Raw genomic sequence first — 56,198 nt, forward strand, 5'->3', positions numbered from 1 at the left:
CTCTTCTTTCAGCGCGTATTCGAGAATCTGCCGCTTCTCTTCCACGACGAGAATCTCTTCGAGACCGGTCGCGAACGCGCGTGCGTCCTGCGCATCGAGTGGCCACACGCAGCCCACTTTCAGCACGCGCAGGCCGATCTGCGCGCAGGTGTCATCATCGAGACCGAGATCGACGAGCGCCTGACGCACATCGAGATACGCCTTGCCCGCCGTGATGATGCCGAAGCGCGGCTTGTCCGAATCGATGACGACGCGATTGAGCTTGTTCGCACGCACGTAGGCCAGCGCCGCGTACCACTTCTCGTCGAGCAGACGCGCTTCCTGCGCGAGCGGCGAATCTGGCCAGCGAATGTTGAGGCCGCCTTCGGGCATCGCGTAGTCGTCCGGCGTGACGATCTCCACGCGATCCGGATCGAGATCGATCGATGCCGTCGATTCGACCACATCGGTCACGCATTTCATCGCGACCCACAGGCCCGAATAGCGGCTCATCGCCCATCCGTGCAGACCGTAGTCGAGATACTCCTGCACGTTCGACGGATACAGCACCGGAATGCCCGCCGCGATGAACGCATGATCCGACTGATGCGCGACCGAGGACGACCTCGCCGCGTGATCGTCGCCAGCGAGGACAAGCACGCCGCCATGCTTGTCGGTGCCTGCGGAATTCGCGTGCTTGAAAACATCGCCGGTGCGATCGACGCCCGGTCCCTTGCCGTACCACATGCCGAACACGCCATCGCGTGTCGCGCCCGGCCACAGATTGATCTGCTGCGTGCCCCAGATCGACGTCGCCGCGAGATCCTCGTTCACGCCCGGCTGAAACACGATGTCGTTATTCTTCAGATGCGCCTTCGCCTTCCATAGCGACTGATCGAGCGCACCGAGCGGCGATCCGCGATAGCCCGAAACGAAGCCCGCCGTGTTCAGCCCCGCCTTGCGGTCGCGCGCTTTCTGCAACATCGGCAGACGCACGAGCGCCTGCGTGCCGCTGATATAGACGCGGCCTTTCTCCAGCGTGTATTTATCGTCGAGCGTTACGGTTGCAGCGGCTAGTGCGGCGCGATCGGGTGCGTTCATGAGGGCATGTCTCCGGAATTCGGGAATTAGTTTTTTTGCCGAGTATAGGAAGCCGATTTGCGATCGTAAAATCACGAATACACAACTCCGGTATCTGAAAATCAGATGGCGTTCGATCTCACGCTCAGGCAGTTGCGCTACTTCGTCGCCGCCGCGCAAACGGGCCAGTTCTCGATGGCGGCGGCCAACGAACACGTATCGCAGTCGGCGATCACGAATGCGGTGCTCGCGCTCGAAAGCGCGCTCGGCACGAAGCTGTTCGAGCGCCTGCCGCAAGGCGTCGCGCTGACGCCCGACGGTCAGGATTTTCATAACCATGCGCGCCGCGTGCTCGACGCCGCGCGCGATGCGATGCACATGCCGCCGTTTCGCGCGCACGACATGCGCGGCGTCGCGCGAATCGCGGCGTCCTATACGGTGCTCGGGTATTTTTTGCCGGAACTGCTCGCGCGCTTTCGTGCGACGTATCCGTTCATCGATTTCGATCTGCGTGACATGGAGCGGCCGCAAATCGAAGAAGCAGTCGCGAATGGCGATGTCGATATCGGCGTGGTGCTGCTATCGAATCTGCAGCGTCCGAATCGTTTCGACAGCCAGGTCTTGATGCGTTCGCGCCGGCAACTGTGGGTCGCGCCGATGCATCCGCTCGCGCAGCAGCACGCGGTATCGTTGAAGGATATCGCCGTGCATCCCTACATTCTGATTACCGTCGATGAAGGCGAGCAATCGACGATGCGCTACTGGCACAAGAAGCGCATCGAACCGAACATCGCGTTTCGCACGAGTTCGATGGAAGCGCTGCGCGGACTCGTGGCGCATGGCTTCGGCGTCACGGTGCTATCGGATATGGTGTTTCGGCCGTGGTCGCTCGAAGGCAAGCGCATCGAGGCGCGGCCCGTCAACGACGCGATTCCTCATATGGAAGCAGGCATGATCTGGCGCAAGGGCGCGACGTTGAGCGCCCCGTCGACCGCCGTGCAGCAGTTCCTGATTCATGCCTGTGGTGCTTAGTTCGAACTCAATGCGAAATGCTTTCGAGCGATCGCCCGAGCGTGCGCGGTCCCATCGATCCGATGCAGATCATCACGATCAGCATCGCGCCCGCGATGAAGCCGAACACGCCGGTCACGCCCGCTTCCTTCAGCACGAACGCGATCACGAACGAACTGAACACCGCCGATAGCCGGCTCCACGAATACACGAAGCCGACAGCGCGTGCGCGGATCGTCGTCGGATAAAGCTCTTGCTGATACGTGTGATACGTGAACGAAATGATGTTGCCCGCGAGCGTCAGCAACACGCCGAGCGTGACGATCATCACCGCCGCCGACGCCTGGCTGAACAGCAGGCCCGCGACGATATTCACGGCCGCCATGAACACGATCACATGCTTGCGTTCGAAACGATCGGCGATCCAGTAGCCGAGCAAGGGACCGATGGGCGCGGCAAGCCCGATCACCGTCGTATAGAGCAGGCTCGACGTGACTGTCACGCCCTGCTTGACGAGCAGAGTCGGCACCCAGTTCGCGAAGCCGTAGAAACCGACCGTCTGACAGATATGAAAGACGATCAGCATGAGCGTGCGCTTGCGATACGGCGGCTTCCACATATCGGCGAACCCGGCGTTTCTTGCAATGGGATCGGAAGGACCCGGCGCGGGCAACGGCTTGCCGTACTGAAGCGCGACCGTGTCTTCGAGACGGCGCAGCACTTCGTCGGCTTCGTCGATGCGGCCTTTGCTCGCGAGCCAGCGCGGGCTTTCCGGCAGATTGCGCCGGAAGTACCAAACGAACAGCGCACTCACGCCCCCCGCCAATGCGACCCAGCGCCAGCCATCGAAGCCGAACGGCGCGCGCGGCACGAGCAGATACGAAAGGAACGCGACCACCGGCACGGCGGAAAAGCCGATCGCCTGACACACGGCGAACGCCCTTCCACGCAGATGTTTCGGCGCAAGCTCGGACATATAAGTACCGATGGTCACGAGTTCCACACCGATGCCGAGCCCCGACACGAAGCGCCAGAAGTTGAGCCACAGTGCCGTGTCCTGAAACGCCATCACGGTATTCGCCGCGACGTACCAGAGCAGCGAATACGTGAAGATCGCGCGACGTCCGTAGCGATCGGCGAGAAAGCCGCACGCGATCGTGCCGATGAACAAGCCGCAGAACAGCGCGGCGATGAAGCTCGCGACGCCCGTCGTGCCGAAGAGACCCGCGGTCGTCGATGTGAGAATGCCGCTCTTCACGAGACCCGGCGCGATATAGCCGGTGAAGAGCAGATCATATAGCTCGAAGAAGAAGCCGAGGCTCAGCAGAAAGACGAGTTTCCACACCGCGCGCGTGGCGGGAAGCCGGTCGAGGCGTGCCGAGATGCCCGCCGTGTCCGCGATGGCGGGCGCGTCCGTGAACGCGCTGTCGGCGGCGTCGTGCAGACGCGAAGTGCCCTGCATGATGGCCATTGCTTGTCTCCTGAATGTATTTTGAAGCCGCATCGATGGCGGCTCTGTCATGCTGCGTGCCTACTGCGTGAAGCGTTCTTGCAACTCCGCGAACGATGCGATGCGGCCGATAATTGCGCTTGCAACTACCGTCGGCGGGCTTGCGAGCCATACTTTCCCCGGACCCGAGCGGCCCGGAAAATTGCGATTGATCGCGCTGATGGTGACTTGTTCGGCCTGTGTCGACGAACCTGGTCCGCAGTTCGCGCACGCACCGCACGACGGTTGCAGCAGAATCGCGCCGACGCGCTCGAACGCATCGACATAGCCTTGCGCGATGCAATAGTCGCGCACGTCCTGCGTGCCGAATTGCAAATAGAGCGTCACATTGCCGGGCACGCGCAAGCCGCGCTTCGCCGCCCACGAAAGCACTTCGTGATAGTGATCGAAGTCCTCGCGCTTGCCTGCCGTGCACGAACCGCCATACGCGATATCGATGACCGGCCTTTCATCGAGCGCTTCAAGCGCGATGCCGTTGCCCGGATCGCCGGGCGCGGCGAGCATCGGCGTGAGACGCGAGCAATCGATCGCGATGACATCGGCGTAGCGCGCGCCTTCATCGCTCCGCATCCATGGCTCGATCTTGAAGTCGATGCCGCGCCGCGCCTTCAGAAAGCGCACGGTTTCATCGTCGGGAGCGACGATGCCCGTGAAGCCGCCTAACTCGGCCGTCATGTTGGTGAGCGTCGTGCGCGCATCGGTCGAGAGGCTCGCGATGGCCGTGCCCGCGAACTCGAACACCTTGCCGACGCCCGCGCCCGCGCGTATGCGCGAATCGGCAAGCAAGTGAAGCACGATGTCCTTCGCGGTGACGCCCGCGGGAATCGGTCCCGATAGTTCGATGAGCAACGATTGCGGCACCGTCATGCGAACCGCGCCGGTGACGAATGCGTTCGCCATGTCCGTCGTGCCGACGCCGAACGCGACACATCCGAGCGCGCCGCTATGCGGCGTATGCGAATCGGTTCCGACGATCACGTGGCCGGGCAACGCGTAGCGCTCGGCCATCATTGCGTGCGAGATGCCTTCGGAGCCTTCGTCGAGCTTGCTGTTCGCTTCGCTCAGATAGCCGTGATTGCGCACATCGTAGTCATGCGCGAACGTGCGATGCGCGTCCGATAACTCGCGCACGTTCGGCAGCAGCCCGTTCCCGATATGCAGTTCGCTGCGATGCGAATACGACAGATGATCCTCGAACGCGAGCATGCTGCGCGGTTCGTGCAGCGTCAGCGGGCGGCCGAATGCCGCGTGCAGCATATGCGCGGCCATGCCCGTGTAGTACTCGTGGATGAAGCGCCAGTCCGCGCGCACGAAGATGCCGTTGCCCGCTTCGAGCGATGCGTTGGTCACATCGGTCGTCAATGTGTGACGCGCGAGAATTTTCTCTACGAGCGTGCGCGGCGCTTCATCGTGCGATGCTTCGCCGATGCTGACTCGTTGCATACGCAACTTTCCATAGCGCAACAGTCCGCCGCTCGAAAGGATCGCCGCCGCCAACGGATCGCGATCCGCAACGAGTTCATCGATATCGATAGCCTCGCCGCGCCGGATGCGTTCGATCAGGCCGAAATCCGTCGACGTGAAAAGCCCGAGATTGTCCGCGTTCTGCCGATAGATGCGTTCGAAGCTCCGCGCGATCACGAGCCGTATGCCCGCGTGATATTCGGCGAGCGGGCTATGTTCGCGCGACGAGCCTTTGCCATAGCGATTGCCCGCGACCGTCACCTGAAAGCGGCCCGCGCGCACGGCATCGTGGCCGATCGGATTGCGCCCGCCCGCATGAAACCCGACATACGGGCATTGACCGAGCCGCTCGTCGAAACGCGTGAGCACGCTGATCGGCGTGATTTCGTCGGTGGACACATCGTCGCGCAGTGCGCCCGCTTCATCGAGCGTGAGATCCTCGCCGGCGAGTTGCTGCTCGACCTTCGCGGCGTCCGCGCTCAGAAACAGGATTCGTCCGCTTACATTCAGATTGGCCATCGCATTCTCCTCGACGCCAATCTAGACGCACCCGCGCGCGCGCATGAAGTGTTCGTTCGGCACTGGGGCCATCGCGAGACGCGATGTCCGTGTTAACCCTCGCCGATGAGCGTATCGATCAGCGCCTGCACCGCCTTCAGCCGCGAAGACTTGCGCGGCGCATGAACGCGCAGGCATCGGCCGCTGCCCCACGTTTCGCGCAACGGCACGCGCACGAAATTGCGCGAACCCGCGAACGCCGACGCCGCGCTCGTCGGCACGATGCCGATGCCGAGTCCCGCTTCGACCATGCGGCATTGCGCATCGAAGCTGTTGACTGTGACGGTCACGTTGAGCGGCACGCGCGCGGCGTCGGCGTGTTCCTTCAAGGTCTGATCGAGCGAGCCGCCTGCCTGCAACGCGACGAGCGGAAAGCGCGTCACTTCGGCGAAGCTCAGCGCGTCTGCTTGCGCGAGTTCGTGACCGGGCGGCAGGACGACCATCAGCGGATCGTCGACGAAGCGCCATGTATCGAGACCCGCATGCGCCTTCGTGCTCGCCGATATCCCGACATCCGCGCGATCGTCGAGACATGCGCGAATCACTTCATCGCTGATCTGTTCCGTCAACGCGATCGCGACGAGCGGATAGCGCGCCTTGAACGACGTGAGACGTTCAGGCAGAAAGCCGACGATCGCCGACGCATTGGCATAGAGACGCACGACGCCCGCGATCTGGCCGCTCATCGACTGAACTTCGCGCGCCATGCTCTCGAGCTGTCCATGAATGGAACGCGCGCTCGCATAAGCATGCTGCCCCGCTTCGGTCAGTTGCACGCCCGAGGACGAGCGAATGAGCAGCGCGACGCCGATGGCCGCTTCGAGATCGGCGATGCGCCTGCTCAACGCCGACGGCGCGATGTGACTGCGGCTCGCGGCGCGCGCAATCGATCCCTCCTCGACGACCGCGATGAAGAGTTCGAGACTGTAGGGATCGATTCGCATGGCTCTCGTGTTTATCGTCCGCCGGATAACGACGTGATGATTGCATACGCCGCCTTCACACGCTCTTCGTTCGGGATGTTCCTGTTCGCGAGCATCACGATGCCCACGCGCGCTTTCGGCACGAACGCGATATAGGCGCCGAAGCCGTTGGTCGAGCCGGTCTTGTTGATCCACACGTCGTCGCGCGGCGCTTGCGGCGGATCGATGCGCGTGACGGGCGTCGCGTTCAGGATCATCGACGACGAGTTTCCTTCGAGCAAAGGCTGTAACGCGACCGGATACGGATACTGTTCCCAGATGAGATCCTGCGTCATCGGGCCGGCCTGGAAATAGCCCGTGTGCGTGGCATCGACGGCGCGCTGAAACGCCGGATCGATACGCACGAGGTTCATGTTGATCTGCAGGAAGCGCGTCATGTCCGCAGCCGTCGATCTCACGCCATAAGCCTCCGGCGAAAGCACGCCGCCTTTCATGCGTATCGGCGCGTCGTCTTTCGTATAGCCTTGCGCGTAATCGCGCTGCTTCGAAGCGGGCACGTTGATGTAACTCTGCTTCAGTCCCAGCGCGGGAAAGAGACGCGTCTCCATCAGCGCTGCGAAGTCCTGCTTCATGCTCTTCGCCGTGATGAGGCCGAGCGTGCCGATGCCGGGATTCGCATACGTGCGGATCGTGCCGGGCGGCCGGGCCGGACGCCATGTTTTGAAGTACTGCATCAGTTGCTCGTTGTCGTGAATCTCGTCGGGCACTTGCAGCGGCAAGCCGCCCGGCGTGTGCGTGCCGAGATTCAGCAACGTCACCTTGCCGAACTCCGTCCCATCGAGCGATGGAAGATACTTGCTCACCGGATCGTTCAAGGAAAGATCGCCTTCGATCTGCGCATACGATGCGAGCGTCGCGGTGAACGTCTTGCTGATCGAGCCGAGTTCGAAGAGCGTATCGCGCGTGACGGGCTGCTTCGTCGCCTTAGACGCCACGCCGTACTCGAACACATAAGGCTTGCCGTCGACGACGACGCCCACGGCCATGCCGTGAATGCCGTGCAGCGCCATCAACGGCTCGATGGTCTGATCGACGGTCGACTTGACGCTCGCTGCATCGTCGGCATAGGCGGCGCCGGACATCGCGCCAAAAGAAAAAATGGCTGCTGCCAAAAGACTCAGCGCGCGAAACTTCATGGTCTTGATCCTTCGTTCTGGTTTGCATGATTGGAACGAAGCGAAATATCCGCTCTTTTTCGCGCTTCGACAATCGAGGATAATTTGCCGCTGGCAATAGAAAAACTTATGCGAGCCATGCGACCTCATCTTCCCCTGAATGCGTTGCGCGCGTTCGAAGCGTCGGCGCGGCATCTGAGTTTCACGCGCGCCGCGCAGGAATTGAACGTCACGCAGGCGGCCGTCAGCCAGCAAGTGCGCGCGCTGGAGGAACGGCTCGGCACGCCGCTTTTCAGACGCGTCCCGCGCGGCCTCAGCGTCACCGACGAAGGGCGCGCGTTACTGCCCGTGTTGAGCGATGCGTTCGGCCGCATCGAAGCCGTGCTCAAGCAGTTCGAAGGGGGACACTTTCACGAAGTGCTGACGGTGGGCGTGGTCGGCACGTTCGCGGTCGGCTGGCTGATGCCGCGCATGAAGGCGTTTCGCGAGACGCATCCGTTCGTCGAGTTGCGGCTCTTCACGCATAACAATCTCGTCGATCCCGCGTCCGAAGGGCTCGACTTCGCCATCCGCTTCGGCGCGGGCGTCTGGCCGGCGACGCATAACGCGCTGCTGCTCGATGCGCCGCTCGCCGCGCTGTGCGCGCCCGACATCGCGCGGCGTCTTTACACGCCATCCGATCTCGTCAATGAAGTGTTGCTGCGCTCATATCGCGCGGACGACTGGAGCGACTGGTTCGACGCCGCGGGCCTCGACGCATGGACGATGAACGGTCCCGTCTTCGATTCGTCGCGCCTGATGGTGGAAGCCGCCGTGCAAGGCGCGGGCGTCGCGCTCGCGCCGCCGCGCATGTTCGTGCGCGAGTTGCAGGCCGGGCTGCTCGTGCGTCCGTTCGATGTCGAAGTGAGAACCGGCAGCTACTGGCTCACGTGGCTCAAGTCACGGCGTCTTTCGCACGGCATGAAGCTCTTTCGCGACTGGATCGTCCGGGAAGCGGCCGAGGCCGTTTAGCGGCGCAGGCGGCGTCTGCCTGCCGCGAGATCGTCCGCGAGCGGCACGGACGAGAACAGCAGCAGCAACGCGGCGAGCGGCACGGTCGTCGCGAAGCCGAGATGCGCGAAGCCGATCGCGCCCGCGAAACCGCCGAGCATGAACATCGCGAAGAGCGAACTCAGCAGCGCGAGACGCGCGTGATTCGCGCGCACATAAGAGGCATCGTCGCGCGCGACGCCGCGGTTCCAGTAAAGGCTCTTGCCGATCTCGATGCCGATGTCCGTCACGAGACCCGTCACATGCGTCGTGCGGATCTCCGCCTTCGATATCTTCGTGATCATCGCGTTTTGCAGGCCCATCACGAAGCAAAGCAGCGCGACGGTCAACGGCACATCCCACACGCGATGCGTCTCCAGATTGGCGCCGAGCATGCCGAACACGAGCAGAAGCGCCGCTTCGAGCAAAAGCGGCGTTGCGAACACGCTATGCGCGCGCCGCTGCCGTCCCCAGTTGATGAGCACCGCGGAAGTCGCCGCGCCGCCGAGGAACGCGCCGACCGCGCCGATCGCGGAAAAGACCAAGGCGATCTGGCCGAGCACGAGGTTATCGGCGATCGATGAAACGAGCCCCGACATATGCGACGTGTATTGCCCGACCGCGAGAAAGCCGCCCGCGTTCGCGGCGCCCGCGACGAAGGCGAGCGCGCAGCCCAGACGCCGGTTGGCGGAATCGGTGCGGCTGGGCGAAGTCAAGCCACGGATAAAGGCAATCGGCATGGCGGCTCGGGCAGGATGATCGAGCCGAAAAGATAGCACGCCAATTTGCCTCTCCGGGCATGCCTACCGTACGCAATCTGAAAGAAAAAACATAAGTCGATAGCATGCTAACGAATAGAGTTCTCGCTATAATCCCGCCGCATGACTCATCTCGACTTTCTGCGCCGCTCCGTGAGCAGCACGCTCGTGCTTGCCGCGCGACGCTGGCGCCGCACGAGCCACGGCGTGCTCGCCTCGTACGGCGTGTCGGAAGCATGCGCCGTGCCGCTGCTCACGGCCAACCGGCTCGGCGAGGCGGTGCGTCAGGTGACGCTCGCGGAGCATGTCGGCATCGAAGGGCCATCGCTCGTGCGGCTGCTCGATCAGCTTTGCGCGGCCGGACTCGTGCGCCGTGACGAAGATCCCGAAGACAAGCGCGCCAAGACCATCACGCTTACCGACGAAGGCCGCGCCGTCACCGCGCGCATGGAAGAGCGTCTCGTCACGCTGCGCGCGCGGTTATTGAAGGGCGTGAGCCGCGAAGACCTGGAAACGACATTGCGCGTGCTGAACGTATTCAGCGCGTCGCCGGATGCGAAGCTGCTCGCGGCACTCGAAGCCGGCGATCAAACCGCAAAGCCGGCGCGGTCCGCCGCAAAGCGCGGAGCATAGCGCCATGTCCTTTCCATCCGCGCGCGAGTGGCTCTTTTCCGCCAAGACCTTCGCCGCCGCGATGATCGCGCTCTACATCGGCCTCAGACTCGAATTGCCGCGTCCTTATTGGGCGATGGCGACCGTCTATATCGTGTCGAATCCGTTCGTCGGCGCGACGCGCTCGAAGGCGCTGTATCGCGCGCTCGGCACGATGATCGGCGCGGCGGGCGCGGTGTTGATCGTGCCGCCGTTCGTCGAATCGCCGTATCTCTTCAGCGTGATCGTCGCGTTGTGGACGGGCACGCTGCTCTTTCTCTCGATGTTCGACCGCAGCGCGCGCAGCTATGTGTTTCTGCTCGCGGGCTACACGCTGCCGCTGATCGCGCTGCCCGCCGTCACGAATCCGACGGCCGTCTTCGATCTCGCGATCACGCGCACCGAAGAGATCCTGCTCGGCATCGTGGTGGCGAGCGTCGTCGGCAGCGTGGTGTTTCCGAGCCGCCTCGCGCCGACGCTCATCGAACGAACGGACGCATGGTTCCGCGACGCCGCCTTCTACGCGAGCGAAACGCTCTCGGGGCATATCGCGGGCGCCTCCATATCGGCGGCGCGGCAGCGGCTCGCGGCGACCGTCAACGGACTCGAATTCCTGCTGAGCCAATTGACCTACGATCACACGCGGCCCGACATCATCCGGCGTGCGCGCGCGTTGCAGGGACGCATGCAGATCTTTCTGCCGCTCATTTCATCGATGGCCGATCCGCTCATCGAACTGATCGGGAAGCACGGCGAGCATCCTGAAGGGCTCGAAGCGCTGTTGAAGGACGTCGCCGCGTGGGTCGGCTCGCCCACGCCGCGCGCCAAAGAAGATGTCGCAAACGACCGCGCGCCCGATGCCTTCCGCGAGCGCATCAATGCGATGCGTCCGCCCGTCGAAGCGCTCGCGAGCGCCGACGGCGCGCTGCTCTCGAATGCGCTGTGGCGTCTCGGTCAGGTCATCGACGTATGGCAGGACATTCGCGCGTTGCGTGCGGCCATTCTCAACGAGACGAGCGAATGGCGTCCGCACTTCCGTCACTGGCGTTTGGGCGGCACCGCGCGCTTTTTCGATCGCGGCATGATGCTCTTTTCGACGGGCGTCGCGGTGAGCGCGATCATCGTTGCATGCGGGTTGTGGATCGAATCGGGATGGAACGACGGCGCGGCCGCCGTGACGCTCGCCGCCGTCGCGTGCTGCTTCTTCGCCGCGCTCGACGAGCCCGCGCCGCAAGTGTTCACGTTCTTTCTCGCGACGTGTCTGAGCGTCGTGCTCGCCGGACTCTACGTGTTCGCCGTCTTGCCGCACGTACACGATTTCCCGATGCTCGTCGTGATTTTCGCGGTGCCGTTCCTTATTATCGGCACGCTGATTCCGCGCCCGCGCTTCACGCTCGTCACGATGCTCACGGCCGTGAACACCGCAACCTTCATCAGCATCCAGAGCGCCTACGAAGCGGACTTCTTCGTGTTCGCCAACAGCAATCTCGCGGGCGTCGCGGGCCTGCTCTTCGCATTCATCTGGACGCGCATGACGCGTCCGTTCGGCGCCGAACTCGCGGCCGCGCGTCTCACGCGCTCGGCGTGGGCCGATATCGTGCTGAGCGCGTCGCCTTCGGTGCTGATCGCGGATCAGCGCAATCTCTACGCACGCATGCTCGACCGTCTGATGCAGCTCTTGCCGCGTCATGCCGCGACGGACTCGCATCGTCATCCGTCGATCGAAAGCTTTCGCGATTTTCGTGTCGCGCTCAATGCACTCGATCTGCGCCGCACGCGCCGCAAGCTGCCGCTGGACATACAGACATCCGTCGACGATACGCTCGACGCACTGCGCCGTTACTTCGAATCCTGCATCGCGCGGCGCGCACGACAGCCGGTGCCGCCCGAGCTGATTCGCAGCATCGATGTGACGAGCGCTCAGGTCACGTCGCGCGCGCTCGAGCAGTCGCAGAATGCGGCCGCGGAAAGATGGCTGCGCGACACGCTGCACGCGCTCGTCGGCATGCGGCTCTCATTGCATCCGCCCGCGACGCAGGAAGAGCCGGCATGATCTTCGTCACTCATTCTTCATCGGAACGCCATACATGATCGGCGAAATCGACATTCTCGGCGTCTTCGTGCCCGCCGTGCTCGTGCTGATGTTCATCGCCTATCTGTTGAATCTGGCGATTCGCAACGTGCTCGCGCGCGTCGGCTTTTATCGTTTCGTGTGGCACCGTTCCATCTTCGATCTCGGCATCTATGTTCTGGTGCTGGGCGTTGTCGTCATCGTTTCGCAGCGGCTCATCTCGTGAAAAAAACCTGGTTCTCTCTCGGACAGATTCTGCTTACGCTCATCGTCGTCGCGATTGCGTGCGTCGTGTTGTGGAAGCTCGTCGATTACTACATGTTCGCGCCGTGGACGCGCGACGGCCACGTGCGCGCCGATGTCATTCAAGTCGCGCCCGACGTGTCCGGCCTTATCACCGACGTGAAGGTCGCCGACAATCAGCAGGTGAAGAAAGGCGACGTGCTCTTCGTGATCGATCAGGCGCGCTACACGCTCGCGCTGCGCAATGCGCAGGCGACCGCGCAGCAACGCCGCGCCACGCTCGATCAGGCGCGTCGCGAAGATGCGCGCAATCGCGCGCTCGGCAATCTCGTCGCGCGCGAAGTCGTCGAGGAAACGCATTCGCGCGTCGAGCAGGCGACAGCCGCCCTCGCCGATGCCGAAGTCGCCATCGATACCGCGCGCCTGAATCTGCAGCGCACGGAGATCGTGAGTCCCGTCGACGGTTATCTCAACGATCGCGCGCCGCGCACCGGCGAATTCGTGTCGGCGGGACGCGCGGTGCTGTCGGTGGTGGACATGCAATCGTTCCGCGTCGAGGGTTACTTCGAAGAAACGAAGCTCGGCGGCATCGATATCGGCCAGCCCGTCGATATCAAGGTCATGGGCGAAGCCAACATTTTGCGCGGTCATGTGCAGAGCATCGTCGCGGCGATCGAAGACCGCGACCGTCAGCAAAGCCCGAGTCTCCTGCCGAACGTGAACCCCGCGTTCAGTTGGGTACGTCTCGCGCAGCGCATTCCGGTACGCGTCACGCTCGATGAGATCCCCGCCGACTTCCGCATGATCGCGGGACGCACGGCGACGGTTTCGGTGCGGGGCATCGGGCCGAAGATCGGCAAGCGCGCGGCGTCGGAGACGTCGCCCGCATCGGCGCCCGCGCCGACTTCGAGCACGTCGGGCACATCGCGATGAACGGCACGCGCATCATGAAAGCGATCGCCACCGCGGCTTCGTCGGCCTTCGCGCTCTTCGGCTGCACGACGCTCGGACCGAACTACACGCTGCCCGATAACGCCGCGATCAAGGCGCCCTACGCGAACGCGGCCATCGACGGCGCGGATCGCGCGCCCGTCACGCAAGGCGAAGTGCCCGCGAAATGGTGGCGTCTCTATGACGATCCCGTCGTCGATCAGCTCGTCACGCAGGCGCTCGCATCGAATACGGATTTGCGCGTCGCCGCCGCGAATCTCGCGCGTTCGCGCGCCGAAGTCGAGTTCGCGAACAAGCAAGGCGGATTCTCCGGCAAGACCTCGGCCGCGTTTCAGCGCGCGCAGGAATCGGCCGAGCAATATCTGTTGTCGGAGAAGCTTCCGGTCGTCAACGAAGGCGCGCTCGATCTGTCCATTTCCTACGAGATCGATCTCTTCGGCAAGCTGAAGCGCGGTGTCGAAGCAGCGAACGCGGACGATGAAGCCGTCGAGGCCGCGCAGGATCTCGCGCGCATCACGGTGGTCGCGGATGTCGTGCGCGCGTATGTCGAATCGTGCTCGGCGGGCGAAGAGCTGGAGATCGCGCAGAAGTCGTTCAACCTGCAGAAAGAGCGCGTGAAGCTCACGCAGCGTTTGCGCGACGCGGGCCGCGGCAATCAGTCGGAAGTCACGCGCGGACAGACTCAGGCCGATACGCTCGCCGCCGACATTCCGCGCTTCGTCGCGCGCCGCCGCGTCGCGCAGTATCGGCTCGCGATGCTGCTCGCGCGCGCGCCGTCCGATTTGCCCAAAGCCGCGCTCGCCTGCAAGAAGCTGCCGAAGCTGCGCGCGCCGATTCCCGTCGGCGATGGCGCTGCGCTGCTGAAGCGCCGTCCCGATGTGCGTCAGGCCGAACGGCAGCTCGCGTCGTCGACGGCGCGCATCGGCGTCGCGACGGCGGCGCTGTATCCGTCGGTGAGTCTCGGCGCATCGGTGGGTTCCGTCGGCATCGCGGAAGACTTGTTCGGCGCGAACACGAACCGCTGGGCGTTCGGGCCGCTCATCAGCTGGAGCTTTCCGATCAACGGTCAGCGCGCGCGCGTGACGCAGGCGGAAGCATCGGCGAGCGGCGCGCTCGCGCATTTCGACGGCGTCGTGCTGAAGGCGCTGCAGGAAACGCAAAGCAGCCTCGCGACCTACGCATCCGACACCACGCGCGCCGATGCATTGCGCACCGCGTATAAATCGGCGATCGAATCCGCCGATGAGACGAATCGCCTGTATCGCGCGGGACGCGAGTCCTTCCTCAACGATCTCGATGCGACGCGCACACTCACCGGCGTCGCGGCGCAGGTCGCGGCCGCCGAAGGTCAGGTCGCGATCGATCAGGTCAACCTCTTTCGCGCGCTCGGCGGCGGCTGGGAAACCGACGAAGCCATCGCGCAGAATTCAAAGGGCAAATAGCGCGCGCGAGCCACGGCTAAGGGTCGCATAAGTTTCGCCGGATACGATCGGCCGGATCATCGTAACCAGCGAAACTGCCGCATGAACGCACTCGAAGCCCTCAACCGCGCGTGGTTCCTTGCGATCAACGCGCGAGCCGCCACGCCGCTATGGCAAATCGACGTTGCCATCGCCATCGCCGAAGATCTCGTTTATCTCATTCCCGCGCTGCTCGCGTTCATGTGGCTCTTCGGCGGCCGCCTTCAACGCGGCGCGGCCGTGCGCGCGTGCTGCGTCACGTTCCTCGCGCTCGGGCTCAATCAGCTGATCGGCATGCTGTGGATGCATCCGCGGCCGTTCATGATCGGCCTCGGCCATACGTTCATCGAGCATGTGCCCGATTCGTCGTTTCCGAGCGATCACGTGACGCTCTTCGCCAGCGTCGCGCTGACATTGCTGCTTGCGCGTCTCTGGCATGACGGCCTGCTTGCCGCGCTCGCGGGCGTCGCGGTCGCGTGGGCGCGGGTCCGCATCGGCGTGCATTTTCCGCTCGATATGGCGGGCGCAATCGGAGTCGCGTGCATCGCGTATGCGCTCGTCGCGCCGCTCTGGGCGCGTGCCGGAGAAGCGCTGATGCGCTTGCTGATTGCGCTCTATCGCAAGGCCGCGTCGTGGCCGATTCGCCGTGGCTGGCTCGCGCCTTGAGTTTCAAAAGCGCGGACGCGCGTTCGTCTTGATCGCGTAGCCCGCGCGGAAGGCCCGCGCATCGCTCATCGACGTTCGCCAACCATGACAAGCCTTCAAGGTAGCCCCATGCGATTCGATCTCGCCAGCTTCACCGATCCGGGCGGTCGCAACAGCAACGAAGACCGGCTCGTGCTGGTCGCGCATCGCCGGCTGATCGCGGGCATCGTCGCCGATGGCGCGGGCGGTCTCGGCGGCGGCGACGTCGCGGCGCAACTCGTCGTCGACACCATGCGCGACGTGCTGCGCGATTGCGCGACGCGCGGCGAGAGCGTCGAAACGGGACAGCTCGCCGATGCGATGCTCGCCGCGAACCGCGCGATCGTCGATGCGCAATCGGCCGGCAGCACGCGCGAACGCATGCGCTCGACCGCCGCGATCCTCACGATCGACCCGCAAGGCGCACACGCGAACTGGGCGCATTGCGGCGACACGCACATCTACTGTTTCAGGAACGGACGCATCGTCCTGCAGACGCTCGATCAGGGCAGCGCGCAGCCATACCGGCTGCGCAGCGTGATGCACACGGCGCTCGGCACCGACGACGAACTGAAGATCGAAGCCGCGCGCGTGCCCTTTCCGATCGAGGATGGCGACGCGTTTCTCGTCTGCAGCGACGGCTTCTGGGAACATCTCGACGAAGCGTCGATGATCGATTCGATCGACGATGCCGGCGACGCCGCAAGCTGGCTCGCCGCGCTCGCGGCTCGTGCGCGCCGCAACGCGCCCGCCGGCGCGGACAATCTGAGCGCGATCGCGTTGTGGGCGGGCGCGCCGCGCGTCAGCCGATAGGCGCGGCGCAGGCGCGGCCGGACGCGACGATCCGTCCCGCCATGCTGCTCAAGAAGCCCGGAAGTTCCGCCGCGGGCATCGGCCGGCTCAGCAGAAAACCCTGCATCTGATCGCATTCGAGTTCGCCGAGCGTGCGGAATTGCGACTGCGTTTCGACGCCTTCCGCGACGACCTCGATCTGCAACGCGCGCGCGAGCGTCACGACCGCCGACAGCAACGCGCTGCCGCGCTGCCCGGACGAATCGAGATCGCGCACGAAGGAGCCGTCGATCTTGATCTGATCGAAACGAAAGCGCTGCAGATAACAGAGGCTCGAATACCCGGTGCCGAAATCGTCGATGGCCACGGCGTAGCCGCGCGCTTGCAGCGCCTCGATCGTGCGGCTCGTCCGTTCGATGTTCTGCATCGCCGTCGATTCGGTGATCTCGAACATGAGGCGCGACGGATCGACGCCGGACGCGGCGATCAGCGCATCGACGCGCGCGACGAGATCGGGCACGTTGAACTGGATCGGCGACAGATTCACCGAGACCGAGATCGCCGGCACGCCGTCCGCGTCCCATCGCGCGATGTTGCGGCACACTTCGCGCAACACCCAGTCGCCGATTTCGACGATGAGGCCGGAGCGCTCGGCGATCGGAATGAATTCGAGCGGCGCGATTTCGCCGAGCTCCGGATGACGCCAGCGAATCAGCGCCTCGACGCCCGTCACCGATTGCGACGCGACGCTGAACTTCGGCTGAAACGACAGGCTCAACTGGTCGTCGCTCAACGCGCGATGCAGGTCACGTTGAAGGATCAGCGACCTGAGCGCCGTGTGATTCATCTGCGGCTCGAACACGCGGACCGTATTGCGCCCGCTCTGCTTCGCGGCGTACATGGCGGCGTCGGCGCTGTGGAGCAGTTCGTCGGCGTTCGCGCCGTCGCGCGGATGAAACGCAATGCCGATGCTCGCGCTCACGCGCAGCGGCAAGCCGTTGACGACGATCTCCTGCGAGAGACGCCCCAGCACGCCATTGGCGACCGTCATTGCCGCCGAGGTGTCCGCCGCGTTCCCGACCACGATCACGAATTCGTCGCCGCCGAGCCGCGCGACCATGTCGGTATGGCGCAAATCCTCGCGCAGACGCTCGGCGCATACCTGCAGCAGATCGTCGCCGACGCCATGACCGAGCGAATCGTTGATCGACTTGAAGCCGTCGAGATCGATGAAGAGCACCGCGAACGGCGACGCGCGGCGCGCGCCGTCTTCGATCGCCTGCGCGATGCGCAGCGTGAGTTGCTGGCGGTTCGGCAACCTCGTGAGCGCGTCGTGCGTGCCGAGATAGCGCAGTTGCCGGTTCGCGCGCTTCAGCGAGATCGACAGGCTGCTCGTGTGGAGCGCGAACAGCGCGAGCGTGCCGACGAGCACGGTGAACGACATCGCCGTGACGACGAGCGCGAGCCAGTTCGCGTCGAGTTTGGCATCGGCGAGGCAGAGGCTGCCCGGCGCGAAATTGGCCGCGTCCATGCCCAGATAGTGCATGCCGGTGATGGCGACCGCCATGATGATCGCCGCGCCGAGCCGCTTGACGACGCGGTTCTCCACGTTCGACGCGCGCAGCGTGAACGCGAGCCAGAGCGCGGCCATCGACGCGAAGATCGCGACCGCGACCGACAGCGCCACTTTCCAGACCGTGTAGTCGATTCCCGGCGACATCTCCATCGCGCGCATGCCGGTGAAGTGCATCGCCGCGACGCCGACGCCCATGATCGTGCCGCCGACGACGAGGCGCGGCCACGATAGCGCGCCCCGGCTCGCGGTGGCGAGCGCGATGAACGACACGCCGATCGCGAGCACGAGCGACGCCGCCGTGATGGACACGTCGTAGCCGACGGGAATCGGCAGCGAGAACGCGAGCATGCCGATGAAGTGCATCGACCAGATGCCGACGCCCATCGACACCGCGCCGCCGGCAAGCCAGGCGGGGCGGCGTTTCGCGCTCGCAAGCGCATTCAGGCCGCCGGACAGCTCCATCGCCGTGTAGGACGCGAGGAACGCGACCACCAGCGACAGGCAGACCAGCAGCGGATTGTAGACACCAGTCATCGGCCCTCTCTCGTTTCTTGTCAGTCTTTTGCGACTGCTTTTTCTTGCGGTTCGACCGCCTCAGGCCCACGCCGAGATGACGCCCGGCGCTCGATTCCTCATGCGCTATCGGCCGGTCAGCCGAAAACTTTATGGCCATCCCCTTTCTACGACTTTCGATGTAGGCCATCCAGCCGATTTTGCGCGCGCCCCGCCGTGACTAATTTGAAAGCGCCGGCTCGCAGGAACGGCTGAAAAGCCGACACGCCTCGGGCCACGCGCCGGGCGGCGCAGCAAACGCAGGAGGGGCCATGTTCACGCACAGAGAATTCAGGGGAACGGGAGCGTCATCATGGACGCGCTGACTCATCGCGACGCAAGCGCCTTCGCGCTCGAAACGTCGACGCTCGCCGAACTGTGGCATCGCCGGACGAGTCTCTCCGACAGCGAAATCGGCCAGATCTACAAGCTGGTGTTGGCGGCGCTGCGCGGCTATTACCCGTCGGAGTTGCGCGGACTGCCCGAGGACAAGGAGGAGCTGATCTCGCAATTCTTCTTCTCGCGCGTGTTGCGGCTCGACTTCGAGCAGCGCCCGTCGCACGCGTCGCCGGAGAGCGCGCCGTCCACGGCGCATGCGCTGTGCGCGTACTTTCGCCGCTTCCTGATCGACTGTCTGCGCAGCGCGAGCCTGCAGCGCAATCTGTCGATCGAGATCGACGGCGTGCAGGCCGAAGTCGATTCGCGCGCGCACGCTCCCGACGATCCGGTGGCAGCCGCGCTCGCCGAATTCGGTCTGAGCGAGGCGGACGTGCGCGGTCTCGCGCGCGCGTTCGTCGCGGCGCTCGATGCGCCGGACCGGATCGTCCTCGCGGGGAGTCTCGGCGCGTGCGGCGAACGCAAGGGCGGGCTCAAGGCCGTCGCGGACCGGTACGAGGTGCCGTCGTATCACTATCGCGCGCGCAAGCTCGGCGTGACGATGAAGAAGAGAGCGACGCCGAAATCCTTCGCCGCGACGAAAATCGGCCGCTGGATGGAGGACACGCTCGGCATCGCGATCGCGCCGGAGAACCGCGACGCGATCCTGATCGTGCTGAATCTGCTCGCGCTAGAAGCGCACGAATGAGCGGGCGTCAGCGGTCTTCGATGTCCGTCGGCGGCGTTTTCACGATGCCCGCGCCGACGTTGTCCTGCGACACGCGCCGGCCCCGCTCGTCCGCGTCGAGCTTGCGGCCTTGCTCGGTGACGCCGGCGGACGTGATCGTCTGCAACGTCGCCTTGTTGCGCGTGTCTTGACGGGGCGTCGTCGAAAAGGTGGCGCCCTGGGGCGGCGACACCGCGATCTTGCGCAGGATTTGCGGCGCGGCGGCGCTCGTGCCCTCGAACGCAAGCGCCGAGCCGCTGCGCGTGCCCGCCGCCATCACGCCTTTGCGGATGATCGAGCGATCCGATACGGCGGCCACGTCGGGCCCGGCGCGATCGGGCGGCTTGCCCGCGCGGTCGAAGCCCGACGAGGAGTAAGGCGCGGTGGCCAGGTCCTGCTTGCGATAGCCGCCGACGACGCACGTCTGAAAGCCCGTCGCGATCGAACTGAGCGTGCCCTCGCGACGGATCCAGCTCGGCGGATTGGGGCCGTCGTAGTCCTGCGGCGCGGTGTATTTGTCGAAGCGCACGTAAGCATCGTCGTCGAAGCGGGACTGGCGTCCGCGTACGGGGAAGCCGAAGGGCGTCTCGTTGCGCTGCACCCAGGCTTGGACTTCGATGTCACTGTTCTGGTTGGCATTCTTCAGCTCGATCATCCAGTCGCCGCTCGGCGCGGGACGCCGGTTCGGGTCGCGCGTCATCGTCGGCGCGAGCGCGAGGAGAATCATCGGCGGTTTGCCGCGCGCGCCGCGGCCGAGATGCACGACCGTGCACAGGCGCTCGCTGCCGAGCGTCCAGGCGGCGACGCTGCCGGGCTGGATTCCCGCGCTCGCGCCGCCGCCGGGCGGCCGCACCGCGACTTCGATGTTCGAATCTCCTATATCGGGCAGCCAGATTTCGACGAAACTCGGCGTCAGACACTCGGGCAACACGCGCCAGCGCAGTTCTTCTGTCGCGTCCTTTGCGATGGACAGCGTGCCGTGACAGCGGTCGAGATTGCTGTTGCCCGCCGGGAGCGTGATCGAGCAGGCTTGCGTTTGCGAGAGCTCGTCCATCGCGCATTCGAGCATCGACGTGCCGTCGTGCGGACCGGCGAAATAGCCATAGCTCATATTGATGAACGCGCGGCTCACATCGCCGGCAATGTCCCGCGTGCGCGCGATGATGTAGCGCAACGCATCGAGCGCCTGCGCGTCGAGCCAGAGGCCGGACGTGTCGCGCACGGTCCGGCCCGGCTGACGGAATTGCACGGCGACCAGTTCGGGCGGCGGATCCGGCGCTCGATTCGGATTCGGCGCCGAAAGATCGGGCCGCCGCAAATCGACGCCCGCGGCGAGGTCCAGCGTCGCGGTGCCGTGCGTCCATCCGCGGGCGAGCGCCGTCGCGCCCGCATCGCGATAGAGCGCCTCTTCGTCGATGACGCCGTCGCGCCGCGCGTCGTTCATCCGCTTGTGAATGTCCGCCGAGAGGAACTCGCGCCCGTATCCGAGCCCTTGCGCGTCGTTGGCCGGATCGTCCTGATTCCAGAAACAGCGCACGCGCGAGTCCGTGCCGGCTGCATCGGCGTAAAAATGCGCGTGCGCGAACGCGATGGCGTCGTCGCATGCGCCGACCACGACGACCTTGGGCGCGCCATGGCGACGCGGCGCGTGAGCGAGCTTGTCCTGATTCGTGACCGGCACGGGATCGCTGCGCGGCGGCTCGCCGGCCAGCACCGGCATCGCGAGCGTGAAGCGCTCGATCATGCCGGCGAGATCGGTCTTCAGATGATCGAGAAACGCCGCCGTCACGAATGCGGTGCAAAAGCGCGTGTTTTCGAGACCCGCGGCCGGATGACGATAGAGCGCCGACATCCATATCCCGCTCTTGCCCCGCACCGTCTCGGCGAGCTTGCGCGCCGTCGTGCCCTGCGCCGTCTCGATGGCGATCGGCACGAAGCCCGGCGGCGGGCCGCCCAGGTCTGCGAATCGCGTGAGAACGGCCCACACGAGGTATGGATCGGCGCGCGTTACGCCCAGCACGCCGGCTTCGGTTTCGTCCAGCAGCGGCGTGGCATCCGAATGGACCTGCCAGATCGCGTTCATGTCGGCACGCGATTTCCGCTCAAGCCCTTGCCGTTCCACTCGTTCTTCGCCTCGTTCCATAGCCAGGCGAGAATCGGCGAACCTGCGCCCGTCGGCTTCGGCTTGCCGAGCCAGATATGCGGGTAATCGGGCGACACCATCGTCGGCGGATCGGTCTGCTGCGCGGCGGTGGCGTTGGCGGGCCAGAGGAGCGGCTCCTGATCGTTGAAGTCCTCTTCGCCGTCGAACTGGTCGCCCCGGAACGTGCGCGGCGTGAAGGTGCCCCGATCGCCGTCAATCTTGCAGCGATGCACGAAATACTCCGCGAGCGTCGTCCCGAGCAGATGCCCCGCCGCCGTGTCCACCGGGAAGTGCACGCCCGCGATCGTGCGGTTGAGCGCGACGCGCCGCGCCTGCGCGTAAAGCTGCGTGTGCAGCGCCGTCGACGGCTGCGCGCCGGTCGCCATCGGCGCGTTGCGTAAATCTCGGAAGAAATCGTTCATCACGCCCGCGACGATGTACGCCTGCGTCGAATGTCCGCTCGGCAGCGAGCCGTGGCCGGGCGTCGGGATCATCGGCTGAACTTGCGGCGAATAGTCGATCGCGCGGCTGCACGCGAGCGCGTGCTTGAAACGCATTTCCACGGCGATCGCGAAACGCACCGCCGTCGCGAGCAGTTCGAGCGTCTTCGGCGTGCGCTGCGGACTCAGGAAAAGAATCGAGCTCCAGAAGGCTGCTTGCGGTCCCATCTGCAGCAGCGTTTCATTGGCCCGTTCGGCGCGCAGGTCGGAGTAGCGATCCATGAACGTGAGCTGCTTGACGAACACGTCCTTGCCCGGCCGATGCATCTGAACGATCAGCTTGGGCGGATCGAACTTGGGCGCGGTGTCGTTCGGGTCGATCCTGAAACCGCGATCCCACAGCGTCACGCCGGTCCCGCCAGCCTCCTCTTCCGCATCCTTTGGCGAGAGCGTGAAGGCGAGATTCGACACCAGTTCGAAGTCGAACACGCTCGCCCGCACCCAGTCGTCCCAGCGCCAGAGCTGGCCGTTGTCGTCGAGATTGCGAACGGGATTGCCGTTCGCGTCCGTCCGGAATTCGTCCTCTTCGGGATTGATCCCAAACGGCTGACCCGGCTGCCACGGCCCGCAGATGCCATCGCGATGGCCGATGAGACCCATCGTCTGCGATTCGGCGCCGCCGAGCATGTCGGCGCTGCCGACTCCGCCGACGCCTCCCACTCCCCCGACGCCGCCCACGCCACCGACGCCGCCCACGCCACCGACACCACCGACGCCGCCCACTCCGCCGAGAGTCGCCATTTGTTCACCTCTTTGCTTCGTCAGAAATGCCTGCGGGCTACTGCAACGGCAAACCCGCGCGCCGCAGCGCGTCCGACCAGATGCGGCCCGTCTCGAACGCCGCGCTCGGCGAACGCTCCAGAAAGCCGCGCACGGTGAGATGCGGCTCGATCGCGAGCACCTTGCGGATCGTGAGCCGCGCATCGTCGACGAGACCGAGTTCCGCCTGCGCGATCGCGAGCGCGCGCAAGGTCGACGTGTTATTCGGCCCGTTGCGCAGCGAATGCTCCGCGAGTTCGATCACGCGCTCGTACTGGCGCGCGGAAAGCGCCGCCGTCGCGCAGAGCGACTCGTAGAAACTCTTCAGCGGATCGAGCGGCGAGAGCGCGAGCGCATGTCCCGTCGCCGCGACGGCTTCGTCGCCCTCGCCCTTGAATGCATGAAGCGTTCCCTTGAGCAGCCACGCGAGCGAATCGTTGGGATTCGCGTCCAGCGCGCGCTCGTAGCAATCCTCGCCGGCATCGAGCTGCTTGAGCAGATTCGTGCGGACGAAACCTTCGACCGCGAGCGCCATCGACGAGCGCGAATCGGCGTCGAGCGCGCGCCGCGAGCAGGCGAGCGCGGAATGCGCCTCGCCGACGCGGTCCGTCGTCCAGCCGCGATTGAAGCGCAGCACGTGCCATTTCGCGAGCCATGCGTAAGGCGTCGCCTGGCCGCGCGCGCGCTCCGCGAGCACGTCGAGCATCTGGCCGGCGCGCTCGAATTCGTCGCGCACGCCGCGATGCATCAGCGCAATCGAGCCGAGCAGCAAGGTCGAGCTTTCGAGCGTCGGCAGCGACTGGCTGCGCGTGCGTTCGAGCTCGTGCGACACGATCCGCGTGTCAACCGACGTATGAATGTGCGCGACGAGCGTGCTTTCGCCCGCGATGACGGCGTCGATGCTGTCGGTGAGCGTTTCGCCCCAGACGACGCAAGCGAGTTTGGTATCGGCGAGTTCGACGGCGAGCACGATCTTGCCGCCATGCGTGCGATACGCGCCCGACAGCACGTAGCGCGCATCGAGCAGCGCGCCCGCCTGCGACGCGTTCGCGCTCCGGTCGCGCAACGCGCTCGTGGATAGCCGAGAGATCACGCGCAGTTCGTCGCTGCCCGAGAGACCGATGATGATGTCGTCGGCGAGAATCTCCCCGAGCACGTCATGGCTCGCGTCGAGGCACCGCGACGCGAACGGAATCACCGCGATCGAAGGCCGCAGCACCGCCGCGCCGATGGCGTTCGGCGCGATCACCGGACGCGGCCCCGGTCCGCCGAGACGGAACGCGTGCACCGGATGCGCCAGATGCCGCAGATGACATTCGCCGAGATCCTCGATGCACGCGTCGAAAACGCCCGCGAGCCGCGCCTGCACGCAATCCGACATCACGATTTCGCCGGGTCCGGCGAGGTTGTAGAGACGCGCGGCCAGATTCACGCCGCGTCCGTAGACGTCGCGCTCGTCCGCGAAAAGCTCGGTCTCGTGCAGACTCTCGCGCAACATGAGCGGCTCGGCCCCGGCGTTGCCGTCGCCGCGATCGGCCGCGCTCGCCCTGCACGCCGCCTGAATGTCGAGCGCGCAACGCGCCGCCGGCAACGCGTGCTCGAACAGCATCATGAGGCCGTCGCCTTCGGTGCGGATCAGCCGCCCCTGATGCTCCGGCACGATGCGGTTTTCAATGACCGCGCGCAGATTGCGCCAGCGCGCGGCCGTTCCCGCTTCGTCCGCTTCGGCGAGCCGGCACGACTCGACGAGATCGGCGAACAGGATCGTACGCACGACGCGTTGCAACACATTGGCCGTACCGGCAAGTTCCGCGTTCATACTTTCAAGACCGATCGACGGCGCGTCCGTTCGATAACGGATGGCCCATGCTCTCACCGAGGGATCGCATCAAGCGCAGCAGGACGGCAGACGCGGGTCTCGCGCGGTGTTTGATGATGATTTGAATGGCCGCGACGCCCGGCATCTTTTACTCGCGTCCGATGTTTCGGGTCACGAAATGTCTGCCGCACACCATAACGTAGTCATTGCATCGGTGAATAGCAAGGCGCCTTTTCGGCACTATGTACGGAAGCGTTCCTAAGCGCCTCGATCCTTGTCGGCCTGCAGCCGGCTCGCGATGAGCTGGACCAGATAAAGCGCGAATTCGGGCTCCTGATAGTAGAGCCGAATGGCATCGGCGGCGGAAACGGTTCGCATCTCGCAGTCCGTCTTGCAGATCACCGTCGACGTGCGCCGATGCTCCGGCGAAAAGAGCCCGATTTCGCCGAGCACCGTGCCCGCGCCCAGTTCGATGCCGAGCTCCGAAAGCCGCACCGTGCCCTTCTCGACGTAGAACATCTGGCCGCTCGGATCGCCTTTGCGAAACAGCACTTCGCCGGGCCGGAAACGCTGGCTTTCCATTCTGGCGAGCAGGCGCGCGACCGGAAGCTGACCGCTGATGGCGTGATCGACCTGCGTCTCGCGGATCTTCGCCATGCGCGCCGCAACCGCGCTCGCTTCGCCACGGCTCGATACGTTCAGCGCCTTGAATATCGTCGTGAGATGCGTCTTGACCGTGGCCTCGGCGACATCGAGTTCGCGCGCGATCGTCTTGTTGGAGCGTCCGCGAGCGAGCAGCGCGAGCACTTCGAGCTGACGCGGCGTCAGATGCAGGTTCGGGTCCGGCGCGACGTTTCCGGACGGCATGCGCAATTCGCTTCTCTCCGACGAAAGCAGCGAGCGCGGCAGCGAAACGCCGCCTGCCAGCACGAGGCCGATCGCACCAAAAAGAAGCTCTGCCGAAGCGGATTTCTCGACACATCCCGCGACGCCCGTCGCGATCAGTTCATCGACTTGCTCGCGCGTGGCCATGCTCAACAGCACGATCACGGGCGTCGTTCCGACACGTTCGCGCGCGGCGTCGAGTTGCGCGCGGACATCGTTCAGACGATCGCCGTCCATGACGATGCAATCGGGCTTGCGTTCGTCCGGCCATCGATCGGGAAGACGGTCGGCCGCGTGCACTTCGGCATCCTGCGCGAATCCCCGCAGGAGCGCCGCGACGCCCTCGCGAAACAGCCCCGCCGGTCCGGTCAACAGTATCTTCATGCGATGCATGCTATACCGACTCGCGCGCTCATGCGCGATGGTCGAACGTTCGTCATGCGAAGCGCGCATGCCGTGCGCAAATTGTAAGAGCGTGCTGCGCTGCCTATACTGCATTCGCCATCGGCACACTGCGAGGCCACGCATATGACAGGCAAAAGCAAGCACGCATGGCGGGCGATTCATGCGCTGCTGGTCGCGCAAGCCTGCATCGCCGATTTCGCCGCCGCGCAGCAGCGCGTGCCCGACAAAAGCCTCGTGTACTGCTCCGAAGCCAGCCCCGCCGGATTCGACGATGCGCAATTCACGTCGTCGATCGAAGCGAGCGCGGCGGGCTATACCGTCTACAACCGGCTCGTGGAGTTCGATCGGGAAAACGGCGATATCGAGCCGGGGCTCGCGCAGTCGTGGGAACGCTCGCCGGATGGCCTTCAATACACGTTTTATCTGCGCCACGGCGTCAAGTTTCATACGACTGGCTACTTCACGCCGACGCGCGAATTCAACGCCGACGACGTCGTGTTCACGTTCGAGCGCATGCGCGATGCACAGCATCCGTTTCGCCGCGCTTATCCCGTGTCGTTTCCGTATTTCCGCGACCTCGGTCTCGCGACGAACATCGAGCGCATCGACGCGCCCGATCCCTATACGGTGCGCTTCACGCTCGCACGAATCGATGCGCCTTTCCTGCAGAAAATGGCGATGCCCTTCGCGTCGATACTCTCGCGCGAATACGCCGACAAGCTGCTCGCCGCGGGCCGCGCGAGCGACATCAACTGGCATCCGGTCGGCACCGGTCCTTTCGTGTTTATCGACTACGCGAAAGACGCGACGATCCGCTTCGCGGGCAACACGCAATACTGGAAGGCGAACATCGTCCGGCTGAAATCGCTGACGTTCGCGATCACCACCGATCCGATGGTGCGCCTGCAAAAGCTCAGGCAGGGCGAATGTCAGGTGATGAGCTATCCGCGTCCCGCCGACATCGCGTCGATCAGGAAAGACGCGCGCCTGCAAGACGTGAATCAGCCGGGCTTCAATCTGGGCTATCTCGCCTACAACACGTCCAGAGCGCCGCTCGACGACGTGACCGTGCGCCGCGCGCTCGACATGTCGATCGACAAGCACGCGATACTCGACGCCGTCTATCAAGGCACCGCGCGCGCCGCAACCAATCCGATGCCGCCGATGCAATGGGGCTACGACTTCGGCATTCGCGACGCGCCGTACGATCCGGCACGCGCGAAAGCGTTGCTCGCGCAAGCGGGTCACGCGAACGGACTCAAACTCAGGCTATGGGCGATGCCGGTGCAACGCGCGTACAACCCGAACGCGCGGCTCATGGCGGAGATGATTCAGGCGGACTGGGCGAAGATCGGCGTGCAGGCGGAGATCGTCACGTACGAAATGGGCGAGTACGTACGCCGTGCGCGCGCCGGCGAGCATGACGCGCTACTCATCGGATGGAGCGGCAATTATGGCGATCCGGACGACTGGCTCGGCGTGCTCCTCGGCTGCGACGCCGTGAAGGGCGGCAACTTCGCGAAGTGGTGCTACAAGCCCTACGACGATCTCATCAAGGAAGCGCGGGCCACGCTCGATATCGATGCACGCACCGCGCGCTATCAGCAAGCGCAGAGAATCTTCAAGGAACAGGTTCCGTTCACGCCGATTGCGCACGCGACCGTTTATCAGCCGGTCGCGCGCAATGTGACGGGCTTCAGGATCGATCGATTCGGCATGACGCGTTTCTGGGGCGTCGGCATCGACTGATTTCGTCTGACGAGTTCAGGACGGTGTCAGCTCATCGAGCACCGACGCGAGAATCATCGCGCCCGCATTGCCCGGAACCGGACGCGGATTCGGCGCATAAACACGATCGCCGCGACGAATCTCGACGCCGCTCATCGCGCATACGCCGACGGTGCGCGCGCGCATCGCACGCCACACCTGATCGCCATAACAGCAGCGCGTCGAGTCGCGCCATTCGATCGTCGCCGTCGTGCTCGATGGCCGCTCGATCAGCTTTACCGCGACGCGTTGATCGCCGCCTTGCGCGAAAGGACGCCTCGGCGAAGGCGCTTCGAAGCTCGCGCCATCACTCAACGATGTCAGCAGGAAGATCGTTCGCGCCCACGGATCGAGGGCGAGTGCAGCTTCAGCCATGTTCGGCTCCTTGTCGAAGAAATGCGTGGAATCGGCATCGCCACTCCAAGGTAATGAAACCGAAATCGCGCGCCAACTGCCCGATGGTTGCGCCGGCCTATATCAAGGTTTAATGCGCGCGGCGGCTGCGCCCGCGAAAACTAACACCTTCGTATGAGCGCATCAGACAGACGGCTGGATTCACGGCGCGCACGCCACGCGAACGTTTAATCGATGCATCGAAGGTTGGTGCACGCATGTTCCTTCGTAGGTGTAGTCGAGCCGTTCCGTGGCCGATACAGTGTCGTCAAGGTCGAAACGCGAACGCAGACCAACGGCCTTATCGAGGGAAACCGAAGAACATCAATTATTTCGGATACCCGATCAATCGCATCACTCAATCCACCTTGGAGTCGATCATGAACAAGTACCTCGTCAGCCTCTCTCTCGTTGTCGCCACGCTCGCCGCGCCCGCGATCGCATTCGCGCAATCGAACGGCCCCGTTACGCGCGCTCAAGTCCGTGCCGATCTCGTCGCCGTCGAGCAAGCCGGCTATAACCCCGCGATTGCGAGCGATCCGTATTACCCCGCGGACATTCAGGCAGCGGAAGGCAAAATCGCCGCGCAACACACCGACGCATCGCAAGCCTATGGCGGCGTACGGACCGGCACGAGCGCATCGGCAGCGAGCGCGTCGAAGCATGCCGCGATGAACAACGCGTGCGTCGGTCCGGCCGACTTCTGCCAGCCGTTCTTCGGCAGCTGATCCATCGTTCGCACTAGCGGAGTCTTTCATGAAGCGAATTTTGCAAGTCGCGTCGGCACTGGCGTTATCGGCTGGCGTGTTGGCATCGGCGAATGTATCCGCGCGAACGCATGCGTCGATCAAGAACATCGTCCTCGTGCATGGCGCATGGGTCGACGGCTCGGGATGGAAGCCGGTCTACGACATCCTGACGCGCGACGGCTATCACGTCACGATGGTGCAGGAGCCACTCACCTCGCTCGACGCGGACGTCGCCGCGACCAAGCGCGTGCTCGACCTGCAGAACGGTCCGACGATTCTCGTCGGTCATAGTTACGGCGGGTCGGTCATCACGGAAGCGGGCGTGCATCCGAACGTCGCCGGGCTCGTCTATGTCGCGGCGCATGCGCCGAACGTCGGCGAGGACGAAGGCGCGCTCGGCAAGAAGACGCCGAGCTTCCTCGCGAAGCAGACGAACGCCGTCGAAAAGACCGCGGACGGCTACACGTATCTGAATCCCGCCGTCTTCCCGAAAGACTTCGCCGCCGATCTTCCGCTCAGGCAAGCGACGTTCGAATCGCGCTCGCAGATCCTGACTGCGGCGCAAGTCTTCACGACGCCGCTCTCCGCCGCGGCGTGGACGACGAAACCGAGCTGGGGCATCGTGGCGGGCGGCGACAAGATCATCAATCCGGATCTCGAACGCTGGTACTACGAACGCGCGCACAGTCACATCACGGTCATTCCGGGCGCGAGCCATTCCGTGTACGAATCGAAGCCGCAGCAGGTCGCGGCCGTGATCGAAGATGCCGCGAAGCATGCGGTGCAGTAGGTGAAAATCGCGCGGCGTCGTGCAGCACGCATGACGCCGCGCGCATTCGTCTGGGGTTTGCGCTTCTTGCCGTATCCGCCGTCCATGGCTTATATAGTGTGTGGCCGCGCGTGTCGCGCACGAGGCGTCGAATGACCAGACGGAGGAAGCGATGGTTCGGCTCGTGATGATTCTTCTCGGCGTCGACTATCTGCGCACGCGCTGGCGCTCGGTGATGACGCTCGGCCTGCTCAGCATCGCGCTCGGCGGCGTCATCTTCATCGACGCGCTCGACGGTTCCCTGTACTTTCCCATCGTCCCCTTCGTGCTGCTGATGCTGCTCGAAGGCCTCGCCACGCTGGCCGTCGCGTGGACCGGCATGGGCGGCCAGCGCAAGCTGCGCTACGTGAAGGGCGCGACTTTCTGCCTCTCGGCGCTGCTCGTGCTGTTCGGCGGCGAGCACGGCAATTTCGTGCTGTCGCTCATCTTCGGCACGCTTTTTCTCGTCGATGGCGCGCTCCAGATCATTTCCGCGCGCGTGGTCCGCTTTCGCAAATGGCGTATCGCGATGGCGGGCGGCGTGCTCGAGATCGCCATCGCGATCTTCTTCTATCAGCCGTATCCGGATCACTATGCGGGCACGGTCGCGTATTGCGTCGCGTTCGGGCTTTTCTTCGGCGGCTGGAACATGATCCTGCTCGCGGCGCGCGTGCGGCGCATGGCGGCGAATCCCGCCGTCGATGACGGTGCAACCAACTCCGCTCACGACGACGCGAAGCCCGCCGCGCCATCGTTCGCAGGCGCGGTCTGGGACGGCCCGCCCGCGCCCGGCGAAGCCGCGCTGACGGTGCATGTGTGGACGCCCGTCGGCACGGCGAAGTCGCAACCGCGCAGGCAATTGATCATCGATCGCTATATCGCCGCCGTCGACAGGAACGGCACGATCTCGACCGGCCATGCGGCGCTGGAGACGCCCGAGGGCGTGTACATCAGCCTCTATCCGGCGGTCGAAATCGACCGGTCGCCGGACGAATTCTCACGCACGTTGCGCGCGACGCGCGAGAACGACGTGCCCGGCCTCTTTCAGCCGGACTACGAAACGGAATCGAAGGCGTGGTGTCCGTCGACGCAGCAGGTGCGTATCCGCAATTACGATCCGGCGCGGCTCGCGCGCTTCTGGCAGGAGTATCGGCGCGACACGACGTACAACCTCACGTACCGCAACTGTTCGAGTTCCGTGGCGCGGGCGCTGGAAGCGGCGATCGAAGGCGCGTCGGCGCGCGTGTGGGGCAAAGGCGGCGGATGGAAGCCGCTCGTGCGTATCATGACGACGCCCGAGTTGTGGGTCGCCGCGCAAGTTCGCAAACGCGCTGCGACGATGGCCTGGACGCCCGGCCTCACGCTCGACTATGCGCGCGCGCTCAGCATGCTCGCGGACCCGCGTCACTCGGGCTGGGTGAAGATGGCGCGCATCGCGGTCGCGACGATGTATCGCTCGCGGCAGCGCTGGCGCGCCGAAGAGCACGCCGCCGTGCGCGTTCAAGAGCAAGATGCGTCGGCGACGGCGGAGCAGCGTACCGGCTGACGCGCCGTGGCATCACGATTCGACCGGCTTGTCGGCAGTCTTGCGCGAGCGGTTGCCCCGCGCTGACGGCTTGCGCGATGGCTTCTCCGCCTTCGCTTCGGCATCGGGCTCGGAGACGGGCGCGGCGCTTTCATGCGGCACGTCGGCGGCGGCGCTTCGTTTCGCCGCGGTCTTGCGCGACCGGCGCGGCGCGGCGGGCTTTTTCGGTGCAGGCTCGGGAGTGGGCGCGTGTTCCTGCGACGGCTCGGGCGTTTCGACCTCGACGGGCGCCGGCGCTTCTTCGACGACGAACACAGGTTCGGGCGCCGCCACGCGTGCAGACTTTCTCCCGCCGCGTTTCTCCTTGCGCCGGCCGTTCGCCGCTCCCTCGTGTTCTCTAGCGGGCGCGACCGCTGGCGGCTCGCTCGGTCTCACGTCCATCGGCGCGACCTGAGCCGTGTGAGCAGAACGAAACACGAACGCGCCGGATTTATCGTCGCGGCCGACTTCAAGCAGACCGCGAGATTGCGCTTCGTCGAGCAGATTGCCGAACGCGCGAAAGCCGTATTGCGTCTCGCTGAAACCCGGCTTGCGGCGCTTGATGGCGCTCTTCAGCACCGATGCCCAGATCTTGCCGCTCTCGCCGCGTTCCGATGCGAGCGCCTCGAAGGTCTCGACGGTAATCGCGATCGCGTGCGACTTGCGCGATTCCATCTCCTGCTTCGGTTGCCGCTCTTCGTCGGACGCGCGCTTCGCATCGCGCTGTTCGCGCTTGGCGATGGCGCGTTGCTGCTCGCGCACGAGGTCGTCGTAGAAGATGAACTCGTCGCAGTTCGCGACGAGCAGATCCGACGTCGATTGCTTCACGCCCACGCCGATGACTTTCTTCGCGTTCTCACGCAGTTTCGACACGAGCGGCGAGAAGTCCGAATCGCCGCTGATGATGACGAACGTATCGACGTGCGCTTTCGTGTAGCAGAGATCGAGTGCATCGACGACGAGACGGATATCGGCGGAATTCTTGCCGGACTGACGCACGTGCGGAATCTCGATCATCTCGAAGCTGGCCTCGTGCATCGCCGATTTGAAGCCCTTGTAGCGGTCCCAGTCGCAATAAGCCTTTTTGACGACGATGCTTCCCTTCAGCAGCAGGCGTTCGAGCACGGGTCTGATATCGAATTTTTCGTACTTCGCATCGCGAACGCCGAGCGCGACGTTCTCGAAGTCGCAGAACAACGCCATGCTGACGCTTTCCTGAGGTCCAGCCATATGGTTCTCCAGCCCGTGCGGCATGTTTGGAATGACCACATGATAGCTTGCCGGCGTTGACTGGAAGGGATACGCGAAAATCAGCGCTTGCCGTAACGGGCCGCAAGCGCGGCGAGATCGCGGCGGACCCAGTCGGCGTCGGCGGCGAATGTGTCATCGGACATGCCGGGCTGGCGGAACAGCGTGAGCGCGATATCGGCGCCCGCGCCGTTCTGATACACGCGCAACGGAACGTAGACCTCGCCGCCATCCGGCAGACCGACGCGATGATCCATGATTCCGAACGCGTTGTGCTCGGTGAAGCGGATCGTCACTTCGCCTGCCGGACCGCGTGCGCGCCAGTGATCGCCCATGTCTTCGAGCGTCGACTGCGCCAGTCCGGACGCCCACGTCGGGAAGACTTCCGGACGCCAGATCGCGTCGTAAAGCTCGCGCCAGTCGCGATCGACGGTGACGGTGAGGGTCCGCGTATGCATCGTCACGCGGATGTCACGTTTCGATCTTCGACATCACCGCCGTGGCCGGATCGTAGCGATAGCCCTTCTGCGCGAGCTGTTGCGCCATCTTGTCGCCGATCAGCTTCTGCTGCGCCTCGCGGAACACGAGCTCGTGATCGGGCTTCAGGCGCTCCAGTTCGACCGCGAGCCGCCGCATCAGCGCGACCTCGCCCGTGCTGCGGGCATCGATGAAAAGGATCTTCTCGTTCGCCACGTCGAGGCGCTGGCGCAAGTCCTTCGCGTACGTGACCCACTGCTCGGCATTGGCGCGAAGGTCGTCGTAGGCCTTCGAATGCGCCTTCGCCTGCGCCGCCACCTGACGCTGCAGCGATGCCAGCTCGGACTCGTCGCCCTGCTCCTTTTCGACGAGACGCTTCGCGAGATCGGTCGCGTTTCTCTCGGCGGCTTCGGCGCGTTCGCGCAACGCGTTGACATCGTTCGATACGCGCGCGAGTTCCGCGCCCTGCTCGGCCTTTTCTTCCATCAGCGCGCTGACCTGCTTGCGGGCTTCGTCCAGCTCGGCGCCGATGCGTTCGGCATGTTCCCGCTGCGCAGAAACTTCCGCGCCGCGCGCAGCCGCGCTTTCGCGCTCCGCTGCCAGTGCGCTGCGCGCGTCGTTCAGTTCCGCTTCCAGCGCGGCGATGCGCGTGAGGTTTTCGCTCGCCTGCGCTTCGGCGGCCTGCGCACGCGTATGCGTCGCGTTGAGGTCCTGCAACAGGCGCTCGGCTTCCGCCGATTTTTCCTGCGATACGAGGCCAAGCGCTTCATGCTGCTGACGCGCCTGATCGCGCTCCTCGGCGATGCGCGCGAGTTCTTCATCCTTGGCCGCAAGCGACGCGCTCAACTGCTCGTGCTGCTGACGCGCCTGATCGCGCTCTTCCGCGATACGCGCGATTTCTTCATCCTTGCCCGCGAGCGACGCGCTCAATTGCTCGTGCTGCTGCCGCGCCTGATCGCGCTCTTCCGCGATACGCGCGAGTTCTTCATCCTTGCTCGCAAGCGACGCGCTCAATTGCTCGTGCTGCTGCCGTGCCTGATTGCGCTCGTCAACGATGCGCGCAAGCTCCTCGTCCTTGCCCGCAAGCGACGCATGCAGATTCGCCTGCTGCTCGCGTGCCTGATCGCGCTCTTGCGCGATGCGTGCGATGTCCTCGTCCTTGGCCGCCAGCGCCGCGTTCAGCGCTTCTTTCGCCCGCCGCTCTTCTTCGAGCGATGCGTTCACGGTTTCCAATTGGGCCCGCTCCGCCGACGCGCGCTGCGCCGCTTCCTCGATGCGCGTCTCTGCGGTCTGCGCGCGTATCGTGGCTGCATCGGCCTCTTCGCGCAGTCGCACGACCGATTCCTCGGACGCCCGCAATGCGCTCAGCATTTCCATCATTTGCTGGCGGTTCTTCGCGGCCTCGTCGCCGGTCTTCTGGAATTCGGCGAGCGCCTCGTCGCGCTCCGCAAGCGCGGTCGTGAGCCGCTGGCTCACGGCGGACAGCCGCTGTCCGGACATCCGCTCGGTTTCGTCGCGCGAAACGGTCCAGAGCTGCCGCGCGACATTCACGAGTGTCTCGGCAAGGTCGTCGGGCAGTCCGGTCGGCGCCTGCTGCTGCGGCATGTCCGGGGACCGCGCCTCGCGCCAGCGCTGCAGGCCGGCCGCGATGGCGACGACGGAGCCGTTTCCGGCCTCCGCCCACACCGTCAAGGGAGAAACCTTGCGACCTTCTTCGGTCAGTCGATCGGCGATCGACGCGATTTGCTCGTCGGTGATGTTGTCTACGTCTGTGGGCATAAGCGCCTCGAAAATCAGTGGCGTCGCACTCAAAACACTGCGATACATTGTTACGTTCGGCTAAATCCGCGCGGGGCGGAGATGGATGATACCCATTTTCCGCGCTCGACCAATCGAAGCACGTCGCATGCCGTCGAAAATAGGATTTTGTAGCGAGAGTGTATCGTCTGCGGGACCTTGAAACCGTGGCGTAATACGTTATTGACAGAAACGCGTCGAGCCCGGACGAGCAATTTCGTCCGGGCTTTCTAATTCGTTAAATCGGTGCGATTACGGCTTCGCGAAAACCGGGCCGAGTCCGATGACATCCGTATCCGCCGAACGCGTGCCCGACGCGACGTTGCCGTTCGCCGGCGCGCCGTATGCCGTCAGGCCCTTCGCGGCGTCCACGCGCGCTTGCGCGGCCTGGATGTTTTGCGGATATTGCGTCTGATCGCTTGCCGGGTCGTAGCCCGCCTTTTCCAGCTCGACGAGTTGCGCACGCACTTCGGCGCGGGTGATCGGCTGATTCGACTGAGCGAACGAAAGAACCGGAAGCGCGACGGCAGCGGCGACGATCAGCGATTGGATGACTTTCATGATTTACCTCCAGTGAATTTTGATGGAAGGCCGTCTTGGCGATTCGCCGTGTGTTGCGAATCGTTCGGCTTGGAGGTATTTGAACTCGCGGACGTATCTGGCTTGTTTCGCGAAAAGCGGATTATGAAACGCCGTGTGTCGGGATTCCGCGCAGATACAGTGCGATACAAAGCGAAACGCCGATTGTCGATGTCATCGGCAATCGGCGCGCTCGTATCAAAAAAAGAAGCGGACTCAGGCGGCCGCGCTCGCCGCTCGCATCTGCACCTTGCCGCGGCTCACCGCCGCGAGCGCCGCGAGACTGATCACCGCCGTGAACATCATGTAGAAGCTCGGCGCGGCCTTGCTGCCCGTCGCGCTCAGGAGCCAGATGATGATCGCGGGCGTGAAGCCGCCGAACACCGTCACGCCGATGTTGTAGCCGATCGACATGCCCGTCGCGCGCGTCGACACGGGAAAGATCTCCGACATCAACGCCGGCAGCGCGCCGAAATAGATCGCCTTGAGCAGCGCGAGCCACGCGACGAGCGCGAACAGCGACGCCACCGACACATGCGAAACGACATACGCGAACGCCGGATAGCCCGTCACGAAGAGCAGGAGCGCCGCCGTCGACATCTGCTTCACGCGGCCGATCCTGTCCGAGAGATGCCCCGCGAAAGGCGTCACCAGCGTCAGCATCAGGCCCGCGACGGTGCTCGCGGCGAAACCCGTCGATGCATCGAGATGCAGTTCGCGGATCGCGAACGTCGGCACGTATTGCAGCAGATAGTTCACCGCCGTCGATACCGTCAGCGCGCCGATCGAGATGAGCAGCAGCGCCTTTTGCTGCGTGAATACATCGCGCACGGGCGTCGACGTGTGCTCGGCTTCGGTGTAATCGGCCGCGTCTTCGAGATAGCGGCGCAGGAAAAGACCCGCCGGTCCGATCAGCAAGCCGAAGAAGAACGGAATGCGCCAGCCCCATGCGGCAAGCTCGGCGGCGGGCATCAGCTTGGCGAGCGCGAAGCCGAAAATCGACGCGAGCAAGGTCGCGAGCCCCTGCGTCGCGAATTGCCAGCTCGCGAGCAGGCCACGGCGATCCGGCGCGTGCTCGATCAGCATGGCCGTCGACGGCCCGAACTCGCCGCCCGCCGAAAAGCCCTGGATCAGGCGCGCGATGAACACGCCCGCGGGCGCGATCAATCCGATCGACGCATACGGCGGAATCACCGCGATGATCGCCGTGCCGATCATCATCAGCCCCACCGACATCATCAACGCAGCCTTGCGCCCGCGCTTGTCCGCGTATGCGCCGAGCACCATGCCGCCTATCGGCCGCACCAGATACGACGCGCCGAACGAGCCGAACGTGAGCAGCATCGACGCCGTCTCGTTCGCGGCCGGGAAGAAGTTCTTCGCGATATACACCGCGAAAAACGCATAGATCGCGATATCGAACCATTCGAGCGCGTTGCCGACCGAAGTCGCGAGCACGATTTGCGTCAGGCTCAGGGGCTTTTTGTTCATGATGTCAGCGTGTCATTAGTGGCGTTCGATCAATGCGCGTCGCGCGTGGCGACGATCGCCGCGCCCATCTCGCCGAGGTCCCACCAGAGGCCCGCCATCACGCCGAGCGATTCGCGCATGACGGAGCCGAGCACGTGTTCGTTCGGCGCGTGCTGGTTGCACGCGGGATACGAATGCGGCACCCAGAGCGTCGGCAGGCCGAGTGTCTTCGCGAAGACATCGTTGGGCACCGTGCCGCCCAGGTTCGGCAACAGCGCGGGCTTCTTGCCGGTCGTCGCGCGCATCGAATCGAGTGCCCAGTGAACCCACGGATCGTCGAGATCGAGGCGCGTCGCGGGCGTGCCGCGCGTCGCCTTGACGGTCACTTCGGTGAAGCCGTGCTGCGCGAAGTGACGTTCGAGATGCGTCTGCAGGTTCTCCCAATCCGTTCCGACGACGAAGCGCAACTGGCACACCGCTTTCGCGAACGGCGGAATCGCGTTGACGGGTGCATCGGCGTTGCCGGATTTCATCGCGAGCACTTCGAGCGCGTTCCAGCCGATCACGCGTTCGGTCGGCGTCAGGCCCGGCTCGCCCCACGTCGGATCGATCTCGGGTGAGCTTTCGTCGCGGCCCAGTTCGATATCGGCGAGGGCTTCGCGCACCGCATCGGAAATCGGCGGCGGCCGCAATCCTTCGACGACGATGCTGCCGTTGCGGTCGACGAGACTCGCGATCGCATGCGACAGCACGACGGCCGGATTGCGCAGCACGCCGCCCCAGTTGCCGGAGTGATGTCCGCCTTCGCGGAGGTTCACCGTCAGTTCGAACGGCACGCCGCCGCGCGAGCCGAGAAAGAGCGTCGGACGTTCGGCGGATACGCGCGGCCCGTCCGACGCGATGAATACATCCGCCGCGAGCGCATTCTTGTGCGCGGCGCAGACTTCATCGAGACCCGGCGAGCCGACCTCCTCGCCCGTTTCGAAGATCACCTTGACGTTGTAGCCGAGCCTGCCTGCGCGCGCCTGCAACACCGCGGCGAGCGCCGCGAAATTGACCGAATGCTGGCCTTTGTTGTCGGCGGTGCCGCGGCCGTACCAGCGGTCTTCGTCGACGACGATCTGCCACGGCTTCAGGCCCGCGCGCCATTGCTCGTCGTAGCCGCGCACGACGTCGCCATGGCCGTAGGTCAGCACCGTCGGCAAGTCGTCGGATTCGTGGCGTTCGGCGATCAAAAACGGCGGGCCGCCCGCGACCGGATTGTCGACGACGCGCGCCGTAAAACCGACGCGCGCGAGCGTGTCGCTGATCTCATCGGTGAGATAGGCATTCAGCGCGGGATTCCGCCCGTTCTGGCTCTCGGTGCGAAACGCGACGCGGCGCTGCAGATCCGCGAAGAACGCGCCCGAATCGAACATCTTGCAAGCGATGGCGATGGCGGCTTCACGACTTTCTTGATGTTCTTTCACGACGTCTCCGGGCAATTGTGGCTACTCATTCCGGCCAGTCTAGAAACGCCAAAAATTCGCGACAATTTCAAATTTTGCGACTAGCATTGCCAAAAAGGCAACGCTCGGGGAAGGCATCGTGCTGCATGGCATCGCTCTCAAATACTTCGTAGAAGTCGCGCGCTCGGGTTCGCTGGCGGCGGCATCGGAACAGCTTCACGTCGCGGTGTCGGCGATCAGCCGGCAGATCGCGAAGCTGGAGGAACAGGCGGGCACGCCGCTATTCGAGCGCATGCCGCGCGGCATGATCCTGACGGAAGCGGGCGAATTGCTCGTGCAGCACGCGCGCCGCGCGCTCATGGACGGCGACGCGGTGCTCGCGGAGATATCGGAGATGCATGCGCTCGGGCTCGGGATCGTGCGTATCGGCTGCACGGAGGGTTTCACGCGCTGCTTTTTGCCGAGCGTGATGGCGTCGCACTATCGCGCGCATCCGGGCACGCGTTTCGTGATGCGTTCGGGTACGCCGGGACAGGTCGAGCATTGGGTGGCGAGCGGCGAAGTCGATGTAGGCCTTGCGTTTTCGACATCGACATCTACCGCGCTGAGCGTCGAATACAGCGTGAAGGCGCCGGTCTGCGCGCTGCTGCCACCGACGCATCCGCTGGCGGGCAAGGCGAGCATCACGCTCGATGACGTGCTTCAGTACCCGACCGCCGTGCTCGATCGCGGCACGACGGTGCGCCAGCTGATCGACTGGTGCTGCTCGGCGCGCGGCGTGCATCTCGAGCCGGTTCTGACGAGCAACAACTCGAGCGCGATGCATCATTTCGCCGCGCTCACCGGCACGATCACGCTCGGCAGCGCGGTCGCGCTCGAAGGCGATCCGGGCCCGCCGACGCTCGTCGCGACGCCCATCGACGAGCCTTTGCTCAACGAGCGCCTGCTGCAGGTCACGGTGATGCGCGAGCGGCGTCTGCCGCCTGCCGTCGATCAGTTTCTCAAGACGCTGACCGATGCGTTGCGCGAAAGTCTCGGTGCGCCGGCCGCGCGCGCGAAGCGAAAAAAGCGCTGACCCGTCATTGCGTCGCGACCCACCACGTCGTTCCGGCGGCATCGCGAAAGCCGCCGCGAAAGTCGTCGTCGTCGCGTTTGCGCGCGGGCGCCTGCACGCTTTGCGCGCCGTGCCGGAGCGTGCGATCGTAGACGGCTTGCGCATCGCGCACGTAGACGTGGATGTGCGGACCCTGCGATTGCTGATCGGTCGCGCCGCCGCCGATCATCACGACGCTATCGTCGATACGCAATTCGGCGTGCATCAGCGAGCCATCGGGACGATCGAAGCGGCGCAGCAGTTGTGCATCGAAGACACGTTCGAGGAATGCGATGATCGCCGGCGCGTTTGCGCAGACGAGATAGGGACTGACGGACGTGTAAGTCGCGGGTTTCCAGTCGGGCATGGCTTGCCTCGCAGGCGTTGTGACGAGGCTAACCAGAGTAATTCAAACGCCGCAACGCTTCAAACGCCTTCGACCACGTCATCCAGTTGGTTCGCCGCCGCCTTCGGCATGTCAGCGGTCGCCTGCGGCGCGGGTTCGTAACGATGCACGTCATGCGTCACGAAGCCGAGATCGTGACTCGGCACCTCGAACCACTCCGGATGTCCGAACGAACGGCGAATGTCTTCCAGACCGCTCGCCCAGTGCTCGTCCATCGTATCGTTGCTGAACTCGTAATCCTTGTAGTGCCCTTCGAAAAACTTGTTCTTGTAGATGAGATGCACGACGTTCACCGCGCCGCCATCCGCGACCTTCTGCGCCTCGCGCAGCAGCGGATGCGAGCGGCGCGTCTTTTCCGGAACATGCTCCAGCAGCTCCTTGATGAGTCGCGCATGCTTCTGGTTATGCGAAACGAAATCGGTGATGGCGCGCGTTCTGCTCGAATACTGAATGTCTTTCGTGCGCTCGCTGACATCGAGAAAATCGCCGGGCAACGTGCCGCGCGCGCTCCACAGGTCCACCTGAAACACGAGCGTGTCCTTGTGCTGACTTTCGCGGATGATCTCCGTCAACGGCGTATTCGATACGAGCCCGCCGTCCCAGTAGAACTCGCCGTCGATCTCCACAGCCGGAAAGCCCGGCGGCAACGCACCCGATGCCATGAAGTGCTCGGGCTCGAGCCGCATCTTCGTGTTGTCGAAGTAGACGAGATTGCCCGTGCGTACGTTCACCGCGCCCACCGATACACGCATCGCGCCATCGTTGATGCGGTCGAAATCGGCGAACTGCAGCAGCGTCGCGCGCAACGCGGACGTATCGTAAAAGCTCACGTCGCTTGGGCGCCTGCTCTTCGCATGCGTCAAAGGCAAATGAACGCGCGGCGAGAAGAAGCCCTTCTGCCCTTCGGTGAGCGCGCGCGCCGCGGCCCACATGCTCGAAAACTTGCGGCCGATATTCGCGAAGCCGAACGCGGCGGGCATGAACGCGCCCACATGCCCGACGAGATCCGCGGGCTGGCAGATCGTGTTCCAGAACCCACGCAGCGCGGCCACGCGATTCTCGGGCGCGTTGCCCGCGATGATCGCGGTATTCAACGCGCCGATCGAAATGCCCGAGGTCCATGTCGGATCCACGCCCACTTCGGCGAGCCCATCGAACACGCCGGCCTGATACGAACCCAGCGCGCCGCCGCCTTGCAGCACGAGGCAAACGTCATCGTAGTCGGGCAGCGCGACGTGATTCGCCTGCGTGAGTGTGTTGCGTTGACTGCGGCGCATGGATTCTCCTTGTCGTTATTGCATGAACCAGCCGTGACTCACGACGACCGATTGCCCGGTCAGCGCATTCGATTCGAAGCCCGCGAGGAACGCGACGGTGTTCGCGACATCGGCGACCGTGGTGAATTCGCCATCGACCGTTTCCTTCAACATCACGTTCTTCACGACTTCTTCTTCCGAAATGCCGAGCGCCTTCGCCTGCTCGGGAATCTGCTTTTCGACGAGCGGCGTGCGCACGAAACCGGGACACACGACATTCGCGCGCACGCCGCGCGGACCGCCTTCCTTCGCGACGACGCGCGCGAGCCCGAGCAAGCCATGCTTGGCCGTCACATAGGCCGACTTCAGCTTGGACGCTTCATGCGAATGCACCGATCCCATGTAGATGATCGAGCCGCCCTTGCCCGACGCGTACATATGTTTGATCGCGGCTTTCGTCGTGAGAAACGCGCCGTCGAGATGGATCGCGAGCATCTTCTTCCAGTCGGCGTATGCATACTCTTCGATCGGCGCGACGATCTGAATGCCCGCGTTCGATACCAGCACGTCGATACCGCCGAGCTTCGCCACCGTTTCTTCGATGCCCGCGTTCACGGCATCTTCGCTCGTCACGTCCATCGACACGGCGATCGCCTTGCCGCCCGCTTCGACGATGCTGTCCGCAACTTTCTGCGCATTCGCGAGATTCAGATCGGCGATGACGACCGCCGCGCCATCGGTCGCGAGCTTGCGCGCCGTCTGTTCGCCGATGCCGCTCGCAGCGCCCGTCACGAGCGCGACTTTTCCTTGCAGTGCCATGTGAATACTCCTTTGCCGTTGTTATTGATTGACCGCGAGCTTGAGTTCATCGGGCGGCGCGAGATAGTCGTATGCGACTTCGCCGATATCGAGCGTGAGATTCGCGATGACATGCCGCGCGCCGACGACCTTGCGCACCGGCAAATCAGCGACCGGCGCGAGCGCATGAGCGTGCAGTTCGAGCGCGGCCGGACCTTCCCATGCACCGATCACGCTCACGTCGCGCAGAAAGAAGCGCACGAGTTCGCACACGCGCGCAGTGCCGTCGACATGCGGCAGCACTTTCAGCAGATAGTTCGGCGTATCCGCGAGCTTCCTGCGTTCGGCTTCGAGATCGAGCGGACGATACTTGTAGCCCATCGTGCCCGTCGCGATGCGTTGCGTGCCGTAGTCGAGCGTGCCGAGCAGCGTGTCCTTGCCATCGACGCCAAGACGCGGCGACGCGAGCTTCTTCGGAAAGCCCCAGATTTCGCGGCCGCCCGCGATCGGACCTTCGTCGTCGAGATACATCGCATGCGTATAGCTGCCCTTCTTGCCATCCGGATCGATGACGGAAATCACCTGGCCGCTTTCGGTGTAATCGCCGAAACCGGATGAATCCGGCATGCGAATGAATTCGTAATGTACGAGACCGTTATCCACTTCGAGCGGCTCCGGAACCACGGCGCGCAGCGCGTCGGGATCGGTCTCGTAGGAAATGATGAAGTACTCGCGATTGAGAAAGCGGAACGGCGGACGCGGATAAGCGGGATTGAGCACAGGCATGGCGAACGCATTCCTGCGGATGTCGTCTTCTTTCACTGGATCGTCCCTGAGTTGAGAACAGGCACGATAGTAGATGCAGTTGATGACATTTGTCGCGGACGGCAGGCAGCGGATCGGCGTTTATGAAAGCAGTGCGAATCGACAAAAATCCCGCTGCTTCAACGCCTTATGCCCGCCCACTGATGAATTGCCTTTTTTTGTGCAATATACTGTTGCCTCAGCGGCGTCGACACGACGAGGAACCGGGCGATGCCGCGCGTCTCTCAAGCGCATGTCGATTCATCTTTCTAAGGCCATCTCCTCCGAGCGAGTCCCCGATGAAAACGTCCTTGAAGAAATCTCTCGTGCTTCTGGTGCTGGCGGCGTTTGCCGCGCCGACGCTGTCGTTCGCGGCCGCGGAGTATCCCGACAACAAGCCGCGGCCCGCCTATAAAAAGAAAGGCCAGAAGCATCATCACAAGAAGTCGGCGACACCGCCCGCTTCGCAGACGCAATAAGACGGCACGGCTCATAAAGGCACGGGCGTCCGTTAAGGACGCCCGTGCCTTTTCATTGGATGACGCGTCTTGTCAGGCCGCTTCGATTCGTTGCGCCACGAGATTCAGCACGCGTTCCAGCACATCGCCATCGACCGGCTTCACGAGATGATCCCGGACCTTCGCTTTCGACGGAAATCGCGCCGCCATGCAATTCGACGAGATGCTTCGCGAGCGCCAGCCCGACGCTACCCATCGAGGCATTACGCGCGGCAACTATTGCGACGTCGATACGAGGCGCGCACGCATCGCATCGAGGCGCGCTGCATCGACATGTCCGCGCGCCGCCATTGCTTCGAGCGCAGCCAGGGCCGATTCAGGGCCGCAAAGCGCGGCGGCTTTCGCATCCGCATCGAGTTCGAAGGCGGCGGCGCGTTTTGCGGCACGCACGCTCCAAATCTTCAGACAGACGAACAAAGTGAACGCGAAGCCGATACCGGGAAAGGTGATGCGCCAGAGATCATCTTCCGATGAAATCGCGAAGACGATGCACGGTACCGATAACAGCATCATCACTGAAAGCACGGTCCATGCGAAATCGAGCAGCATCGTCTTGCGTTGCGTCGCGTGCCCGACTTCGTGCGCCACGACGATACGAAGCAACGGCTCCGGCAACGCGAGCGTGGCGCGATCAAGTTCGATGCGATTGAACAAGGCTTCGTAGCACGGTCCGTTCGACGTATTCACGAAGCGCACGCGCGGCGTTGCAACGTGCAGAAGAGCGGCATCGTCGGCGACGAGCGAGAGGATGCGCTGTTCCTGCGCGGCGAGCCGCTTCATGATCACTGCACCGGGTTATCGGCCCACTGGCTGCGCGCCTGCCATGCGTCGATATCGGCGTTGAGCTTCGCGAGCTTGTTGCGCACGAGTTCGAGTCCGGGGCCGCCGAGCACGAGATGTCCCGGCGGCTCCGGCGACGTGACCGCTTCGATGATGACCTGCGCCGCGCGCGCCGGATCGCCCGGCTGCTTGCCGCTGCGCTCCGCGATCGCCGCGCGCCGCGTGCCCGAAGTCTGCGCGTAATCGTCGATCGGATTGCGCGTCTGCTTCAGCGAGCGGCCCGCCCAGTCCGTGCGAAACGGGCCGGGCTCGACCGCCGTCACCTTGATGCCGAGCCCTTCCGTTTCGCGTCCGAGCGCTTCGCCGAGACCTTCGAGCGCGAACTTCGTCGCGGCGTAATACCCGCTGCCCGGATTGCCGACCAGCCCGCCCACGGATGTGATATTGACGACATGTCCCGAGCGGCGCTCGCGCATACGCGGCAATACGGCTCGGATCATCGCGGCCGCGCCGAAGAAGTTCGCTTCGAACATCGCGCGCACTTCGTCTTCCTCGCCCTCTTCGACAGCCGAGAGATAGCCGAAGCCCGCGTTGTTCACGAGCACGTCGATATGATCGAAGGCGGCGTAGGCATCGGCGATTGCGGACTTGATTTCATCGGCACGCGTGACGTCGAGACGCACGGCGATCGCTCGTCCTTCGCCACGCTCGACGAGATCGCCGACGCTATCCGGATTACGCGCGGCCACGACAGCGCGCCAGCCCTTGTCGATCACGGCGGAAGCGAGTTCGCGGCCGAAGCCGGTCGAACATCCGGTGATGAACCAGACGGGCGTATCGTGGCTGCCTTTCGAAGCTGTCATTGCGGTTCTCCATGTAAGCGGATCTCGCTACATGTTGAAGCAATTTCAACGCGCGTGCTTGCGGGCTCCTCCTCGAACGGCAGTGACTTATCGCAATGCCGGCATGCGAATGGCGCGATGATTCCGCGGCTCGAACAGAACCGCCTGCTCGACACGCGCCGCGATCTTCTTCCATCCGGCGAGCTCTTCGTCGAGCACGGCAAGCGTCAGAAGAATGCGTTCACGATCGTGATTCGTGCGCGCGAGCGTCGCGCTTTCACGCATCGAGACGAGCGTGGCCCCGCGCTCGGCGATCTGCTTCGCGATTCTTTCCCGCAGGCGTTTCAGCGATTCGTCCATGTTCGTATGACCGGTTGGTGTCGCCGTCATACGCGCAAACTTCGCGCCCGATCATGTTCGTGGATGCTTCATCCCGCATCGCCCGCGCTGATCGCGGTTTGCATGCTCCTCAACAGCTTCGTCAGATAGCGCAATAGGCCGACCGTATCGCCGAATTCGATGAAACCCGGCTTCACACCATCGCTGAAGAGCAACGTTCCGTCGAGCGAGTGATCGACGATCAAGCCGGCGTAAGCAGCGTGCGGCATGTAGTCGTCGCCGGCGAGGCTGAACGTATTGCCGTTCACGGCCGCATCGCGCAGACGCATCAGGAACTGCACTTCGGGCGCGCGCGACGCCGACAAGCGATGGATATCGAAGTATTCGGCGACCGCGAGGATCGCATTCGAGCAAGGCACGGTCAGCGCGAACGCGATGCGCGCATCGGCCGTATCGAACGATGGCCACGACCGCGCGTCTTCCGGCGGCGGGCTTTTGGTGGGCGTGCCGTCCTCGCTGTGCGCGTGCGCTTCCGGATGCGAGCGCTTGCGCGCAAGTAGGGGCTGCGCCTTCGCGAAGTCCGGCGGCGGCGCGCCGCGCTCGATCCAGTCGGCCAGCAGGCTTGCGTAGGCATGGAGCGCGGTCAATTGCGCGTCGATGAACGCGACGCCCGCTCGGCAGGCGTCATGGTGTTTTTGCTCGGTCATACCGTCTCCCTTGTTTTTTGAGTTCGATCTAAAGACACACCCGCGTTGCTTGCATGATCGCCTGCCCTGCGTTGCAATGCGCGCGCCTGTTCGCAGGCCGTGGTGCGGCGGGATGGACCGTTAGTTGCAGACGGTGCATGGAGAATCGGGTGCCGCTCGTGACGCTGCTGTGGAAGAAACGCTACAAGGCGCTTCGCGAAATTTACCGATAACTGACGACGCGTTATATTCCATCGGCTATAGCGTAAGTCGCCGGCCGAAGGTGCCGAGGCAACGCGACTTGCCTGCGTTCTTGCAACGGGACATCGCCCGTTTCGCCTGACGAAGTGCCCTACCCATCACGATGCACTCGACCTTTGCGAAATTCCTTCGCGAAGCCGGGATGGCCGCGCTCGCGCTCAACGAATGCGTGGCGGCGATTCCTGAACCGGGCCGCGTCGAGCGGCATCCGCTTCACGCGGACAACACCAAGGAAGAAAGAAGAATGAAGAAGCACATCGTAGCGGCGGCCGTTCTCGGCATGTTCGGCATCGCGGCACACGCGCAAAGCAGCGTCACGCTATACGGGATCATCGATGCGGGCATCACCTATGCGAATAAGGTCGCGACCGCGAGCGGCCACGACAGCCTAGTGAAGTACGGCGACGGCGTCGCGTCGGGTAGCCGCTGGGGCCTGCGCGGCACGGAAGATCTGGGCGGCGGTCTCAAGGCGATCTTCGTGCTCGAAAGCGGCTTCAACAGCGGCGACGGCACGCTCGGCCAGGGCGGCGCGTTGTTCGGCCGTCAGGCGTATGTCGGTCTGGCGAAGACCGATTTCGGCTCGCTGACCTTCGGCCGTCAATACTCGTTCTCGACCGACTATCTCGGCAGCAACTACACGATGGGCAGCCAGACGGCCGCCGGAAATTACGCGTATCACATCAACGATCTGGATCAGCTGACGTCGAGCCGCATCAACAACGCGGTCAAGTTCAGCAGCGCCAATTTCCACGGCGTGACGTTCGGCGCGATGTATGGCTTCTCGAACTCGACGAACTTCGCGGGTTCGCCCACGACGGGAACGGGCACGTCTGCCGTGCAAGGCGCCTCCAGCGCGTACAGCTTCGGTTTGAACTATGCGCAAGGCCCGTTCGGCATCGGCGCGGCGTACACGAACATCCGCTATCCGAATGGGGCGACGCCGGCGTTCAGCGTGAGCATCGCGAACGTGAACACGCAAGGGCTGCGCGATCTGGAAACGTACGGTATCGGCGCGCGTTACACGATCGCCGCCGCGACGATCTGGGCGAATTGGACGCATACGCGCTTCGAGCCGATCACGGCTGCATCGTCGAACCTGAACAACTATGAAATCGGCGGCAAGTACGCGTTCACGCCGGCGCTGAACGCGGGCCTCGGCTACACGTTCTCCGATCTCGGCGGCAACCTCGAAGGCAAGTGGCATCAGATCAACGCCGTGGTCGACTACGCGCTGTCGAAGCGCACCGATGTTTATGCGAGCGGCGCGTATCAGAAGGCGTCGGGCAGCAACAGCGGCATGCCGGTGCAAGCGGAGATCGGCTCGTCGGCGTCGTTCATCGGCAGTGCGGGCGCGAACACGCAGTTCGTGACGCGCGTCGGTCTGCGTCACCGGTTCTGATCGAAGGTTGATTCGAAGAAACGCGACGCTGAAAGGCGTCGCGTTTTTTTCGCCCTTTATGATTCGGATAGCGAAGCATTCGGGCCACGCTATAACGAACTTTTGGACTAGCGCGAAAGGAAAAGGGAAACCCGCGCGCGATGCGAACTGCGCGCGGTGTCGCGTCTCGCGTTACTTGGCGGATTCCGCGGACTCTGCGGCTTTCGGAGCGGAAGCGGTGGCCGAAGCCGACGCCGACGCCGAGCGCGCCAGTCGATTCGTTTCCAGATAAACGGCGCGTTCCGCATCCGCCGACGATACTTCGCCCGCTTGCGCGCCAGTCAGATCGACTCGCGGCGCACCTTGCACGAGCGCGGTCCAGTAACGGTTGCCGCGGCACCAGACCTTGATCGCCGCACGCAGTTCTTTCTCGTTGAGTCCGAGTTCTTCCGCGTGTTTCATCAGATCTTCGAAAATGCCGACCTTCAGCGGAACCTTAGGCGCGGGATTCTTCGGAAATGCGAGCGGAAAACGCTTCTGCAGCTTACCGATGGTATGCACGACAGGATCAACCGGCTTCGATGGCGCCGCGGCAGGCCTGGACGCGGCCGCCGCGGGTTTGGACGGAGCCGCCGCCTTCGCGCCCGCCGGCGCGGGACGCCGCACGCGCGGCGCCTTCTTCTTCGCTGCGTTGCTGGCAGCAGCCTGTTTTGCGAGTTGCTCTTTCAGTCCGGCGAGTTGTTCGAAGCCCATCACATCGTGCCCGTAGAAAACGTATCGCGATTTTAACAGCCTCCGGTGACGGCCTCGTTGCGGGCGGCTTTTTCGGGCGAGCATCGGTCCGAAAAAACCGCCCTCTCAGCGTCGCGCTTACTGTCCGCCCGAATAGACGTTGCAGAACGGTCGCGGACTGCAATTGCTCTGCGTGCCGCCGGTCCAGTTCGCTGTTCTCCCGCTCCTGCTCTGCCCCGGTGCCACGCCGCCATAGGCCGTGTCGCCGGACGACGCGGCGCCCTGCGCGTTCTGCTGAACGGGTGCGGGGATGGACTGCAGGGTATCGCTCGGCTCTTGCGCCTGAGTGAGGGTGACGAGGGAAAACGCGGCCACAAGCGTGGTCGTAACGAGGACGGTCTTCATGACTTTCTCCTTCGACGAAGGCTTACCGCTGCCCGACGATAAAAACCGCCAGGTGAACGCCGTGCGCAAGAATCCGCGCACTTTTAGACCCTATACCTTAATCGCGGCGAAATCTGCTTATTCGAGTTCGCGCATGAACGTTCGGCTTCTTCGCCGATGCTGCGTCACCCGTGTTTGGGCGCAGCGCGTTCGTAGCGTGCTAGAAACATGTCGGCGGCGGCTTCGGCCACTTTCTTTTGCTCGCTCTTCGATAACGGCGGCTGGCCCATCGTCACTTGCGGCCAGAACGCGAAACCCTTGACGATGCCATGCAGTTGCTGCCCTGCGAAAACAGGGTCGGTGACTGCGAGCCGGCCATCGGCGGCGGCTTTGCGAATCCAGGCCGTCACGTCTTCCTCGCGTTCGCCGATGCGCGCCACCATATCCCGCGCGCGCTCGGGCGAGTGAATGCCCGCCGCGATCGCCACGCGTGCGAGCGACAGAAAGGCCTCATCGTTCATGAGGCGCAGCTTGCGCGTGAGCATCGCGAGCAGTTGCGCGCGCAACGGTTCGCTCGCGCTATAAGCCACCGCATCGCCGGTCTCGCTCGTATCCCATAGCCGATGCAGGATCGCGGCGAACAGCGCCTCCTTGCTCTCGAAGTGGTTATAGACAGTGCGTTTGGAAACGCCCGCGCGCGCGGCGATGCGGTCCATGCTGGTGGCGTCGTAGCCCGCGGCGATGAACTCCGCAACGGCCGCGTTCACGATCGCGGCGCGCTTCCGGTCAGTCAGACGCTGGGGAATGTCGTTGATGTCGCTTGAATCCATCCCCACATTTTACACCGATCGGTTTACTTTTCTCTCAAAATTAAACTACACTGTGCAGTCTACTTTCCGCTTCGGGCTCACGTCCCTTCACGTTCATGACTTCGTTCGCCGATCGCATCAGCCGTGCCCTGGGTTTCGCCGCAGCAAAGCGCGGACGCGCGTTGTCGAGCGCATCGCCGCAACATGACGGCGAGCGCTTTCGCAATGTGAAGCCGCGTCCTGTCGAAGGCTTCGGCAAGACGCTGCGCATCATGTGGAACATGCTGCTCCACAAACCGCGCAACACGGTGCCGACGCAAGCGCCGACCGTCGATACCCTCACCCGCGCCGATCTGGATGCCGCGCCCGACCGCAGCCTTTTCCGCCTCGGCCATTCGACGATGCTACTCAAGCTGCGCGGCGAATACTGGCTGACGGACCCGGTGTTCGGAGAGCGCGCGTCGCCGTTCAAGAACGTCGGGCCGAAGCGCTTTCACGCGCCGCCCATCGCGCTTGGCGATCTGCCGCCGTTGCGCGGCGTGGTCCTGTCGCACGATCACTACGATCATCTCGATCGCGAAACCGTGCTTGCGCTTGCCTCGACGACAGCGATCTTTCTCACGCCGCTGGGCGTCGGCGATCGTTTGATCGAATGGGGCATCGATGCCGCAAAAGTGCGTCAGCTCGACTGGTGGCAAAGCGCGCAGATCGACGGCCTGACGTTCACCGCCGCGCCCGCGCAGCACTTCTCCGGCCGCAGTCTCTTCGATGGCAACAGCACGCTGTGGGCGTCGTGGGTCATCGTCGACGATGACGTGCGCGTGTTCTTCAGCGGCGACACCGGCTATTTCGACGGCTTCGGGACCATCGGCGAGCGCCTCGGCCCGTTCGACGTCACGCTGATCGAGACCGGCGCATACGATCCGCAATGGCCGTACGTGCACATGCAGCCCGAGGAGACGGTGCAGGCGCACATCGACTTGCGCGGACGCTGGCTCGTGCCGATTCACAACGGCACGTTCGATCTCGCGATGCATCCGTGGCAAGAACCTTTCGAGCGCGTGACGGGCCTGGCGCTCGCGCGAGGCGTCGCGGTGGCGACACCGCGCATGGGCGAGCGGCTCGATCTCGAAGCGCCGCATCGCGGCGAGCGCTGGTGGCGTGATACCGTCGATGCGCCGAAGCCGGCGTCATCGTGGCGGATGTGCGCGTCGCGGGCCGAGGGCGTTCACGATTGACGTCCGGCGAGCTTGCGGATCACATCGACGATGGGCGTCTTGCCTTTGACGATATCTTCGCTACGCCCTTCGAAGTCGATCCATCCGTCGTTGAAGCCATCGAGCATCTGAATGCGCGGCATCGGATGCTTCATGCCTTGACTCGCGAACAGTCCTTCCCACGTCTCGCGTCGCACTGCCTGCGCGCGCACCGGCTTGCCGAGCACGGATGAAAACGCAGCCGCGATATCGTTCGGGCTTGTGCGTTGCGGTCCTTCCAGTTCGACGACGCGCATGCCCGTCCATGTTTCCTGCATGAGCTTCGCGGCGAGTTCGCCGATGTCGTCGGTGGCGGTCATCGGAATCGCGCGATCGAGCGGCTGCAGAAACGAATGCACGATGCCTTCGTTGCGCGCCGAATCGACATCCCATGCGCAGTTCTCCATGAACCAGCCCGGCCGCAGAAACGTGACGGGAACAGGCTGCTTGCGAAGCGCTTCTTCGAGCAGCGTGCGCTGCGTCAGAAGATTGATTTGAGCGGCTTGCGCGCCGATCGTCGACAGGCACACGATCCGGCGCGGCCTGGCACGCGCGATGGCCGCGACGATCGCATCGATGACTTCGCGCGCTTCCGGAAAACCCGGCTCGGGATCGAATTCCGGCGGCGGCAGAACGAACACGGCTTGCGCGCCTTCGAAGGCGCGAGCGAGCGCATCGGCATCGGTCATCGTGGCGTGTACGAGTTCGCAGCCGCGCGCCGACCAAACCGCGCCCTTCCTCTCATCGCGCACGACGGCGCGTACGGGCTTGCCCGATTCCAGCAGCGCGTTTGCGAGCGCACCGCCGACTTGTCCTGTGATTCCCGTGACGACATACATGATCCGGCTCCTTTCTCGTGATGCGTTTGACTTCGACGGATCGAATGTTATGGCGCTGCGTCGCGGAGAAAAATGGCCCGCGCGTCATGAGATTGATGACACCACGTCATAGGTTGAACCTATGCCCGGCACATGAAAGCGATATTTCCGCCCCGCCCGATATTTCTCTAAAGTCGTAATTCACCGGCCCCGCCCGGCAATGGAGACGACACAATGAAAACAGAGCGCGCCGTCGATATCGTTGCGCCCACATCCGTCGCGGCCCTCGCGGCCACACTCGATCACGATGCCGCCCCGCATGAAGGCGATGCCCTTCCGCCGTTGTGGCACTGGATCTTCTTCCGGCCCATTGCAAAACAGTCGCTCATCGCGGAAGACGGTCATCCGAAGAAAGGCGGCTTTCTGCCCGATCTCGGTTTGCCGCGCCGCATGTGGGCCGGCGGACGCCTGCGCTTCCCCGCGCCGGTGATCGTCGGTGAACGCATTACGCGCGAATCGACGATTCTCAATGTCAGCGAGAAGCAAGGACGCACCGGCAAGCTCGGCTTCGTGACAGTCAGGCATCGCATTTACCGCGGCGATGCGACCGCGATCGAGGAAGAGCACGACATCGTGTATCGCGAGCCGGCAGCGCCCGGTGCGCCCGCGCCCGCTCCGGTCGCCGCGCCTCGCGATGCGCAATGGCAACGCGACCTCGTTCCCGACGAGACATTGCTGCTGCGCTATTCGGCGCTCACCTTCAACGCGCATCGCATTCACTACGACAAGCCTTATGTGACGCAAGTCGAAGGTTATCCGGGACTTGTCGTGCATGGGCCGCTCATTGCCACCTTATTGATGGACCTGCTGCGCCGCGAGTTGCCCGACGCGACCGTCATCGACTTCGCATTCAAGGCGCAGCGCCCGTGTTTCGCGGGCAATACGCTGCGTCTGCGCGGGCAGCCATCGGCGGATGGCAGGACTGTCGAACTCTGGTCGAAGGATCACGAAGGCTGGCTCGGCATGACGGCGCGCGCCACGCTCGGCTGACGATCTCCACACATCCGCAGGCACATCATGATCGAATCGACATCCGACGCTTATCAGGACATTCGTGAGGCCGTGCGCGATCTCTGCGGCCAGTTCACCGGCGAATACTTTCGCAAGATCGACGAAGCACGCGGTTATCCCGAAGCATTCGTCGATGCCCTCACGAAAGCGGGCTGGCTCGCCGCATTGATTCCGCAGGAATACGGCGGCTCGGGTCTGGGGCTTACCGAAGCGTCCGTCATCATGGAAGAGATCAATCGCTCGGGCGGCAATTCGGGCGCGTGTCATGGGCAGATGTACAACATGGGCACGTTGTTGCGTCACGGTTCGACGGAACAGAAGAAACGCTACTTGCCGAAGATCGCATCGGGCGAGTTACGTCTGCAATCGATGGGCGTGACCGAACCGACCACCGGCACCGACACGACAAAGATCAAGACGACCGCGGAAAGAAAAGGCGATCGTTATGCGATAAACGGCCAGAAGGTGTGGATCTCGCGCGTGCAGCATTCGGATCTGATGATTCTGCTCGCGCGCACGACGCCGATCGCAGACGTGAAGAAGAAGAGCGAAGGCATGTCGATCTTCATCGTCGATTTGCGTGAAGCAATCGGCAATGGCCTCACGGTGCAGCCGATCCTCAACATGGTGAATCACGAAACCAACGAGCTCTTCTTCGACAATCTGGAGATTCCTGCCGAGAATCTCATCGGCGAAGAAGGCATGGGTTTCAAGTACATACTCGATGGCCTAAACGCCGAACGCACGCTGATCGCGGCGGAATGCATCGGCGATGGCTACTGGTTCATCGACAAGGTCACGCAGTATGTGAACGATCGAATCGTGTTCGGGCGTCCCATCGGGCAGAATCAGGGCGTGCAGTTTCCGATTGCGCGCGCGTACGTCAATGTCGAAGCCGCGAACCTGATGCGCTTCAAGGCATGCGAACGCTTCGACGCGCACAAGCCTTGCGGCGCGCAGGCGAACATGGCGAAGCTGCTCGCCGCCGATGCATCATGGGAAGCGGCCAACGCCTGTCTGCAATTTCACGGCGGCTTTGGCTTCGCGGCGGAATACGATGTCGAACGCAAATTCCGCGAGACGCGTCTGTATCAGGTCGCGCCGATTTCGACCAACCTGATTCTCTCTTACGTCGCCGAGCATATCCTCGGCCTGCCGCGTTCGTTCTGAAGGAGGCCGGTCATGCGCCCGCTGCAAGGCATCAAGGTCGTCACGTTCGAGCATGCAATTGCAGCGCCCTTCTGCACGCGTCAGCTCGCCGATCTCGGCGCGCGCGTCATCAAGATCGAGCGTCCAGGCACAGGTGATTTCGCTCGCAACTATGACGAACGTGTGTCGGGACTCGCATCGCATTTCGTGTGGACGAACCGCTCGAAAGAAAGCGTGACGCTCGACGTCAAGCATCCTGAAGCACTCGATGTCGTGCACAAGCTGCTCGCCGATGCCGATGTATTCGTGCAGAATCTCGCGCCCGGCGCGACGCAACGGCTCGGCCTCGATTACGACGCGTTGAAGGAGCGCTATCCGCGGCTCATCGTGTGCGACATTTCCGGCTATGGTTCCGATGGCCCGATGCGCGACAAGAAAGCGTATGACTTGCTGATTCAAAGCGAAGCGGGTTTTCTGAGCATCACGGGTTCGGAAGGCGCACCGGCGAAAGCAGGCTGCTCGATCGCAGATATCGCCGCCGGCATGTATGGCTACACGAACATACTCGCGGCGCTCATCGAACGCGGACGCACCGGGCGCGGCAAACGCATCGACATTTCGATGCTCGAAAGCATGGTCGAATGGATGGGCTATCCGCTCTATTACGGGATCGACGGTCAGACGCCGCCGCGCAAGGCGGGCGCATCGCACGCGACGATCTTCCCTTACGGCCCTTTCCCGGCAGGCGATGGCAAGACCGTCATGCTCGGCCTGCAAAACGAGCGCGAGTGGAAGAAGTTTTGCGAAATCGTTCTTCGTATGCCCGAGCTTCAGCGCGACGAGCGCTTCTGTGCAAACAGCCTTCGCGCGCAGCATCGCGACGAGTTGATGCGCCTCATCGTCGATGCATTCGCCTCATTGACGGCCGCACAGGTCATCGAACGGCTTGAAGAAGCGGGCATCGCGAATGCGCGGATGAACGACATGCACGATGTCTGGAAGCATGAACAGCTCGAAGCGCGCAATCGTTGGACACAGGTCGATACGCCCGCCGGCAAGATTCCCGCGCTCTATCCGCCGGGACGCTTCAGCGCCGATGAACCGCGCATGGACGCCGTGCCCGCGCTCGGCGAGCACACGGAATCCGTGTTGCGCGAACTGGGGCTGAATAGCGAAGCCATCGAACGCTTGCGCGCGGCGAAGGCGATCTAGGTTCGTCGCATCGTCACGCCTTGCCAGCGATCGCGGTCAATGTGCTCGGCGATCAACTCGATCAACGTCTCGCGCACGGCGACGGTCGCTGAGTTCATCGGCGCATCGTTGGGCCAGCAAATGCTGGCCGGGCGCCTGATGATCGGATCGACGATTCTGCGCATTTTCGGCAGCAACGCCTCGTTCCATTGCACGATCGCGGACGAAGGCAGAATCGTGCAGGCTCTGCCCGAATGCGCGATAAGCAAAAGCGATGGCAACGAGTCGATATCCGCAACGATGTTCAGCTCGACTTTCTCGCTCGCGAACGTGCGCTCGATCAGCAAGCGCAAGCCATTCGATGCGCCGGGCGCGACGAGTTTCACGCCCGCGAGCTTCGCAAGCGGACATGTCGATGCGCGCGGCGAGATGCCGCCGCCCGGCTCGCCCGCAAGATAAAGCGTTTCGTCGAGCACGGGCAACGCGGTGATGCCAGGTGTATCCGATTCACGAAACAGAATCGCGAGATCGAGCCGGCCATTGGCAAGCAACTCGTTCAGATAGCCGCTCATGCTTTCGAAGAACTGCAGGCGTATGCCGGGATACCGGTCCTGAATGCGCTCGAACAGGGGCACGGCGAGAACGGATGCCATCGTCGTCGGCAGGCCGACCGCCACGGTGCCGGATTCCGCGCCCGCGCCCTTCGTCACTTCCTGCTTGAGCTGCTCCATTTGCCGCAGCACGACGCGTGCATGCCGATAGAGCGCGTCGCCCTCGGCCGTGGGGGTGACGCCATGATTGCTGCGCAGAAGGAGCGTGACGCCGAGTTCCTCTTCGAGCCGCGCCATTTGCTGGCTGAGCGAAGGCTGTGCCACGTAGAGCTTTTCCGCTGCTTTGCCGAGACTGCCGTAATCGACGATGCTGACGAAGTAGCGAAGCTGGCGAACATCCATATGAGGGTGCGAGGATCGAAGTCAGGGCGCGCTCGTGAGCGTCTGGCGCCGGTGGCCTATTCTATAGCTCGCATCGTCATACGAATCGATTCGCTTCACTCAAGGGCGCATCAATGCCCCGGTCCGTTCGGTTCGATGCAGCTCGACACGAGCGGGCTGTTTGTGCCGGCTTCCGATGCCCGCTATCGCGCACGCCGCTTTAAGCTCATGGCTTGCGTAGCCGCCCTGTTCCTGCCCATGGCGTCCTCCTTCTGCGTTATTCGAAAACGCACGCCGGATAACTTCGATAGCACG

The 56,198-nt window shown here is 63.8% G+C and carries 52 protein-coding genes (1 of these 52 running past the window's edge); 21 read left to right on the forward strand and 31 right to left on the reverse strand.

What is annotated here, in order from left to right; genetic code table 11:
• Positions 1 to 1,080, reverse strand: partial view of an indolepyruvate ferredoxin oxidoreductase family protein gene (locus tag NCS03_RS22070; protein WP_250529789.1) — the beginning only. It extends 2,457 nt beyond the left edge of the window; the window shows 1,080 of its 3,537 coding nt (coding positions 1-1,080); its start codon is at positions 1,078 to 1,080; its stop codon lies off the left edge, out of view.
• A 105-nt stretch (positions 1,081 to 1,185) separates the two neighbouring features.
• Between NCS03_RS22070 and NCS03_RS22075 the strand changes: the two genes are divergently transcribed.
• The gene (locus tag NCS03_RS22075; protein WP_008348350.1) at positions 1,186 to 2,091 is read left to right on the forward strand and encodes a LysR family transcriptional regulator; all 906 of its coding nucleotides are present in this window, start codon (positions 1,186 to 1,188) and stop codon (positions 2,089 to 2,091) included.
• A gap of 7 nt (positions 2,092 to 2,098) precedes the next feature.
• Here the strand turns inward: NCS03_RS22075 and NCS03_RS22080 are convergent, their stop codons facing one another.
• The 4 genes from NCS03_RS22080 to ampC form a co-directional block, all read right to left on the reverse strand.
• The gene (locus tag NCS03_RS22080) at positions 2,099 to 3,541 is read right to left on the reverse strand and encodes an MFS transporter (RefSeq protein ID WP_250529790.1); all 1,443 of its coding nucleotides are present in this window, start codon (positions 3,539 to 3,541) and stop codon (positions 2,099 to 2,101) included.
• Positions 3,542 to 3,601: 60 nt separating this feature from the next.
• Positions 3,602 to 5,563: an aconitase family protein gene (locus NCS03_RS22085; protein ID WP_250529791.1), complete on the reverse strand. Its 1,962-nt coding sequence runs from the start codon at positions 5,561 to 5,563 to the stop codon at positions 3,602 to 3,604.
• Positions 5,564 to 5,655: 92 nt separating this feature from the next.
• Positions 5,656 to 6,546 carry a LysR family transcriptional regulator gene (locus NCS03_RS22090; protein ID WP_250529792.1) on the reverse strand — a complete coding sequence of 297 codons (891 nt, stop codon included), beginning with the start codon at positions 6,544 to 6,546 and terminating at the stop codon, positions 5,656 to 5,658.
• An 11-nt stretch (positions 6,547 to 6,557) separates the two neighbouring features.
• Positions 6,558 to 7,721 (reverse strand): class C beta-lactamase, encoded by a 1,164-nt coding sequence (gene ampC / locus NCS03_RS22095; RefSeq protein ID WP_250529793.1) that lies wholly within the window; start codon positions 7,719 to 7,721, stop codon positions 6,558 to 6,560.
• Positions 7,722 to 7,829: 108 nt separating this feature from the next.
• Here ampC and NCS03_RS22100 point away from each other — a divergent pair, with 108 nt between their 5' ends.
• On the forward strand, positions 7,830 to 8,711 hold the full coding sequence (locus tag NCS03_RS22100; RefSeq protein WP_175981105.1) for a LysR family transcriptional regulator: 882 nt from the start codon (positions 7,830 to 7,832) through the stop codon (positions 8,709 to 8,711).
• Here the strand turns inward: NCS03_RS22100 and NCS03_RS22105 are convergent.
• Entirely contained in the window at positions 8,708 to 9,469 is a 762-nt protein-coding gene (locus tag NCS03_RS22105; RefSeq protein ID WP_250529794.1) for a YoaK family protein, read from the reverse strand. The two genes, NCS03_RS22100 and NCS03_RS22105, sit on opposite strands and share 4 nt — an antisense overlap.
• 141 nt (positions 9,470 to 9,610) lie before the next feature.
• Between NCS03_RS22105 and NCS03_RS22110 the strand changes: the two genes are divergently transcribed.
• From NCS03_RS22110 to NCS03_RS22140, 7 genes are all read left to right on the forward strand, one after another.
• On the forward strand, positions 9,611 to 10,120 hold the full coding sequence (locus NCS03_RS22110; protein WP_175981107.1) for a MarR family winged helix-turn-helix transcriptional regulator: 510 nt from the start codon (positions 9,611 to 9,613) through the stop codon (positions 10,118 to 10,120).
• A 4-nt stretch (positions 10,121 to 10,124) separates the two neighbouring features.
• Positions 10,125 to 12,191, forward strand: coding sequence for an FUSC family protein (locus tag NCS03_RS22115; protein ID WP_250441043.1), 2,067 nt, complete (start codon positions 10,125 to 10,127; stop codon positions 12,189 to 12,191).
• 34 nt (positions 12,192 to 12,225) lie between these two features.
• Complete coding sequence (locus NCS03_RS22120; RefSeq protein ID WP_008348368.1) at positions 12,226 to 12,435, forward strand: DUF1656 domain-containing protein; 210 nt, start codon at positions 12,226 to 12,228, stop codon at positions 12,433 to 12,435.
• The gene (locus tag NCS03_RS22125; RefSeq protein ID WP_008348371.1) at positions 12,432 to 13,385 is read left to right on the forward strand and encodes an efflux RND transporter periplasmic adaptor subunit; all 954 of its coding nucleotides are present in this window, start codon (positions 12,432 to 12,434) and stop codon (positions 13,383 to 13,385) included. Before NCS03_RS22120 ends, NCS03_RS22125 begins: the two co-directional genes overlap by 4 nt.
• A gap of 14 nt (positions 13,386 to 13,399) precedes the next feature.
• Positions 13,400 to 14,845 carry an efflux transporter outer membrane subunit gene (locus tag NCS03_RS22130; RefSeq protein ID WP_502801537.1) on the forward strand — a complete coding sequence of 482 codons (1,446 nt, stop codon included), beginning with the start codon at positions 13,400 to 13,402 and terminating at the stop codon, positions 14,843 to 14,845.
• An 81-nt stretch (positions 14,846 to 14,926) separates the two neighbouring features.
• Positions 14,927 to 15,529 (forward strand): phosphatase PAP2 family protein, encoded by a 603-nt coding sequence (locus tag NCS03_RS22135; protein WP_250521990.1) that lies wholly within the window; start codon positions 14,927 to 14,929, stop codon positions 15,527 to 15,529.
• A 108-nt stretch (positions 15,530 to 15,637) separates the two neighbouring features.
• On the forward strand, positions 15,638 to 16,360 hold the full coding sequence (locus tag NCS03_RS22140; RefSeq protein WP_250529796.1) for a PP2C family protein-serine/threonine phosphatase: 723 nt from the start codon (positions 15,638 to 15,640) through the stop codon (positions 16,358 to 16,360).
• Here NCS03_RS22140 and NCS03_RS22145 read toward each other — a convergent pair.
• Positions 16,350 to 18,449, reverse strand: coding sequence for a putative bifunctional diguanylate cyclase/phosphodiesterase (locus NCS03_RS22145; protein ID WP_250529797.1), 2,100 nt, complete (start codon positions 18,447 to 18,449; stop codon positions 16,350 to 16,352). The genes NCS03_RS22140 and NCS03_RS22145 overlap by 11 nt on opposite strands.
• Before the next feature lie 331 nt (positions 18,450 to 18,780).
• Here NCS03_RS22145 and NCS03_RS22150 point away from each other — a divergent pair, with 331 nt between their 5' ends.
• Positions 18,781 to 19,551, forward strand: a complete 771-nt coding sequence (locus NCS03_RS22150) for a hypothetical protein (protein ID WP_250503309.1) — start codon at positions 18,781 to 18,783, stop codon at positions 19,549 to 19,551.
• 7 nt (positions 19,552 to 19,558) lie between these two features.
• Here NCS03_RS22150 and NCS03_RS22155 read toward each other — a convergent pair whose 3' ends face one another.
• The 4 genes from NCS03_RS22155 to NCS03_RS22170 form a co-directional block, all read right to left on the reverse strand.
• Positions 19,559 to 21,652 (reverse strand): S8/S53 family peptidase, encoded by a 2,094-nt coding sequence (locus tag NCS03_RS22155; protein WP_250529798.1) that lies wholly within the window; start codon positions 21,650 to 21,652, stop codon positions 19,559 to 19,561.
• Positions 21,649 to 22,953 carry a phosphatase PAP2 family protein gene (locus tag NCS03_RS22160; RefSeq protein WP_250521992.1) on the reverse strand — a complete coding sequence of 435 codons (1,305 nt, stop codon included), beginning with the start codon at positions 22,951 to 22,953 and terminating at the stop codon, positions 21,649 to 21,651. Before NCS03_RS22160 ends, NCS03_RS22155 begins: the two co-directional genes overlap by 4 nt.
• 37 nt (positions 22,954 to 22,990) lie before the next feature.
• Entirely contained in the window at positions 22,991 to 24,790 is a 1,800-nt protein-coding gene (locus tag NCS03_RS22165; protein ID WP_250529799.1) for an adenylate/guanylate cyclase domain-containing protein, read from the reverse strand.
• 258 nt (positions 24,791 to 25,048) lie between these two features.
• Positions 25,049 to 26,059: a LuxR C-terminal-related transcriptional regulator gene (locus tag NCS03_RS22170; protein WP_033536286.1), complete on the reverse strand. Its 1,011-nt coding sequence runs from the start codon at positions 26,057 to 26,059 to the stop codon at positions 25,049 to 25,051.
• Between the two features lie 144 nt (positions 26,060 to 26,203).
• Here NCS03_RS22170 and NCS03_RS22175 point away from each other — a divergent pair, with 144 nt between their 5' ends.
• Entirely contained in the window at positions 26,204 to 27,829 is a 1,626-nt protein-coding gene (locus tag NCS03_RS22175) for an ABC transporter substrate-binding protein (RefSeq protein WP_250503312.1), read from the forward strand.
• A gap of 15 nt (positions 27,830 to 27,844) precedes the next feature.
• On the opposite strand, the gene NCS03_RS22180 is transcribed toward NCS03_RS22175, so the two are convergent.
• On the reverse strand, positions 27,845 to 28,222 hold the full coding sequence (locus NCS03_RS22180; protein WP_008348391.1) for a DUF3331 domain-containing protein: 378 nt from the start codon (positions 28,220 to 28,222) through the stop codon (positions 27,845 to 27,847).
• A 398-nt stretch (positions 28,223 to 28,620) separates the two neighbouring features.
• On the opposite strand from NCS03_RS22180, the gene NCS03_RS22185 reads away from it, so the two are divergent.
• The 3 genes from NCS03_RS22185 (at position 28,621) to NCS03_RS22195 (ending at position 31,343) form a co-directional block, all read left to right on the forward strand.
• The gene (locus NCS03_RS22185; protein WP_008348393.1) at positions 28,621 to 28,968 is read left to right on the forward strand and encodes a DUF4148 domain-containing protein; all 348 of its coding nucleotides are present in this window, start codon (positions 28,621 to 28,623) and stop codon (positions 28,966 to 28,968) included.
• Between the two features lie 28 nt (positions 28,969 to 28,996).
• The gene (locus tag NCS03_RS22190; protein ID WP_250529800.1) at positions 28,997 to 29,779 is read left to right on the forward strand and encodes an alpha/beta hydrolase; all 783 of its coding nucleotides are present in this window, start codon (positions 28,997 to 28,999) and stop codon (positions 29,777 to 29,779) included.
• 151 nt (positions 29,780 to 29,930) lie between these two features.
• Positions 29,931 to 31,343, forward strand: coding sequence for an HdeD family acid-resistance protein (locus NCS03_RS22195; RefSeq protein WP_250436718.1), 1,413 nt, complete (start codon positions 29,931 to 29,933; stop codon positions 31,341 to 31,343).
• A 12-nt stretch (positions 31,344 to 31,355) separates the two neighbouring features.
• Here NCS03_RS22195 and NCS03_RS22200 read toward each other — a convergent pair whose 3' ends face one another.
• The 6 genes from NCS03_RS22200 to NCS03_RS22225 all read right to left on the reverse strand — a co-directional run bounded on the left by NCS03_RS22200 (position 31,356) and on the right by NCS03_RS22225 (position 38,350).
• Positions 31,356 to 32,591 (reverse strand): NYN domain-containing protein, encoded by a 1,236-nt coding sequence (locus NCS03_RS22200; protein ID WP_250529801.1) that lies wholly within the window; start codon positions 32,589 to 32,591, stop codon positions 31,356 to 31,358.
• Positions 32,592 to 32,671: 80 nt separating this feature from the next.
• Complete coding sequence (locus tag NCS03_RS22205; RefSeq protein WP_008348401.1) at positions 32,672 to 33,067, reverse strand: SRPBCC family protein; 396 nt, start codon at positions 33,065 to 33,067, stop codon at positions 32,672 to 32,674.
• A 13-nt stretch (positions 33,068 to 33,080) separates the two neighbouring features.
• On the reverse strand, positions 33,081 to 34,865 hold the full coding sequence (locus NCS03_RS22210) for a DNA-binding protein (RefSeq protein WP_250529802.1): 1,785 nt from the start codon (positions 34,863 to 34,865) through the stop codon (positions 33,081 to 33,083).
• Positions 34,866 to 35,135: 270 nt separating this feature from the next.
• Complete coding sequence (locus NCS03_RS22215) at positions 35,136 to 35,444, reverse strand: DUF4148 domain-containing protein (RefSeq protein WP_008348405.1); 309 nt, start codon at positions 35,442 to 35,444, stop codon at positions 35,136 to 35,138.
• A gap of 234 nt (positions 35,445 to 35,678) precedes the next feature.
• Entirely contained in the window at positions 35,679 to 36,956 is a 1,278-nt protein-coding gene (locus NCS03_RS22220; protein ID WP_033536226.1) for an MFS transporter, read from the reverse strand.
• Between the two features lie 26 nt (positions 36,957 to 36,982).
• A complete protein-coding gene (locus tag NCS03_RS22225) occupies positions 36,983 to 38,350 on the reverse strand; it encodes a M20 family metallopeptidase (protein WP_284504420.1) in 1,368 nt (455 codons plus the stop codon).
• Between the two features lie 169 nt (positions 38,351 to 38,519).
• Here NCS03_RS22225 and NCS03_RS22230 point away from each other — a divergent pair, with 169 nt between their 5' ends.
• Positions 38,520 to 39,455 carry a LysR family transcriptional regulator gene (locus NCS03_RS22230; RefSeq protein WP_250529804.1) on the forward strand — a complete coding sequence of 312 codons (936 nt, stop codon included), beginning with the start codon at positions 38,520 to 38,522 and terminating at the stop codon, positions 39,453 to 39,455.
• Between the two features lie 4 nt (positions 39,456 to 39,459).
• Here the strand turns inward: NCS03_RS22230 and NCS03_RS22235 are convergent, their stop codons facing one another.
• Genes NCS03_RS22235 through NCS03_RS22250 form a run of 4 tightly spaced genes read right to left on the reverse strand, consistent with a single transcriptional unit; the run spans position 39,460 to position 42,755 of the window.
• Entirely contained in the window at positions 39,460 to 39,840 is a 381-nt protein-coding gene (locus NCS03_RS22235; protein WP_250529805.1) for a VOC family protein, read from the reverse strand.
• Positions 39,841 to 39,899: 59 nt separating this feature from the next.
• Positions 39,900 to 41,156, reverse strand: coding sequence for a DUF3734 domain-containing protein (locus NCS03_RS22240; protein WP_250529806.1), 1,257 nt, complete (start codon positions 41,154 to 41,156; stop codon positions 39,900 to 39,902).
• 15 nt (positions 41,157 to 41,171) lie between these two features.
• Positions 41,172 to 41,954, reverse strand: coding sequence for a 3-hydroxybutyrate dehydrogenase (locus tag NCS03_RS22245; RefSeq protein WP_175981140.1), 783 nt, complete (start codon positions 41,952 to 41,954; stop codon positions 41,172 to 41,174).
• Positions 41,955 to 41,975: 21 nt separating this feature from the next.
• Complete coding sequence (locus NCS03_RS22250) at positions 41,976 to 42,755, reverse strand: acetoacetate decarboxylase (protein ID WP_034473154.1); 780 nt, start codon at positions 42,753 to 42,755, stop codon at positions 41,976 to 41,978.
• A gap of 281 nt (positions 42,756 to 43,036) precedes the next feature.
• Between NCS03_RS22250 and NCS03_RS22255 the strand changes: the two genes are divergently transcribed.
• Positions 43,037 to 43,216, forward strand: a complete 180-nt coding sequence (locus NCS03_RS22255; protein ID WP_033536228.1) for a hypothetical protein — start codon at positions 43,037 to 43,039, stop codon at positions 43,214 to 43,216.
• A gap of 255 nt (positions 43,217 to 43,471) precedes the next feature.
• On the opposite strand, the gene NCS03_RS22260 is transcribed toward NCS03_RS22255, so the two are convergent.
• The 4 genes from NCS03_RS22260 to NCS03_RS22275 form a co-directional block, all read right to left on the reverse strand.
• Positions 43,472 to 44,035 (reverse strand): M48 family metalloprotease, encoded by a 564-nt coding sequence (locus NCS03_RS22260; protein ID WP_239294852.1) that lies wholly within the window; start codon positions 44,033 to 44,035, stop codon positions 43,472 to 43,474.
• A 2-nt stretch (positions 44,036 to 44,037) separates the two neighbouring features.
• The gene (locus tag NCS03_RS22265; RefSeq protein ID WP_008348423.1) at positions 44,038 to 44,898 is read right to left on the reverse strand and encodes an oxidoreductase; all 861 of its coding nucleotides are present in this window, start codon (positions 44,896 to 44,898) and stop codon (positions 44,038 to 44,040) included.
• Between the two features lie 87 nt (positions 44,899 to 44,985).
• Positions 44,986 to 45,267 carry a hypothetical protein gene (locus NCS03_RS22270; RefSeq protein WP_250529807.1) on the reverse strand — a complete coding sequence of 94 codons (282 nt, stop codon included), beginning with the start codon at positions 45,265 to 45,267 and terminating at the stop codon, positions 44,986 to 44,988.
• Between the two features lie 38 nt (positions 45,268 to 45,305).
• Entirely contained in the window at positions 45,306 to 45,923 is a 618-nt protein-coding gene (locus tag NCS03_RS22275) for a hypothetical protein (protein ID WP_250441054.1), read from the reverse strand.
• A gap of 484 nt (positions 45,924 to 46,407) precedes the next feature.
• Between NCS03_RS22275 and NCS03_RS22280 the strand changes: the two genes are divergently transcribed.
• Positions 46,408 to 47,562: a porin gene (locus tag NCS03_RS22280; RefSeq protein WP_250459926.1), complete on the forward strand. Its 1,155-nt coding sequence runs from the start codon at positions 46,408 to 46,410 to the stop codon at positions 47,560 to 47,562.
• 171 nt (positions 47,563 to 47,733) lie between these two features.
• Here NCS03_RS22280 and NCS03_RS22285 read toward each other — a convergent pair whose 3' ends face one another.
• The 3 genes from NCS03_RS22285 to NCS03_RS22295 all read right to left on the reverse strand — a co-directional run bounded on the left by NCS03_RS22285 (position 47,734) and on the right by NCS03_RS22295 (position 49,487).
• The gene (locus NCS03_RS22285) at positions 47,734 to 48,294 is read right to left on the reverse strand and encodes a ProQ/FinO family protein (RefSeq protein ID WP_175981146.1); all 561 of its coding nucleotides are present in this window, start codon (positions 48,292 to 48,294) and stop codon (positions 47,734 to 47,736) included.
• A gap of 117 nt (positions 48,295 to 48,411) precedes the next feature.
• Positions 48,412 to 48,678 (reverse strand): hypothetical protein, encoded by a 267-nt coding sequence (locus tag NCS03_RS22290; protein WP_250436735.1) that lies wholly within the window; start codon positions 48,676 to 48,678, stop codon positions 48,412 to 48,414.
• A 164-nt stretch (positions 48,679 to 48,842) separates the two neighbouring features.
• Complete coding sequence (locus NCS03_RS22295; protein ID WP_008348435.1) at positions 48,843 to 49,487, reverse strand: TetR/AcrR family transcriptional regulator; 645 nt, start codon at positions 49,485 to 49,487, stop codon at positions 48,843 to 48,845.
• Positions 49,488 to 49,582: 95 nt separating this feature from the next.
• Here NCS03_RS22295 and NCS03_RS22300 point away from each other — a divergent pair, with 95 nt between their 5' ends.
• Complete coding sequence (locus NCS03_RS22300) at positions 49,583 to 50,704, forward strand: MBL fold metallo-hydrolase (RefSeq protein WP_250529808.1); 1,122 nt, start codon at positions 49,583 to 49,585, stop codon at positions 50,702 to 50,704.
• Here NCS03_RS22300 and NCS03_RS22305 read toward each other — a convergent pair.
• Complete coding sequence (locus NCS03_RS22305) at positions 50,695 to 51,561, reverse strand: NmrA family NAD(P)-binding protein (RefSeq protein ID WP_250529809.1); 867 nt, start codon at positions 51,559 to 51,561, stop codon at positions 50,695 to 50,697. The genes NCS03_RS22300 and NCS03_RS22305 overlap by 10 nt on opposite strands.
• 213 nt (positions 51,562 to 51,774) lie before the next feature.
• Between NCS03_RS22305 and NCS03_RS22310 the strand changes: the two genes are divergently transcribed.
• Genes NCS03_RS22310 through NCS03_RS22320 form a run of 3 tightly spaced genes read left to right on the forward strand, consistent with a single transcriptional unit; the run spans position 51,775 to position 54,972 of the window.
• Positions 51,775 to 52,590, forward strand: a complete 816-nt coding sequence (locus NCS03_RS22310; RefSeq protein WP_250436743.1) for an HTD2 family dehydratase — start codon at positions 51,775 to 51,777, stop codon at positions 52,588 to 52,590.
• A 27-nt stretch (positions 52,591 to 52,617) separates the two neighbouring features.
• Complete coding sequence (locus tag NCS03_RS22315; RefSeq protein ID WP_250441058.1) at positions 52,618 to 53,781, forward strand: acyl-CoA dehydrogenase family protein; 1,164 nt, start codon at positions 52,618 to 52,620, stop codon at positions 53,779 to 53,781.
• A gap of 12 nt (positions 53,782 to 53,793) precedes the next feature.
• Positions 53,794 to 54,972, forward strand: a complete 1,179-nt coding sequence (locus tag NCS03_RS22320) for a CaiB/BaiF CoA transferase family protein (RefSeq protein WP_250529810.1) — start codon at positions 53,794 to 53,796, stop codon at positions 54,970 to 54,972.
• On the opposite strand, the gene NCS03_RS22325 is transcribed toward NCS03_RS22320, so the two are convergent.
• The gene (locus tag NCS03_RS22325) at positions 54,969 to 55,904 is read right to left on the reverse strand and encodes a LysR substrate-binding domain-containing protein (RefSeq protein ID WP_008348449.1); all 936 of its coding nucleotides are present in this window, start codon (positions 55,902 to 55,904) and stop codon (positions 54,969 to 54,971) included. The genes NCS03_RS22320 and NCS03_RS22325 overlap by 4 nt on opposite strands.
• Between the last annotated feature and the right edge of the window lie 294 nt (positions 55,905 to 56,198).

Origin of the sequence: Caballeronia sp. ATUFL_F1_KS4A, from assembly GCF_023630905.1 — a bacterium.
Classification (GTDB): Bacteria; Pseudomonadota; Gammaproteobacteria; order Burkholderiales; family Burkholderiaceae; genus Caballeronia; species Caballeronia zhejiangensis.

Excerpts from the sequence above, each read along its gene's own strand:
- NCS03_RS22075 (WP_008348350.1), top strand. The coding sequence starts at position 1,186 with ATGGCGTTCGATCTCACGCTCAGGCAGTTGCGCTACTTCGTCGCCGCC.
- NCS03_RS22080 (WP_250529790.1), bottom strand. The coding sequence starts at position 3,541 with ATGGCCATCATGCAGGGCACTTCGCGTCTGCACGACGCCGCCGACAGC.
- NCS03_RS22085 (WP_250529791.1), bottom strand. The coding sequence starts at position 5,563 with ATGGCCAATCTGAATGTAAGCGGACGAATCCTGTTTCTGAGCGCGGAC.
- NCS03_RS22090 (WP_250529792.1), bottom strand. The coding sequence starts at position 6,546 with ATGCGAATCGATCCCTACAGTCTCGAACTCTTCATCGCGGTCGTCGAG.
- ampC (WP_250529793.1), bottom strand. The coding sequence starts at position 7,721 with ATGAAGTTTCGCGCGCTGAGTCTTTTGGCAGCAGCCATTTTTTCTTTT.
- NCS03_RS22100 (WP_175981105.1), top strand. The coding sequence starts at position 7,830 with ATGCGAGCCATGCGACCTCATCTTCCCCTGAATGCGTTGCGCGCGTTC.
- NCS03_RS22105 (WP_250529794.1), bottom strand. The coding sequence starts at position 9,469 with ATGCCGATTGCCTTTATCCGTGGCTTGACTTCGCCCAGCCGCACCGAT.
- NCS03_RS22110 (WP_175981107.1), top strand. The coding sequence starts at position 9,611 with ATGACTCATCTCGACTTTCTGCGCCGCTCCGTGAGCAGCACGCTCGTG.
- NCS03_RS22115 (WP_250441043.1), top strand. The coding sequence starts at position 10,125 with ATGTCCTTTCCATCCGCGCGCGAGTGGCTCTTTTCCGCCAAGACCTTC.
- NCS03_RS22120 (WP_008348368.1), top strand. The coding sequence starts at position 12,226 with ATGATCGGCGAAATCGACATTCTCGGCGTCTTCGTGCCCGCCGTGCTC.
- NCS03_RS22130 (WP_502801537.1), top strand. The coding sequence starts at position 13,400 with ATGAAAGCGATCGCCACCGCGGCTTCGTCGGCCTTCGCGCTCTTCGGC.
- NCS03_RS22135 (WP_250521990.1), top strand. The coding sequence starts at position 14,927 with ATGAACGCACTCGAAGCCCTCAACCGCGCGTGGTTCCTTGCGATCAAC.
- NCS03_RS22140 (WP_250529796.1), top strand. The coding sequence starts at position 15,638 with ATGCGATTCGATCTCGCCAGCTTCACCGATCCGGGCGGTCGCAACAGC.
- NCS03_RS22145 (WP_250529797.1), bottom strand. The coding sequence starts at position 18,449 with ATGACTGGTGTCTACAATCCGCTGCTGGTCTGCCTGTCGCTGGTGGTC.
- NCS03_RS22150 (WP_250503309.1), top strand. The coding sequence starts at position 18,781 with ATGGACGCGCTGACTCATCGCGACGCAAGCGCCTTCGCGCTCGAAACG.
- NCS03_RS22155 (WP_250529798.1), bottom strand. The coding sequence starts at position 21,652 with ATGAACGCGATCTGGCAGGTCCATTCGGATGCCACGCCGCTGCTGGAC.
- NCS03_RS22160 (WP_250521992.1), bottom strand. The coding sequence starts at position 22,953 with ATGGCGACTCTCGGCGGAGTGGGCGGCGTCGGTGGTGTCGGTGGCGTG.
- NCS03_RS22165 (WP_250529799.1), bottom strand. The coding sequence starts at position 24,790 with ATGAACGCGGAACTTGCCGGTACGGCCAATGTGTTGCAACGCGTCGTG.
- NCS03_RS22170 (WP_033536286.1), bottom strand. The coding sequence starts at position 26,059 with ATGAAGATACTGTTGACCGGACCGGCGGGGCTGTTTCGCGAGGGCGTC.
- NCS03_RS22175 (WP_250503312.1), top strand. The coding sequence starts at position 26,204 with ATGACAGGCAAAAGCAAGCACGCATGGCGGGCGATTCATGCGCTGCTG.
- NCS03_RS22180 (WP_008348391.1), bottom strand. The coding sequence starts at position 28,222 with ATGGCTGAAGCTGCACTCGCCCTCGATCCGTGGGCGCGAACGATCTTC.
- NCS03_RS22185 (WP_008348393.1), top strand. The coding sequence starts at position 28,621 with ATGAACAAGTACCTCGTCAGCCTCTCTCTCGTTGTCGCCACGCTCGCC.
- NCS03_RS22190 (WP_250529800.1), top strand. The coding sequence starts at position 28,997 with ATGAAGCGAATTTTGCAAGTCGCGTCGGCACTGGCGTTATCGGCTGGC.
- NCS03_RS22195 (WP_250436718.1), top strand. The coding sequence starts at position 29,931 with ATGGTTCGGCTCGTGATGATTCTTCTCGGCGTCGACTATCTGCGCACG.
- NCS03_RS22200 (WP_250529801.1), bottom strand. The coding sequence starts at position 32,591 with ATGGCTGGACCTCAGGAAAGCGTCAGCATGGCGTTGTTCTGCGACTTC.
- NCS03_RS22205 (WP_008348401.1), bottom strand. The coding sequence starts at position 33,067 with ATGCATACGCGGACCCTCACCGTCACCGTCGATCGCGACTGGCGCGAG.
- NCS03_RS22210 (WP_250529802.1), bottom strand. The coding sequence starts at position 34,865 with ATGCCCACAGACGTAGACAACATCACCGACGAGCAAATCGCGTCGATC.
- NCS03_RS22215 (WP_008348405.1), bottom strand. The coding sequence starts at position 35,444 with ATGAAAGTCATCCAATCGCTGATCGTCGCCGCTGCCGTCGCGCTTCCG.
- NCS03_RS22225 (WP_284504420.1), bottom strand. The coding sequence starts at position 38,350 with ATGTTCGATTCGGGCGCGTTCTTCGCGGATCTGCAGCGCCGCGTCGCG.
- NCS03_RS22235 (WP_250529805.1), bottom strand. The coding sequence starts at position 39,840 with ATGCCCGACTGGAAACCCGCGACTTACACGTCCGTCAGTCCCTATCTC.
- NCS03_RS22240 (WP_250529806.1), bottom strand. The coding sequence starts at position 41,156 with ATGCGCCGCAGTCAACGCAACACACTCACGCAGGCGAATCACGTCGCG.
- NCS03_RS22245 (WP_175981140.1), bottom strand. The coding sequence starts at position 41,954 with ATGGCACTGCAAGGAAAAGTCGCGCTCGTGACGGGCGCTGCGAGCGGC.
- NCS03_RS22255 (WP_033536228.1), top strand. The coding sequence starts at position 43,037 with ATGAAAACGTCCTTGAAGAAATCTCTCGTGCTTCTGGTGCTGGCGGCG.
- NCS03_RS22260 (WP_239294852.1), bottom strand. The coding sequence starts at position 44,035 with ATGAAGCGGCTCGCCGCGCAGGAACAGCGCATCCTCTCGCTCGTCGCC.
- NCS03_RS22265 (WP_008348423.1), bottom strand. The coding sequence starts at position 44,898 with ATGACAGCTTCGAAAGGCAGCCACGATACGCCCGTCTGGTTCATCACC.
- NCS03_RS22270 (WP_250529807.1), bottom strand. The coding sequence starts at position 45,267 with ATGACGGCGACACCAACCGGTCATACGAACATGGACGAATCGCTGAAA.
- NCS03_RS22275 (WP_250441054.1), bottom strand. The coding sequence starts at position 45,923 with ATGACCGAGCAAAAACACCATGACGCCTGCCGAGCGGGCGTCGCGTTC.
- NCS03_RS22280 (WP_250459926.1), top strand. The coding sequence starts at position 46,408 with ATGAAGAAGCACATCGTAGCGGCGGCCGTTCTCGGCATGTTCGGCATC.
- NCS03_RS22285 (WP_175981146.1), bottom strand. The coding sequence starts at position 48,294 with ATGGGCTTCGAACAACTCGCCGGACTGAAAGAGCAACTCGCAAAACAG.
- NCS03_RS22290 (WP_250436735.1), bottom strand. The coding sequence starts at position 48,678 with ATGAAGACCGTCCTCGTTACGACCACGCTTGTGGCCGCGTTTTCCCTC.
- NCS03_RS22295 (WP_008348435.1), bottom strand. The coding sequence starts at position 49,487 with ATGGATTCAAGCGACATCAACGACATTCCCCAGCGTCTGACTGACCGG.
- NCS03_RS22300 (WP_250529808.1), top strand. The coding sequence starts at position 49,583 with ATGACTTCGTTCGCCGATCGCATCAGCCGTGCCCTGGGTTTCGCCGCA.
- NCS03_RS22305 (WP_250529809.1), bottom strand. The coding sequence starts at position 51,561 with ATGTATGTCGTCACGGGAATCACAGGACAAGTCGGCGGTGCGCTCGCA.
- NCS03_RS22310 (WP_250436743.1), top strand. The coding sequence starts at position 51,775 with ATGAAAACAGAGCGCGCCGTCGATATCGTTGCGCCCACATCCGTCGCG.
- NCS03_RS22315 (WP_250441058.1), top strand. The coding sequence starts at position 52,618 with ATGATCGAATCGACATCCGACGCTTATCAGGACATTCGTGAGGCCGTG.
- NCS03_RS22320 (WP_250529810.1), top strand. The coding sequence starts at position 53,794 with ATGCGCCCGCTGCAAGGCATCAAGGTCGTCACGTTCGAGCATGCAATT.
- NCS03_RS22325 (WP_008348449.1), bottom strand. The coding sequence starts at position 55,904 with ATGGATGTTCGCCAGCTTCGCTACTTCGTCAGCATCGTCGATTACGGC.